This is a genomic window from Tardiphaga sp., assembly GCF_028290495.1.
Lineage (GTDB): Bacteria > Pseudomonadota > Alphaproteobacteria > Rhizobiales > Xanthobacteraceae > Tardiphaga.
On the sequence record NZ_JAQGJT010000047.1, the window covers coordinates 57,209 to 114,879 of the forward strand.

General features: G+C 64.4%; 46 protein-coding genes (1 of these 46 cut by a window edge). 21 read left to right on the forward strand and 25 right to left on the reverse strand.

The window, feature by feature from the left end:
* Positions 1–42: 42 nt before the first annotated feature.
* Complete coding sequence (locus tag JWQ24_RS09070) at positions 43–672, reverse strand: helix-turn-helix transcriptional regulator (RefSeq protein WP_299806822.1); 630 nt, start codon at positions 670–672, stop codon at positions 43–45.
* Between the two features lie 215 nt (positions 673–887).
* Between JWQ24_RS09070 and JWQ24_RS09075 the strand changes: the two genes are divergently transcribed.
* The gene (locus JWQ24_RS09075; protein ID WP_299806823.1) at positions 888–1,232 is read left to right on the forward strand and encodes a DUF952 domain-containing protein; all 345 of its coding nucleotides are present in this window, start codon (positions 888–890) and stop codon (positions 1,230–1,232) included.
* Complete coding sequence (locus JWQ24_RS09080; RefSeq protein ID WP_299806825.1) at positions 1,229–2,323, forward strand: quinone-dependent dihydroorotate dehydrogenase; 1,095 nt, start codon at positions 1,229–1,231, stop codon at positions 2,321–2,323. The genes JWQ24_RS09075 and JWQ24_RS09080 overlap by 4 nt, the downstream gene beginning before the upstream one ends.
* 100 nt (positions 2,324–2,423) lie before the next feature.
* On the opposite strand, the gene JWQ24_RS09085 is transcribed toward JWQ24_RS09080, so the two are convergent.
* From JWQ24_RS09085 to JWQ24_RS09105, 5 genes are all read right to left on the reverse strand, one after another.
* Positions 2,424–2,876 carry a cupin domain-containing protein gene (locus tag JWQ24_RS09085; protein WP_299806827.1) on the reverse strand — a complete coding sequence of 151 codons (453 nt, stop codon included), beginning with the start codon at positions 2,874–2,876 and terminating at the stop codon, positions 2,424–2,426.
* Between the two features lie 61 nt (positions 2,877–2,937).
* Positions 2,938–4,257, reverse strand: a complete 1,320-nt coding sequence (locus tag JWQ24_RS09090; protein WP_299806829.1) for an MATE family efflux transporter — start codon at positions 4,255–4,257, stop codon at positions 2,938–2,940.
* 9 nt (positions 4,258–4,266) lie between these two features.
* Entirely contained in the window at positions 4,267–4,572 is a 306-nt protein-coding gene (locus tag JWQ24_RS09095; protein WP_299806831.1) for a DUF6460 domain-containing protein, read from the reverse strand.
* A 72-nt stretch (positions 4,573–4,644) separates the two neighbouring features.
* Entirely contained in the window at positions 4,645–6,318 is a 1,674-nt protein-coding gene (locus JWQ24_RS09100; protein ID WP_299806833.1) for a cisplatin damage response ATP-dependent DNA ligase, read from the reverse strand.
* Positions 6,315–7,355: a ligase-associated DNA damage response exonuclease gene (locus JWQ24_RS09105; RefSeq protein ID WP_299806914.1), complete on the reverse strand. Its 1,041-nt coding sequence runs from the start codon at positions 7,353–7,355 to the stop codon at positions 6,315–6,317. The genes JWQ24_RS09100 and JWQ24_RS09105 overlap by 4 nt, the downstream gene beginning before the upstream one ends.
* An 84-nt stretch (positions 7,356–7,439) precedes the next feature.
* On the opposite strand from JWQ24_RS09105, the gene JWQ24_RS09110 reads away from it, so the two are divergent.
* Positions 7,440–8,366, forward strand: coding sequence for a methyltransferase domain-containing protein (locus tag JWQ24_RS09110; RefSeq protein WP_299806835.1), 927 nt, complete (start codon positions 7,440–7,442; stop codon positions 8,364–8,366).
* A gap of 237 nt (positions 8,367–8,603) precedes the next feature.
* On the opposite strand, the gene JWQ24_RS09115 is transcribed toward JWQ24_RS09110, so the two are convergent.
* Together JWQ24_RS09115 and JWQ24_RS09120 are read right to left on the reverse strand one after the other, a co-directional pair.
* A complete protein-coding gene (locus JWQ24_RS09115; protein WP_299806837.1) occupies positions 8,604–9,971 on the reverse strand; it encodes an outer membrane protein in 1,368 nt (455 codons plus the stop codon).
* A 196-nt stretch (positions 9,972–10,167) separates the two neighbouring features.
* The gene (locus JWQ24_RS09120; RefSeq protein WP_299806839.1) at positions 10,168–11,520 is read right to left on the reverse strand and encodes an outer membrane beta-barrel protein; all 1,353 of its coding nucleotides are present in this window, start codon (positions 11,518–11,520) and stop codon (positions 10,168–10,170) included.
* Between the two features lie 384 nt (positions 11,521–11,904).
* On the opposite strand from JWQ24_RS09120, the gene JWQ24_RS09125 reads away from it, so the two are divergent.
* From JWQ24_RS09125 to JWQ24_RS09140, 4 genes are all read left to right on the forward strand, one after another.
* A complete protein-coding gene (locus JWQ24_RS09125; protein WP_299806916.1) occupies positions 11,905–13,068 on the forward strand; it encodes an ABC transporter substrate-binding protein in 1,164 nt (387 codons plus the stop codon).
* 138 nt (positions 13,069–13,206) lie between these two features.
* Positions 13,207–15,726, forward strand: a complete 2,520-nt coding sequence (locus JWQ24_RS09130) for a ligase-associated DNA damage response DEXH box helicase (RefSeq protein ID WP_299806841.1) — start codon at positions 13,207–13,209, stop codon at positions 15,724–15,726.
* A gap of 6 nt (positions 15,727–15,732) precedes the next feature.
* Positions 15,733–16,425 carry a ligase-associated DNA damage response endonuclease PdeM gene (pdeM, locus tag JWQ24_RS09135; protein ID WP_299806843.1) on the forward strand — a complete coding sequence of 231 codons (693 nt, stop codon included), beginning with the start codon at positions 15,733–15,735 and terminating at the stop codon, positions 16,423–16,425.
* A gap of 81 nt (positions 16,426–16,506) precedes the next feature.
* Positions 16,507–17,820: a divalent metal cation transporter gene (locus JWQ24_RS09140; protein ID WP_299806844.1), complete on the forward strand. Its 1,314-nt coding sequence runs from the start codon at positions 16,507–16,509 to the stop codon at positions 17,818–17,820.
* A 27-nt stretch (positions 17,821–17,847) separates the two neighbouring features.
* On the opposite strand, the gene JWQ24_RS09145 is transcribed toward JWQ24_RS09140, so the two are convergent.
* From JWQ24_RS09145 to JWQ24_RS09160, 4 genes are all read right to left on the reverse strand, one after another.
* Complete coding sequence (locus JWQ24_RS09145) at positions 17,848–18,627, reverse strand: TIGR02186 family protein (protein ID WP_299806846.1); 780 nt, start codon at positions 18,625–18,627, stop codon at positions 17,848–17,850.
* Positions 18,624–19,550 carry a sulfite exporter TauE/SafE family protein gene (locus tag JWQ24_RS09150; RefSeq protein ID WP_299806848.1) on the reverse strand — a complete coding sequence of 309 codons (927 nt, stop codon included), beginning with the start codon at positions 19,548–19,550 and terminating at the stop codon, positions 18,624–18,626. Before JWQ24_RS09150 ends, JWQ24_RS09145 begins: the two co-directional genes overlap by 4 nt.
* Positions 19,551–19,912: 362 nt before the next feature.
* On the reverse strand, positions 19,913–23,317 hold the full coding sequence (locus JWQ24_RS09155) for a hypothetical protein (protein WP_299806850.1): 3,405 nt from the start codon (positions 23,315–23,317) through the stop codon (positions 19,913–19,915).
* Positions 23,318–23,499: 182 nt separating this feature from the next.
* Positions 23,500–24,093, reverse strand: a complete 594-nt coding sequence (locus JWQ24_RS09160; protein WP_299806852.1) for a TetR/AcrR family transcriptional regulator — start codon at positions 24,091–24,093, stop codon at positions 23,500–23,502.
* A gap of 33 nt (positions 24,094–24,126) precedes the next feature.
* On the opposite strand from JWQ24_RS09160, the gene JWQ24_RS09165 reads away from it, so the two are divergent.
* The 4 genes from JWQ24_RS09165 (at position 24,127) to JWQ24_RS09180 (ending at position 29,943) form a co-directional block, all read left to right on the forward strand.
* On the forward strand, positions 24,127–24,522 hold the full coding sequence (locus JWQ24_RS09165) for a nuclear transport factor 2 family protein (protein WP_299806854.1): 396 nt from the start codon (positions 24,127–24,129) through the stop codon (positions 24,520–24,522).
* 9 nt (positions 24,523–24,531) lie between these two features.
* Entirely contained in the window at positions 24,532–26,322 is a 1,791-nt protein-coding gene (locus JWQ24_RS09170) for an acyl-CoA dehydrogenase C-terminal domain-containing protein (protein ID WP_299806856.1), read from the forward strand.
* Positions 26,323–26,506: 184 nt separating this feature from the next.
* Positions 26,507–27,715 carry an acetyl-CoA C-acetyltransferase gene (locus JWQ24_RS09175; RefSeq protein WP_299806858.1) on the forward strand — a complete coding sequence of 403 codons (1,209 nt, stop codon included), beginning with the start codon at positions 26,507–26,509 and terminating at the stop codon, positions 27,713–27,715.
* A gap of 11 nt (positions 27,716–27,726) precedes the next feature.
* On the forward strand, positions 27,727–29,943 hold the full coding sequence (locus JWQ24_RS09180; RefSeq protein ID WP_299806860.1) for a 3-hydroxyacyl-CoA dehydrogenase NAD-binding domain-containing protein: 2,217 nt from the start codon (positions 27,727–27,729) through the stop codon (positions 29,941–29,943).
* A 170-nt stretch (positions 29,944–30,113) separates the two neighbouring features.
* On the opposite strand, the gene gstA is transcribed toward JWQ24_RS09180, so the two are convergent.
* Positions 30,114–30,728, reverse strand: a complete 615-nt coding sequence (gstA, locus tag JWQ24_RS09185) for a glutathione transferase GstA (RefSeq protein ID WP_299806862.1) — start codon at positions 30,726–30,728, stop codon at positions 30,114–30,116.
* Positions 30,729–30,853: 125 nt separating this feature from the next.
* On the opposite strand from gstA, the gene JWQ24_RS09190 reads away from it, so the two are divergent.
* The 3 genes from JWQ24_RS09190 (at position 30,854) to JWQ24_RS09200 (ending at position 33,516) form a co-directional block, all read left to right on the forward strand.
* On the forward strand, positions 30,854–31,348 hold the full coding sequence (locus JWQ24_RS09190; protein ID WP_299806864.1) for a MarR family transcriptional regulator: 495 nt from the start codon (positions 30,854–30,856) through the stop codon (positions 31,346–31,348).
* A gap of 99 nt (positions 31,349–31,447) precedes the next feature.
* Entirely contained in the window at positions 31,448–32,818 is a 1,371-nt protein-coding gene (locus JWQ24_RS09195) for a glutamate--cysteine ligase (protein ID WP_299806866.1), read from the forward strand.
* A 137-nt stretch (positions 32,819–32,955) separates the two neighbouring features.
* Positions 32,956–33,516 carry a PAN domain-containing protein gene (locus JWQ24_RS09200; protein WP_299806868.1) on the forward strand — a complete coding sequence of 187 codons (561 nt, stop codon included), beginning with the start codon at positions 32,956–32,958 and terminating at the stop codon, positions 33,514–33,516.
* A 28-nt stretch (positions 33,517–33,544) separates the two neighbouring features.
* On the opposite strand, the gene JWQ24_RS09205 is transcribed toward JWQ24_RS09200, so the two are convergent.
* From JWQ24_RS09205 to JWQ24_RS09225, 5 genes are all read right to left on the reverse strand, one after another.
* Positions 33,545–34,408, reverse strand: a complete 864-nt coding sequence (locus JWQ24_RS09205) for an HlyD family efflux transporter periplasmic adaptor subunit (RefSeq protein ID WP_299806870.1) — start codon at positions 34,406–34,408, stop codon at positions 33,545–33,547.
* Positions 34,409–34,410: 2 nt separating this feature from the next.
* Positions 34,411–37,518, reverse strand: coding sequence for an efflux RND transporter permease subunit (locus JWQ24_RS09210; RefSeq protein ID WP_299806872.1), 3,108 nt, complete (start codon positions 37,516–37,518; stop codon positions 34,411–34,413).
* Positions 37,518–38,438: an efflux RND transporter periplasmic adaptor subunit gene (locus JWQ24_RS09215; protein WP_299806874.1), complete on the reverse strand. Its 921-nt coding sequence runs from the start codon at positions 38,436–38,438 to the stop codon at positions 37,518–37,520. The genes JWQ24_RS09210 and JWQ24_RS09215 overlap by 1 nt, the downstream gene beginning before the upstream one ends.
* Positions 38,439–38,608: 170 nt before the next feature.
* Positions 38,609–39,256, reverse strand: a complete 648-nt coding sequence (locus JWQ24_RS09220) for an OmpA family protein (protein WP_299806918.1) — start codon at positions 39,254–39,256, stop codon at positions 38,609–38,611.
* A 195-nt stretch (positions 39,257–39,451) separates the two neighbouring features.
* A complete protein-coding gene (locus tag JWQ24_RS09225) occupies positions 39,452–40,903 on the reverse strand; it encodes a caspase family protein (RefSeq protein ID WP_299806876.1) in 1,452 nt (483 codons plus the stop codon).
* A 230-nt stretch (positions 40,904–41,133) separates the two neighbouring features.
* On the opposite strand from JWQ24_RS09225, the gene JWQ24_RS09230 reads away from it, so the two are divergent.
* The 5 genes from JWQ24_RS09230 (at position 41,134) to hmgA (ending at position 45,979) form a co-directional block, all read left to right on the forward strand.
* Positions 41,134–41,349, forward strand: a complete 216-nt coding sequence (locus tag JWQ24_RS09230; RefSeq protein ID WP_299806878.1) for a hypothetical protein — start codon at positions 41,134–41,136, stop codon at positions 41,347–41,349.
* A 184-nt stretch (positions 41,350–41,533) separates the two neighbouring features.
* Positions 41,534–43,141, forward strand: a complete 1,608-nt coding sequence (locus JWQ24_RS09235) for an FAD-dependent oxidoreductase (RefSeq protein ID WP_299806880.1) — start codon at positions 41,534–41,536, stop codon at positions 43,139–43,141.
* Positions 43,141–43,350 carry a DUF2783 domain-containing protein gene (locus JWQ24_RS09240; RefSeq protein WP_299806882.1) on the forward strand — a complete coding sequence of 70 codons (210 nt, stop codon included), beginning with the start codon at positions 43,141–43,143 and terminating at the stop codon, positions 43,348–43,350. The genes JWQ24_RS09235 and JWQ24_RS09240 overlap by 1 nt, the downstream gene beginning before the upstream one ends.
* Positions 43,351–43,513: 163 nt before the next feature.
* Positions 43,514–44,464 (forward strand): MBL fold metallo-hydrolase, encoded by a 951-nt coding sequence (locus JWQ24_RS09245; protein ID WP_299806883.1) that lies wholly within the window; start codon positions 43,514–43,516, stop codon positions 44,462–44,464.
* 168 nt (positions 44,465–44,632) lie between these two features.
* Positions 44,633–45,979: a homogentisate 1,2-dioxygenase gene (hmgA, locus tag JWQ24_RS09250; protein ID WP_299806884.1), complete on the forward strand. Its 1,347-nt coding sequence runs from the start codon at positions 44,633–44,635 to the stop codon at positions 45,977–45,979.
* 91 nt (positions 45,980–46,070) lie between these two features.
* Here the strand turns inward: hmgA and JWQ24_RS09255 are convergent, their stop codons facing one another.
* Positions 46,071–46,544 carry an Lrp/AsnC family transcriptional regulator gene (locus tag JWQ24_RS09255; RefSeq protein WP_299806885.1) on the reverse strand — a complete coding sequence of 158 codons (474 nt, stop codon included), beginning with the start codon at positions 46,542–46,544 and terminating at the stop codon, positions 46,071–46,073.
* A gap of 126 nt (positions 46,545–46,670) precedes the next feature.
* Here JWQ24_RS09255 and hppD point away from each other — a divergent pair, with 126 nt between their 5' ends.
* Positions 46,671–47,789 carry a 4-hydroxyphenylpyruvate dioxygenase gene (hppD, locus tag JWQ24_RS09260; protein WP_299806887.1) on the forward strand — a complete coding sequence of 373 codons (1,119 nt, stop codon included), beginning with the start codon at positions 46,671–46,673 and terminating at the stop codon, positions 47,787–47,789.
* Positions 47,790–47,960: 171 nt separating this feature from the next.
* Here the strand turns inward: hppD and JWQ24_RS09265 are convergent, their stop codons facing one another.
* From JWQ24_RS09265 to JWQ24_RS09280, 4 genes are all read right to left on the reverse strand, one after another.
* The gene (locus JWQ24_RS09265; protein ID WP_299806889.1) at positions 47,961–49,079 is read right to left on the reverse strand and encodes a CaiB/BaiF CoA-transferase family protein; all 1,119 of its coding nucleotides are present in this window, start codon (positions 49,077–49,079) and stop codon (positions 47,961–47,963) included.
* 168 nt (positions 49,080–49,247) lie between these two features.
* Positions 49,248–50,048, reverse strand: a complete 801-nt coding sequence (locus JWQ24_RS09270; RefSeq protein WP_299806891.1) for a xanthine dehydrogenase family protein subunit M — start codon at positions 50,046–50,048, stop codon at positions 49,248–49,250.
* An 11-nt stretch (positions 50,049–50,059) separates the two neighbouring features.
* A complete protein-coding gene (locus JWQ24_RS09275) occupies positions 50,060–52,414 on the reverse strand; it encodes a xanthine dehydrogenase family protein molybdopterin-binding subunit (protein ID WP_299806893.1) in 2,355 nt (784 codons plus the stop codon).
* 87 nt (positions 52,415–52,501) lie between these two features.
* Positions 52,502–52,987, reverse strand: coding sequence for a (2Fe-2S)-binding protein (locus tag JWQ24_RS09280; RefSeq protein ID WP_299806895.1), 486 nt, complete (start codon positions 52,985–52,987; stop codon positions 52,502–52,504).
* Positions 52,988–53,408: 421 nt separating this feature from the next.
* On the opposite strand from JWQ24_RS09280, the gene JWQ24_RS09285 reads away from it, so the two are divergent.
* Positions 53,409–55,439: a HAMP domain-containing methyl-accepting chemotaxis protein gene (locus tag JWQ24_RS09285; RefSeq protein ID WP_299806897.1), complete on the forward strand. Its 2,031-nt coding sequence runs from the start codon at positions 53,409–53,411 to the stop codon at positions 55,437–55,439.
* Between the two features lie 16 nt (positions 55,440–55,455).
* Here the strand turns inward: JWQ24_RS09285 and JWQ24_RS09290 are convergent, their stop codons facing one another.
* Positions 55,456–56,262 carry an SDR family oxidoreductase gene (locus JWQ24_RS09290; RefSeq protein ID WP_299806898.1) on the reverse strand — a complete coding sequence of 269 codons (807 nt, stop codon included), beginning with the start codon at positions 56,260–56,262 and terminating at the stop codon, positions 55,456–55,458.
* 234 nt (positions 56,263–56,496) lie between these two features.
* Positions 56,497–57,671: the 3' portion of a DNA topoisomerase (ATP-hydrolyzing) subunit B gene (gene gyrB / locus JWQ24_RS09295; protein ID WP_299806900.1), read on the reverse strand. 1,267 nt of this gene lie beyond the right edge of the window; 1,175 of the gene's 2,442 nt are visible here — the last part of the coding sequence; its start codon lies beyond the right edge, outside the window; the stop codon is at positions 56,497–56,499.

Sequence of the window (57,671 nt, forward strand, 5' to 3'; positions counted from 1 at the left end):
TTGCCCTCCCCCTCAAAAGGGGAGGGTGAAAAAGAGGGAGGCTTATTGGCTCGCCCAGACGATTCTGGCGATCCATTCAATGTCACTGGCCGGAAAGCTGCGGTCGACGTGGTTCGGGTTGAGCGACTGCAATTCCAGCAATTTGGCGGTGCGGCGCTTCAGTTCCTTGACGATCACCTCGCCCTCCTTGGTGCGGACCACCACCCGGTCGCCCTTGCGGATCTGGGCGCCGGGCGAGACGACGATGATGTCGCCGTCGCGATAAGCGGGCTTCATCGAATCGCCGGAGATCTTCAGCGCGTAAGCGTGCTCGTCATTGACCGAGGGCAGGCCGACCTCTTCCCAGCCGCTGCTGCCGACCGGGAAACCGGCGTCATCGAAATAGCCGCCGCGCCCGGCTTGCGCGAATCCGAGCAACGGTACCGATTGCGTGATGCGGTTGGTGCCCTCGATCAACGCCACGAAGCGGTCGATCGGAACGTTGACCGCGCTCAGCGCCTTCGACACCGATTCGGTTGAAGGCCAGCGCTGGCGGCCGTCATTGGTGATGCGCTTGGACTTGTTGAAGGTGGTGGAATCGAGGCCGGCTTTCTTGGCGAGCCCGGACGCTGACATGCCGTTGCGTTCGGCAAGTTTGTCGAGGGCACCCCAAATCTGGGCGTGTGACAGCATGGCGATGAGTCCCTTGGCGAGGCCCCTTGCCCGGCGGCTCGGGCGCGAAACGTGGCGAAATCTAGGAATTATTGCCGTAATGTTCCGGTTTGCGCAACAGGATTTTTAGAGAGGGATAGCGGCCTTGAAGTGCGGGGGTGTGGCCGATACGGTCGGCCGCAGATTCCGGCCCGCCGATGCGGCCCGCAATCGACAACAGCAGAAAGTCCGGTCGGGTGCGTGCTATCTACAAAATCTGTGCTGCCTCGCAGTGGCGCGAGGCCGAGCGGCAGGGCAGCTATCGCGGCAGCGCCGATGACGCGCGCGATGGCTTCATCCATTTTTCCACCGCCGGGCAACTCGCCGAAACTCTGCAGAAACATTATTTCCGGCAGAGCGGGCTGTTCCTGATTGCGGTGGATGCCGAACTGCTCGGCGACGCCTTGCACTGGGAGCCGTCTCGCGGTGGCGACCTGTTTCCACACCTCTATGGCGAGCTCGACATGGGCGCCGTCACCTCCGTCATGGAGCTGCGGTCGCGTTCCGACGGTGGCCATGACCTTCCGGAGTTACCTTTGTGATCCGTGCTTTCGATGCGATTTCCCTGCCGATGATGCGCTGGCTCGATCCGGAGGACGCCCATCGGCTGGCGATCCGCGGTTTGCGCATGCTGCCGCCGTCGCGGCCGCGGCCGGACGATCCGAAGCTCGCGGTGCGCGCCTTCGGGCTGAATTTTCCGAATCCGATCGGCATGGCGGCAGGCTTCGACAAGAACGCCGAAGTGCCCGACGCGCTGCTGCGGCTCGGCTTCGGTTTTGCCGAGGTCGGCACTGTCACGCCGAAGCCGCAGGCCGGCAATCCGCGCCCGCGGATCTTCCGGCTGGAGCGCGACGAGGCGATCATCAACCGGCTCGGTTTCAACAATGACGGTTCGGATGCGGTGCTGCGGCGACTGGCGGCGCGCGCCGGCAATGGCGGTATCGTCGGCGTCAATGTCGGCGCCAACAAGGATTCCGCCGATCGCAGCCAGGACTATGTCCGGCTGATCGAGACCTTCGCGCCGGTCGCTAGCTATTTCACCGTCAACGTCTCGTCTCCGAACACGCCCGGCCTGCGTAACCTGCAGCAGGCCGCCGCGCTCGACGATTTGCTGGCGCGCGTGATCGACGCCCGCGAGCGGGTCCGCAAGAACGCCGGTGATTCGCCGGTGCTGCTGAAGATCGCGCCTGACCTCAGTCTGGCCGATCTCGACGATGCCGTGCAGATCGCGCGTTCCCGCGGCGTCGATGGCATGATCGTCACCAACACCACGCTGGCGCGATTTCCGACCTTGCGCGAACAGGCGCGCGGCCAGGAGCAAGGCGGCCTGTCGGGTCGGCCGCTGTTCCGGCTGTCGACACGGATGGTGGCGGAGACTTATGTGCGCGTCGAAGGCGCGTTCCCGCTGATCGGCGCCGGCGGCATCGATTCCGGCGGTGCTGCGCTGACCAAGATCCGCGCCGGCGCCAGCCTGATTCAGCTCTATTCGTCGCTGATCTACAAAGGCCTCGGCCTGGTCGAGAGCATCAAGGCCGATCTGGTTTCGACCCTGCTGCGTACCGGCCGCGATTCGCTGTCGGAAATCGTCGGCGCCGACGCGGCGATGATCACCGCGGAAGACTGGCCGGTGTAGTCCGTCCTCCGTCCTCATGGTGAGGAGCGCGCCCTTGCGCGCGTCTCGAACCATGCGTGTGTAGCCCATCCTTCGAGACGCGGTCGAAGGCGACCGCTCCTCAGGATGAGGAATTCATCTTCTCCACGTGGCCCCAGATGCTCTGCCAGTCCTTGCCTGACAGGTCAGTGACGCGGCCGTCGGTCTCGTAGAACTTGTTCGGGATCTGGAACATCGCCAGCGTGATGCCGCCGTCCGGCATCCAGGCAGAGTGACGGCTGCCGGCCTCGCGCCAGATGAACTCGCCTGCGCCGCACGCGGTGCCCTGCACCGGGCCTTCCTTGTCGATCAGCCGGCCCTCGAGCACCCAGGTCTGCTCGATGCCGACGTGCTCGTGATCGGGCAATGTCGCGCCCGGCTCGAACTTCATGAGCGCAGTGACCAGCCCGGTCTTCGCGTCGAACAGCAGCGTCTTGACCGAGCAGCCCGGAAACCGGGTCGGCTGCCATTCCATTTCGGCGGGACGCACCAGATGCGAGTGGTCGTCGGTGTGCGGCGGCGTGACGGCATCCATGTGGCGGCTCCTTGCGGGCGGTGTTGATGATAGCAAGATCATCCGTCTCCGCTAGCAAGGCTCATGCCACCGGAAACGATGCCCTTACCAGCGCCGGATAGCGCGCTGCCTGAAACAGGCCGCGCGCCAGCAGGAAGATCAGGAACGCGCTCCACAATCCGGCATTGCCGAACGGCGTCAGCAGATAGAACGCCGCAAAATAGGTCGCCAGCGCCAGCAGCATCAGGTTGCGCATGTCGCGCGCCCAAGATGCGCCGATATAGATGCCGTCATAGACATAGGCCAGCACGCCGCAAGCCGGCGCCAGCGCCGCCAGCCACATGAATTCGCGCGCCGCGATGCGCACTTCCGGGCTGGTAGTGACGAAATCGATCAGCGCGCCGCCGGCGATGAGAAACAGCAGCGTCACAGCGATGCCGAATGCCGCGCTCCAGCCGAGCACCAGTTTCACGGCGCGGTTGAATTCGCGGCGGTTGCGGGCGCCGAAACTCTGGCCGCAGAGCTGCTCGGCGGCATTCGCCAGACCGTCGAGAAAGAACGAGCCGATCATCAGGAAGTTGTTGAGCACGGCGTTGGCGGCCAGCGTCAGGTCGCCGGCGCGCGCGCCCTGCGCGGTGAAGAACAGGAATGCCGCGATCAGCGCCGCGGTGCGGATCATGATGTCGCGATTGACCGCGAACAGCCGCAGCAGCCGCGTGCGGTCGAACAGGATATGGTTCGGGACGCTGAAGTTACCCGACAGCAGCACCCACACCGCGATCAGGCCGCCGACGAAGCCAAGGCCTTCCGCCGCCACCGTGGCGACCGCAGCGCCTGCTACGCCCTGTCCGGCGGACAGCACCAGATACGCCGTCAGCGCCATGTTGGTGAGGTTGATGCCGACCTGTAGCGCCAGTGCGATGCCGGTGCGGGCCTGGCCGACCAGCCAGCCGAGGATGACATAGTTGCCGAGCATCAGCGGCGCCGACCACAGCCGGATGAAGAAATACTCTCGCGCAGCCGAGGTGACAGCCTCGCTGCCGCCCATGATGCCGAATACCGCTGCCGCCAGCGGCGTGCGCAATGCGATCAGCGTCAGGCCGATGGCCGCCCCCAGCATCAGCGCGCGCAACAGGATCGCGCGCAGTTCGATGCGGTCGCCGGCGCCGAGCGCTTGCGCGGTAAAGGCCACGGTGGCCATCCGCAGGAATCCGAACAGCCAGAAGATGCAGTCGAACGCCACCGAGGCCAGCGCCACGCCGCCGAGCAGATGTGGATCGCCGAGCCGGCCGATCGCCGCGGTGGCGACGATGCCGAGCAGCGGCGTGGTGAGATTGGCCAGCATCGCCGGGCCGGCGATAGCGAAAACCCGGCCGTGGCCGCCGCGAAGTTCTGCGGTCATCCCGGAGGTCTAGCGGCCGCGCGGCGCGCTGAACATCCGCGAGATCAGCCAGATCGGCACCACGATCACGGCGCCGAGCAGGAAATAGCGCCACAGCCCGTTGATGGCGTCGAAGCCGAGGTTATAGACCCACTCGAATAGGCGGCGGATGCTGGTGACGATGTTCCAGGGATCGAAGCCGATCGCGGCCAGCACCACGCCGACCAGGATCGACAGCAGCACCAGCCGTCCCAGCACCGCCAGCGGTGAGCCACCGAGAAAGCGCGACAGGCCGTCCGGCTGGGTCGCCGGGATATCCCGGACATCGTTCTGCATCATCGTCTCCTGCGCGCGAAATCTTCCGCGATCATAGCATGCTGCCTCAGATGGGAAACCCGTCGGCCGCCGTCAATCACTGGCAGTGGCGGCGGACGCAAGTGTGGCGTCGGCCTTCAGCATCCGCTCCAGCGTCTCCAGCCGGTCGGCCTCCGCCGGCGGCTTGTCCCAGCGCAGCCGGCTAATGCGCGGAAACCGCATCGCCACGCCGGACTTGTGCCGCGGCGAACGCGCCAGCCCCTCGAAGGCGACTTCCAGCACCAGCCCCTGATCGGGCTCGTGCACGACATGGCGGACCGGGCCGAATTTCTCGGTGGTGTGGCGGCGGACGAAGCGGTCGATCTGGATGAGCTCCTCGTCGGTGAATCCGAAATAGGCCTTGCCGACCGGTACCAGCTGGTCGCCGCCGTCGGTCGCGGTCCACACCCCGAATGTATAGTCGGAATAATACGACGAGCGCTTGCCGTGACCGCGCTGCGCATACATCAGCACGGCGTCGATGATGTGCGGATCACGTTTCCATTTCCACCACTGGCCCTTCGGCCGCCCCGGCAGATAGGCCGAGTCGCGCCGCTTCAGCATCACGCCTTCCACCGCATCAGCGTCCTCGCCGGCACCGGCGCTGGTGGGGTCGGCGCGGGCCGCGGCGAGCGCGGCCCAGTCCGCGAAGGCGATCTGTTCGGACAGGTCGATGCGCGGATCGTCGAGCTGTGTGACGAAGCCTTCCAGCCTCGTGCGGCGCTGCTCGAACGGCAATTCGCGCAAATCCGTCTCGCCGTCGTGAAGCAGGTCATAGGCGCGCAGATGGATCGGGTACTCCTTGAGCATTTTTGGCGTGACGCTTTTGCGGTTCAGCCGCTGCTGCAGCACGTTGAACGATTGCACTCGGCCCTCGCGCAGCACCAGCAACTCGCCGTCGATCGCACCGGGCAATCGCAAGCTGGGTGCGAGATCGGGAAACGCGCTCGTGATGTCCTCGCCGGTGCGCGAATAGAGCCGCGTGATGATGCTGCCGTGGTCATCGAGCCCGCTCACCGCCTGGATGCGGATGCCGTCCCATTTCCATTCGGCGACGAAATCCCTGGCATCGAGGTTGGCGAAATCAGAGTCCTCGATCGCGTGCGCCAGCATCACCGGGCGGAACGGCGCGGGATCGAGATTGACCGGCTTCTCCGCGCGGCCTTCCAACCATGCGAACAGTTCAGGATAGGGCGGCGATAGCCCGGGCCACATTAGTTCGACGTCATGCGCATCCTTGTCGCCGAGCGCGGCCGCAGCGGTTTTCGCCAGACGGGCGGAGACGCCGATCCGCATGCTGCCGGTGACCAGTTTCAGCAGCGCCCAGCGCCCGGTCTCGTCGAGCTCATCCAGCCAGCGGATGAGCTGCATCGGCAATTCCATTTTGCCGAGCGTACGGAGTGTCGTGACGACTTCGGTAAGTGTCGGCGGCGGGTTGTTGTGGGCAATTTCCGCGGATTTCGGCCACATCAGTGCGACCGTTTCGGAGAGATCGCCGACGTAATCATACGACAGTGCGAACAGCACAGGATCGGTGCGCGACGCAATCAGATCACGGATCAGCCCGGCCTTGGCGTGTTTGAACGACAGCGCGCCGGTCAGTGCCGCCAGCGCGTAACCGCGGTCGGGGTCAGCGGTCTCGCGAAAATAGTTCGTGATCAGCCGCAGCTTGTTGTTGCGGCCGGGCTCATAGGCCAAGCGATCGAGCAATTCGGCGAAGCGGTTCATGCACCCCCGCCTTCGCCCGGCGGCAGCGCTTCTTCTTCCTCTTCGTCGCCATAGCCGACCAGTGCCAGCGGTCGCGCGGTCAGTCCCTTGGTCTGGCACCAGTGCACCAGCGCGTCTTCCTGGCCGTGTGTGACCCAGATCTCGCCCGCGCCCGTGGCGCCGATGGTGGCGATCAGTCCATCCCAATCGGCGTGGTCGGAGATGATCAGCGGCAGCTCGATGCCGCGCTGCCTTGCGCGGGCTCTGACCCGCATCCAGCCCGACGCGAACGCCGTCACCGGATCGGGAAACCGCCGTGTCCATACGTCTGATGTGGCAGATGGCGGCGCCAGCGTGATGGTGCCGGCGAGGTCGGCCTTCTTGACGCCTTTGACCAGACGGAGGTCGCCGAGATTGATGCCGCGGCTTTCGTAATAGCGGGTGATCTTCTCCATCGCGCCGTGCAGATAGATCGGCGCGTCATAGCCGGCCTGCCGGATCAGCTTGATGACGCGCTGTGCCTTTCCCAGCGAATAGGCGCCTACCAGATGCGCGCGCTCGGGAAACAGCGCGACGGAATTCAGCAGCTTCTTCACCTCGTCGGCGGCGTCGCCATGCCGGAACACCGGCAGGCCGAAGGTGGCTTCGGTGATGAACACATCGCACGGCACGGCCTCGAACGGCGTGCAGGTCGGATCGGGCGCGTCCTTGTAGTCGCCCGACGCCACGATGCAGATGTCCGCGCAGGTCACCGCGATCTGCGCCGAGCCCAGTACATGGCCGGCCGGATGGCATTTGATGGTGACGTCGCCGATCTTCAGCGTCTCGCCATAGGCGATCATCTGCGTGCTGCCTGCGAAGTTGTCGCCGTAGCGCAGCCGCATCATGTCGAGCGTTTCCTGCGTCGCCAGCACGTGGCCGTGGCCGGGGCGGGCGTGGTCGGAATGGCCGTGGGTGATGACGGCGCGTTCCACCGGCCGGACGGGGTCGATGTGGAAGCCGCCGGGCTTGCAACACAGGCCAGCGGGCACCGGGATTAAAATATCTTGCGGACGCATCTGGGCTATATAGGTCCCCTCAGGGTTCATTCGAGTCTTGGCAAGCTAGCCTTGCGAATGCCCCTCGGGGCGATCGGTTCCCCCATGCCAGCGCGCTTGTTCATGTCATCCGGCGATATGAATGCCGACCGACGCTTCGATTACGCCCGCGACCTGCAGGTGCAGGGCAATCTGGTCGCCGCCGAGGACCTGTTCGTGCAGGCCACCGAGCTCGCCCCGGGCTTCGCCACCGCGTGGTTCACGCTAGGCGAGGTCCGTGAGGCGCTCGGCGACCTGCCCGGCGCGATCATCGCCTTCGGCCATGCACGGGATACCGATGCCGGCGACCGCAACGGCGCAGGCCTGCGGCTGATGCGGTTGGGCGCCGTGAAGCTCGCGATGATGCCGCCGACCTATGTCACCGCCCTGTTCGACCAGTACGCACCGAAATTCGAGACCGCACTGGTCGAGACGCTGGGCTATCGCGGCCCTGCCGTGCTGTTCAAGGCGGTACTCGCCGTCTGCGCCGCGAGCGAACGGGCGATGCAATTCCGCTGCGCGATCGACCTCGGCTGCGGCACCGGCCTCGCCGGAGCCGCCTTTGCCGCCAGCACTGCGGAGATGATTGGCATCGACCTGTCGCCGCGCATGATCGAGCGCGCCCGCACAAGCGGCCACTATGCCGAGCTGGAAGTCGCCGAGATCGTCGATGGCCTGCGCCGCCGGTCCGATGCCAGCGCTGACCTGATTCTGGCCGCCGACGTGCTGATCTATCTGCACGACCTCGCGCCGGTTTTGGCCGAAGCGGCGCGCGTGCTGGCGCCGGGCGGGCTGCTCGCTTTCACCGCCGAAAGCCATGACGGCGACGGCGTCATCCTGGGCGCAGGCCTGCGCTACGCCTATAGCGATAGCTACGTGCGGACGTCGGTCGCGGCGTCCGGGCTGACGCTCAACCGGTTCGACCACATCTCGACGCGGAATGAAGGCCACGTTCCGGTGCCAGGCATGGTGGTGGTGGCGATCAAAGACTGACTGGAATGCGATGGCTCGTCGATGGCGTCATGCAAACTGTGGTCACCCGGCTTGACCGGGTGACCAAGTAAACACCGGCCTGAGTGTACAGGGGCGCCCGGTCAAGTCGGGCGATGACAGCCATGTGGGCGGCGGGCTTTCGGCTCCTCGCAATGACGGCTGTAGGGCCTGAGCTTCACCCAAACAAAAACCCCGGCCGCGAGGCCGGGGTTTTGAAGTTGAGGGAGAACGCGGCGATTAGTACTTCGCCACGACCGGGCTGCTGAAGTGATAGTTCAGGCCGGTGCGGAAGATATGCTCGGTCACGTTGGTGGTGAGAACCGTGGTGTTGATGAGGTTCGAGGTCGAGCCAAGATCGACATAGAGATATTCGGTCTTGGAGGTCCAGTTCGGGCCGAACATGCCGAGCAAGGTGAAGGGCGTCTCGAGGCCAGCGCCCGCAGTCCAGCCACTTCTGGTGGTCGAAGCATCGAGCGCACTGGCGACGCCGTCTTCGCGGGCCTTGGTCTTCACGCCGCCGTAAGCATAGCCGCCGGTGACATAGAACAGGGATGAACCGGCCGCGTAACCGAGGCGACCACGAACGGTGCCGAACCAGGGCAGCCTGGCATCATAAGCGATGGTGCCGAAGCCAACCACAGTCTTGTTGTCGCGCTGGCTGGAGGCCTGGATGTCGGCTTCCAGACCGTACACCCAGTTTGCGGCCTGCCAGTTGTAGCCGGCCTGAACGCCGCCGTTGATTCCGTCGGGAGCGAGGTTGAAGATTTCGCTCGCGCCGAGGTCGCCGGGCGGGTTGGCCGGTTTGATGACGCTGCTGCGATCGCGGCCGGTGCCGGTGCCGAAATTGCCGCCGAGATACCAACCGGTCCAGTCCGCTGCGACGACCGGCGTGTAAGCGCTGCTGCTGCCGACGCGATAATTCAGCCCGACGCGAAAGATGTTCTCGCGAACTTCGGTGTTGAGCGTCTGGGTGAAAGGTTCGAACGCGTAGCTGTTGTTGCCCATGTTCAGATAGAGATATTCGATCTTGCCGGTCCAGTTGCCGCCCAGCGCCGCTTCGACGCCGCTGCCGACAACCCAGCCGTTCTGCATCTTGTTGCTCGAGAACACCGTGCCGATGCCAGCTTCGGTGATGCTGGTCTTGACGTTGCCGTAAGCGTAACCGCCGGTGACGTAACTGAGCACGGGGCCGGTGGCGAGGCCGACCCGGCCGCGAACGGTGCCGAACCAGTCGATCTTCTGGCTGTAGGCGGTCGCCAGCAACGGACCGCCCACATTGGTGCGGTCGTCGCTCAGTTCCGCGCCCTGGATGTCGGCCTCAAAGCCATAGACCAGCGACCCGGCCTGCCAGTTATAGCCGACCTGGCCGCCGCCAAAGGCGCCTTGCGGCGCCAGATAGAGCGAATCGGTGCCCAGCGGGGTGTCGTGGATGGCGCGATTTCGGCCGAGCCCGATGCCGGCGTTCACACCGAGATAGAAACCGGTCCAGTCATACACAGCGACCGATGGAGCCTTGTAGTAAGGAGCCTTGGCGGCCATGTCTGCGGCCTGCGCGCCGGCGGTCATGCCGAGCAGCGCCGTGGCGCTGAGGAAGAGTTTTTTCATGATGGCCCCATTTCGGCTTCCTGCTCCAACGAGGAAGGGAGGAGGTGGTTGTGTCTGCAGCGAAGGAGCCACATTGGTGGTAAGCAGATAATCCTCTCTCGTGGTAAATTTTTCCTAAAGGAAACGGTGCGCAACTGCTCAAACAAAAACCCCGGCCGCAAGGCCGGGGTTCTGAAGTTGAGGGAGAATGCGACGATCAGTACTTCGCAACGACCGGGGTGCTGAAGTGATAGTTCAGGCCGGTGCGGAAGACGTGCTCGGTGACATTGGTGGTCAGCGTTGCAACGGTGCCCGGCACGATGGCGGTGTTGGAGCCGAGATCGACGTAGAGATATTCGGTCTTCGAGGTCCAATTTGGTCCGAACAGGCCGAGCAACTTGAAGGGCGTCTCGATGCCGCCGCCGACGGCATAGCCGCCCTGCGTCTTGTCGACGGTGCCGCCGAAAGCGCCTTGGGTAACCTTGGTCTTCACGCCGCCGTAGGCGTAACCGCCGGTGGCGTAGAACAGGCTCTGACCGACCGAGTAGCCGACGCGGCCACGAACGGTGCCGAACCATGGCAGCGTGGCATCGTAAGCGATGGTGCCGAGACTGCCGGTGGTCTTGTTGTCCTTCTGCGAGGATCCCTGAATGTCGGCTTCGATGCCGTACACCCAGTTGCCGGCCTGCCAGTTGTAACCGGCCTGTACGCCGCCATTGATGCCGTCGGGGGCCAGGTTGAACCGTTCGGTCGTGCCGTTGGCGGTAAGCGAGCTGCGATCACGGCCGGTGCCGGAGCCGACGTTGCCGCCGAGATACCAGCCGGTCCAGTTCGCCGCCACAACGGGGCTGTAGAGGCTGTTGCCGCCGATGCGGTAGTTCAGGCCGACGCGGAAGATGTTTTCGCGGATTTCGCTGTTCAGCGACTGGCCAAGGAAGGTGTCGGTACGGTTGCCGAGGTTCAGGTAGAGATACTCGACCTTGCCGGTCCAGTTGCCGCCGAGCGAGGCTTCGACGCCGCTGCCGACGGTCCAGCCACCTGCCGTGCGATTGTCCGAGAACGCGGCGACGCCGCCTTCGGTGACAGTGGTTTTGACGTTGCCGTAAGCGTAGCCGCCGGTGAAGTAGCTGAGCACGGGGCCGGTGGCGAGACCGACGCGGCCGCGCACGGTGCCGAACCAGTCAACCTTGGAGCCGTAGGCCGTCGGGGTGAGGCCGCCGATGCCGCCACCAACATTGGTGTGGCCGTCGCTGAGGCCGGCGCCCTGGATGTCGGCTTCGAGGCCGTACACGATCGGGCCCAACAGTGAGTCGCCCTGCCAGTTGTAGCCGATCTGGCCGCCGCCGAACGCGCCCTGCGGGGCGAGGTACAGCGAATCATTGGTGAAGTCGTGCTGAACGCGGTCGCGGCTGATGCCGACGCCGGCGTTCACGCCCATGTAGAAGCCGGTCCAGTTGTAAACGGCCAGCACCGGAGCCTTCAGGTAAGGCGCCTTGACGGCCAGATCGGCCGCCTGTGCACTCATCGCTGTCCCTACGAGCATCGCTCCGGCGGCAAGAATACGTTTCATCATCGACCCCAGTTCAAATTGAACCCCGAATCTAGGGGAAACGGCGGTGATTGGCTGTATCTGGTGGGCCACACTGCCGCATATTGAGTGGCCGGAATTGTCGGAAGACATCGAGTTTCCGGGCCTGGATACCGTTCTCGCAGGTTGTGGTGAATTGCACGTCAACGCTGTGGTTGATGGCTGGCCGGGGCGGGATGCCGTCGGCGCCCGCAAACCATTGCCAACGCAGCCCTGCCCGCACAGGATGTCGGCAGGCCAGACCGCGACCAAACGCGGCGGCTCAAGAAAAGCGGCCTGCTCCCGCGGGTCAGCAATCAGGGAGAAACCTCGATGCCTTCGCGCCATAGTTCCGTCTTCACAGCCGCGGTCATTGCCGCAACCGCCATGTTCGGCTCGGGCGCGTTTGCCGCTGGCAAGAAATACGATCCGGGTGCCTCCGACACCGAGATCAAGCTGGGGCAGACCATCCCCTACAGCGGCGCCGGCTCGCTTTACGGCGTGATCGGACGGACCCAGGCGGCCTATTTCCAGATGTTGAACGAGAAGGGCGGCATCAACGGCCGCAAGATCAACTTCCTGTCGCAGGACGACGCCTACAGCGCGCCGAAGGCGGTCGAAGCGACCCGCCGGCTGGTGGAGCAGGACGAGGTGCTCGCGCTGTTCGGGTCGTTGGGCACCGCACCGCAGTCGGCGGTGCAAAAATTCCTCAACAGCAAGAATATTCCTCAATTGCTGCTGAACACCGGCGCGTCGCGCTGGAACGATCCGAAGAACTTTAAATGGACCACCCCCGGCCTGCCGATCTACTCGACCGAGGGCCGCATCATCGCGCGCTACCTGCTGCAGAAGAACCCGAACGCCAAGGTCGCGGTACTGTTCCAGAACGATGAGTTCGGCCGCGATTTCATGAATTCGTTCAAGGAGGTGCTGGTGGAGGCGGGCGGTACGGCCAAGGTCGTCGCGGAAGCGTCCTACGACCTCACCGATCCCACCATCGATTCGCAGCTGATCAATCTGGCGAAGTCGGGCGCGGACACGTTTTACAATGTCTCGACCGGCAAGGCGACGTCGCAAACCATCCGCAAGGTTGCCGAACTGGGCTGGAAGCCGCTGCACCTGCTGGTCTCGACCTCGAGCGGCCGTTCGATCATCAACGCCGCCGGAGCCGACAATGCCAAGGGCATCGTCGCGATGAGCTACACCAAGGAAGTCGGCAGCGAGAAGTGGAAGGACGATCCGGACGTGCAGGCCTTCCAGGAACTGCGCAAGAAGTATCTGCCGAACGTCGATCCCGACAACACCATCGCGTTCCAGGGCTATTCGCAGGCGGTGACGATGGCCGAGATCCTGCGCCGCTGCGGCGATGAACTCACCCACGAAAACGTGCTCAAGCACGCCACCAGCCTGGATGGCTACCGCGCCCCGGTGTTCCTGCCCGGCATCACCTACGGCTTCACACCTACCGACTACACCACCATCAAGGCGCTCTATGTCGGCACCTTCAACGGCGCCGACTGGGACTTGTCCGACAAACCGGTCAGCCAGTAGCGCCGCGCAGGCGGCAGCCCTGTGGCCTGCGAGGAGCCAAGGCTCCTCGCAGAATGGCTCCTCGCAATAACGCGGTGTGATGACTAGCTGTTGTCCGTGGCGACGCGAAAGAAAATCCCTTCACCCGAACTGCCCGAAATGTTCACGCGCTGGTTCGCCGCGCGGGGCTGGTCGCCGCGCGAACATCAGCTGGCGCTGCTGCAAAAGGCCCGCGAGGGCCGCTCTGCCCTGCTGATTGCCCCCACCGGCGCCGGCAAGACGCTGGCGGGATTTCTGCCGACATTGGTGGAGCTGAGCGGGGCGGGGGAGGGGGAGACAAGTACTCTCGTCGCCACCGGCCGTGGCGTCACCAGCAGCAGGGGCCTCCACACGCTCTATATCTCTCCGCTGAAGGCGCTCGCCGTCGATATAGCGCGCAATCTGGAAGCGCCGATCGCCCAGATGAACCTGCCGATCAAGGTAGAAACCCGCACCGGCGACACGCCGGTGTCGCGGCGGGCGCGGCAGCGGCGCTATCCGCCGGATATCTTGCTGACCACGCCGGAACAGCTCGCGCTGCTGCTTTCAAGCGACGACGCGCCGTTCCTGTTTGCATCGTTGAAGCGCGTCGTGCTCGACGAACTGCACGCGCTGGTGACCTCGAAGCGCGGCGACCTGTTGTCACTCGGTCTGGCGCGGCTGTGGCGGCTTGCGCCGGAGATGCGCATGATAGGCCTGTCGGCGACGGTGGCCGAACCGGAATCGCTTTCTCGATTTTTGGTGCCGCAACGCGACGGCGAAGTCACCTCCGCCGATATCGTCATCGCCGGCGGCGCGACCGCGCCGGTGGTCGAGATGCTCGACACAAGCGAGCGGCTGCCCTGGGCCGGCCATTCGGCGCGCCATGCGCTCGGCGAGATCTACGATCTCATCAAGGCCAACCGGACCACGCTGGTATTCGTCAACACCCGCAGCCAAGCCGAGATGCTGTTCCAGGATCTGTGGAGGATGAACGACGACAATCTCGCGATCGCCCTGCATCACGGATCCCTCGATGTCGCGCAGCGGCGCAAGGTCGAGGACGCGATGGCCGCCGGCCGATTGCAGGGCGTGGTTTGCACCTCGTCGCTCGATCTCGGCGTCGACTGGGGTGATGTCGATCTGGTCATCAATGTCGGCGCGCCGAAGGGCGCGTCACGGCTGATGCAGCGGATCGGCCGCGCCAACCATCGCATCGACGAAGCGTCGCGCGCGGTGCTGGTGCCGGCCAATCGATTTGAAGTGCTTGAATGCCGCGTCGCCATTGATGCGGTGGCGGAGAACGCGCAGGACACCCCGCCACTGCGCACCGGCGCACTCGACGTGCTGGCGCAGCATATTCTTGGCTGCGCCTGCGGCGAGCCGTTTCTCGCCGATGATCTCTATGCCGAGGTTTTGTCGGCGGCGCCCTATGCCGAACTGACCCGCAGGGATTTCGACGACACGGTCGATTTCGTGGCGTCCGGCGGTTACGCGCTGAAGACCTATGAACGCTTCGCCCGGATCAAGCAGGATGCGAAGGGTCGCTGGCGTGTCACCAATCCCAAGGTGCGGCAGATGTACCGCATGAATGTCGGCACCATCGTCGAGGACACCATGCTGCGGGTCCGGCTGGTGCGCGGCGGTGTCCAGGGAAAAGGCAAGCGCGCTACCGGCGCATTGGCGCGCGGTGGCCGGATGCTCGGCCAGATCGAGGAATACTTCGTCGAGAATCTGGTGGTCGGCGACACCTTCGTATTCGCAGGCGAAGTGGTGCGCTACGAATCGCTGGTCGAGGATCAGGTCTATGTCTCGCGCGCCAACGACAAGGACGCCAAGGTGCCGTCTTACATGGGCGGCAAGTTTCCGCTCTCGACCTATCTGGCCGAACGCGTGCGAAAATTGCTCGACAACAAGCGCGCATGGAGAAGCCTGCCGGACCAGGTCGCCGAATGGCTGTCGTTGCAGGCGCATGTGTCGCGCGTGCCGGGCGTGCGGGAACTCCTGGTGGAGACCTTTCCGCGCGCCGACAAGCATTATCTCGTCTGCTATCCGTTCGAGGGCCGGCTGGCGCACCAGACGCTCGGCATGTTGCTGACGCGACGGCTGGAGCGGGGCCGCGCGCGGCCGCTCGGCTTTGTCGCCAACGAATATGCGTTGGCCGTATGGAGCCTCGGCGACATGTCGCAGATGATCCGCAACGGCCGGCTCGATCTCGATGCTTTGTTCGATCCCGACATGCTCGGTGACGATCTGGAGGCGTGGCTGGCCGAATCCGCGCTGATGAAGCGCACTTTCCGCACCTGCGCCGTCATTTCCGGTCTGATCCATACGCGCTTCACCGATGCGGAAAAGACCAGGCGGCAGGTGCTGTTCTCCACCGACCTGATTTACGATGTACTGCGCAAGCATCAGCCGGATCATGTGCTGCTGCGCGCCGCGCGCGCCGATGCTGCGACCGGGTTGCTCGATATTCGCCGCCTCAGTGACATGCTCCAGCGAATCCAGGGCCGCATCATCCACAAGGAACTCGACCGGGTGTCGCCCCTGGCGGTGCCGGTGATGCTGGAAATCGGCCGCGAACAGGTGTACGGCGAAGCCTCCGACGAGTTGCTGGCGGAAGCCGCCGAGGAACTCGTGAAGGAAGCCACGGGGCCGTAGATCGCGATGGACGCCGAACCGATCATTGCCGAAATCAGTGCCGTCCAGATTGCCGGCATTACCCTGCATGCCGATCTGTCCGGCGCGCTGTACTGGGAAGAGCAGCGTCTGCTCGTCGTTTCCGACCTGCATTTGGAAAAAGGTTCCAGCTACGCCACGCGCGGCGTGCTGTTACCGCCTTATGACACTATCGCGACGTTGGGCCGGCTTGGTGCGGTGATCGCGCGTCACGATCCGCGCACGGTGATCGCCCTCGGCGACAGCTTCCATGACCGCGATGCGCATGACCGGCTGTCACAGCCGAACCGCGATGTGCTCGCCGCATTGCAATTGCGCCGCGACTGGATCTGGATTTCCGGCAACCACGATCCTGCTTTGCCGTCCGATCTCGGCGGCGTCGTCGCCGGGGAAGTCGCTATCGGTCCGATCACGTTCCGCCACGAGCCGACCGGCGCGCATGGCGAGATCGCCGGCCATCTGCATCCGAAGGCGCGCGTTTCGACGCGTGGCCGTTCGGTGGAGCGGCGATGTTTCGCGTCCGACGGCATGCGCGCGATCATGCCGGCGTTCGGCGCCTATACCGGCGGTCTCAACATCCGCGACGCGGCGTTCGCGAAAATCTTCCAGACGCTCGGCTTCGTCGCGCATGTGCTGGGCGACCGCCGGCTGCACGCCATCGCCGCATCGCGTTGCCGCTGACACAAGATACTTGCCAGTTCATGCCCCGGAACCTTAGCTAGGGGCGGCACGTTGCCGCAGTGGTTGGGAGCAGGGGCCGGAATGTCAGACCAGTCAGACGGTATCAAATCCGACCTCGATGAACCGCGTCTGGAAACATTCCGCTTCAAGGGCTTCTTCAAGTCGCTCGGCCCCGGCCTGATCACCGGCGCCTCCGATGACGATCCGTCCGGCATCGGCACCTACAGCCAGGCCGGCGCGCAGCTCGGTTACGGCATCGGCTGGACCATGCTGCTGACCTTCCCCCTGATGGTCGCGATCCAGGAAATCTCCGGCCGCGTCGGCCGCGTCACCGGCCGCGGCATCGCCGGCAATGTCTGCCGGCATTATTCGTCGCTGCTGCTGAACTTTGTCGTCGCCCTGCTGTTCATTGCCAATGTCATCAACATCGCCGCAGATCTCGGCGCGATGGCCGACGCCACCAAGCTCCTGATCGGCGGCCCCGGCATGGTCTATGTCGTGCTGTTCGGCGTGCTCTCGATCGCAGCTCAAATCTTCTTCGACTACAGGCGCTACGTCTCGGTGCTGAAATGGCTGACGCTGTGTCTGTTCGCCTATGTCGGCGCGCTGGCGGTCGCCAAGGTGAACTGGGGCGAGGCGCTGACCGGCATCCTCGTGCCGCGGATCACCTGGAGCGTCGATTATCTCACCACGGTGGTGGCGATCTTCGGCACCACGATCTCGCCCTATCTGTTTTTCTGGCAGGCCTCGCAGGAGGCTGAAGATGAACGTATCGATCCCGACAAGCATCCGCTGATCGACGCGCCGCTCGAGGCGGCGATGGAGTTCTCCCGCATCCGAGCCGACACCATCGTCGGCATGGCATTCTCCAATCTGATCGCGCTGTCGATCATCGTCACCGCCGCGGCGACATTGCACGCCACCGGCAAGACCGACATCCAGACCTCGGCCGAAGCCGCCGAAGCGCTGCGCCCGGTCGCCGGCGCGTTCGCCGAGATCATTTTCGCGCTCGGCATCGTCGGCACCGGCCTGCTGGCGATTCCGGTGCTGGCCGGCTCGACGGCCTACGCCGTAGGCGAGGGCCGTCGCTGGGCTGTCGGCCTCGACCGCAAGCCGCGCGAGGCTGCGGCCTTCTACACGGTGCTGGCGCTGGCGGCCGCGATCGGAATCGCGCTGAATTTTACCTCGATCAACCCGATCTCGGCGTTGTACTGGAGCGCGGTGATCAACGGCGTGCTTGCGGTGCCGGTGATGATCCTGCTGATGGTGATGTCGCGCCGCCGCGACGTGATGGACGAATTCGTCATCAGGGGACCGCTGTACTGGCTGGGCTGGCTGTCGACCGGCGCGATGGCGCTAAGCGTCGTGGCCATGGGCGTGGGGTTTTTTCTGTAACGGCGGCGGTTACGCGACCAACCCTGATTAATCCCTCCGAAACACCACCGAGGCCATCCAGCCGGTCATCAGCGCCATCAGCGCCGTCACGATGCCATAGGCAAAGCCGTGGTTGCGGGCGGCGTTGGCGACGAACTGCTCGAAGCCGACCTTGACGATGTCGAAGGCGGTGTCGGCCTTGGCGACCAGCGCGCCGTTGGCCAAGAGCTTGATCTCGATGTCGTAGGTGCCGATCGGCACTTCCGCCGGCAGCGGGATGCCGGTGCGGAACAGGGTAGGCGTCAGGAACGTCACGGCGGCAGTCGCCTCGCGGTACAGGCCGTGTTCGCTGCGCAACCGCACGAAGGCGCTGCGGAAGGCGTCGGTCGCTACCACGTCGGCAAAATCGGTGCCGATCCGCTGCGTCAGCAGTACGTTGGACAGGCCAAGCTGCTGCCGGCGCTGCACGTCGGGCGGCGCGATGGCATCGAGCGGGCGGTTAGCAAACACGGCCAGATAAGACGGGACCTGCACGAACTGGCGGGAGTCGGTGTTGATCCAGATGCCGAACCGGCGCTCCTTGCGCCGCGTGACGAGGTCGGCGCGCGGACCCGACACGGTGACGACAAGGTCGTAATTGCCGCGGTCGGCGGGGGTCTTGTCGTCCTTTTCGACCGAGCCGAACAGCACAAGTTCCTCGCCGGCATAATTCGGGGTCACGGTGACGCGGTGGTTCGAGACCGAGACGATCAGCCGCTCCGCCCGCGCGGGTGCACTGCAGCCAGCGAAGGCCAGCGCGACGATGATGGATGCGGCGCGAAACTTCATCCCGCACCTCCGGTCTCGCGGATGGTGAAGAGATCGCCGGGCTGGATCACCAATTCAATCGCGAAGCGAATCCCGACCGCGAGGATCAGGAGGCCAAGCAGCAACCGCAGATGCTCGCCGCGAATCTTTTGCCCTGCACGGGCGCCGAACTGCGCGCCGGTGACGCCGCCGACCATCAGGATCAGCGCCAGTACGGCATCGACGAGATGATTGGTGACGGCGTGCAGCAGAGTGGCGAACACCATGGTCACCAGCGTCAGCACCATCGAGGTGCCGATTACCGTAGAGGTCGGAATCCGCAGCCAGTAGATCATGATTGGAATCAGGATGAAGCTGCCGCCGATGCCCATCACCGCGCCGATGAAGCCGATGACCAGGCCGGTGACGATGATCGGGATGACCGAGAGGTAGATCTTGGAGCGCTTGAACCGCATTTTCAGCGGCAGGCCGTGGATCCAGCCGTGGCTGCCCGAGCGCCGCAGCACCAATTTCTCGCCGCGCCGGACTCGCATGATCGCGCGTAGCCCTTCCCAGAACATCAGCCCGCCGACCGCGCTGAGCAGCACGACGTAAGACAGTGCAATCAGCAGATCGAGCTGGCCGAGATTGCGCAACAGCGTGAACACGAACACGCCGAGCGCGGTGCCGACGATGCCGCCGGACAGCAGCACGGCCGCCAGCGCCGGATCGATAGCGCGTTTGCGCCAGTAGGAGAGCGCGCCGGAGAATGAGGATGCCGCGATGTGGCTGGCGACAGAAGCGACCGCGACTGCGGGCGCGATGCCGACGAAGATCAACAGTGGCGTCATCAGGAAGCCGCCGCCGATCCCGAACATGCCGGACACGAATCCGACCGCCGCGCCCATCGCCAGGATGAGGAACACATTGACCGGAAGGTCGGCGATCGGGAGATACAGCTGCACGCGCGTTTGCTTCGGAAAGTTGGCCCTGAGTGGGCCGAAACCGCTCACGGCGTGGTTCTGGAGACGACGCGGATCGTGCGCCGCGCCCCTGCATAGCCGATTAGCCCGCTCAAGGAATTAAAGAATCCGCGAGCAATCGTATTTTCTGGCGGGCGCCGTCACGCACTTCGCAAAGTGGTGAACGATTCGCATCAATGGCAACTCGGCTGTCGTCAGCCGAGAAAGCGGGTGACCCAGTACACGGCGGCCGTGCCGCTCCATCACGGACGCCTGTGTCTCCTGGGTCGTCCGGTCAAGCCGGGCGACGACAGGGAGAGTGTGGAAGCAGGAGAAGTCGCCGGGCCGACAGCCCTGCGGCATCCTTACTTCGCCGCGCGTTTGGCTGTAGCGGCGGCCGGCTTGGCGGCCTGCGGGCCGTCCCAGCCGCCGGCGGGAGCGGCGACGTTGATGGCGTCGTCGGGCTGGCCTTCCGGCGTGAACGACTGGATCGCCAGCTTGGCCGCGGCCAGCGATGACGGATCGAGGCGCTTGGCGACGTCATCGCGCTTGCGGCCGGCATCGGCGTCGCCCTGGGCGCCGGCGAGGCTGAACCATTTGAAGGATTCGGCAAGGTTCTGTTCGACGCCGATGCCGCGGGCATACAGGATGCCGAGGTTGAACTGGCTGTCCGCGACGCCGCGTTCCGCGGCCTTGCGGAACCAGTAGGAGGCGCTCTTGTAGTTGGCGCCCTTGCCGCCGCCATCGGCGTCGAGCACCGCGAGATTGTGCATCGCCTTGGCATTGCCGCGCTCGGCCGCCTGCACGTAATAGCGCCGTGCGGCGTCGAGATCCTTCTTCACGCTCATGCCCTTTTCAAAGAGCGTACCGAGCCGAAACATCGCCGGCACGACGCCGGCCTGCGCGGCGCGGTCGTACCATTTGGCGGCTTCGTCGAAATTGGCGGTGACGCCCTTGCCCTCGGCATAACGCATGCCGATCTCGAACGCCGCGGTGGCGTCGCCCTTCAGCGCGGCGTTGCGCAAGGCGACGCTGCCAATCGTCTCGGGGAGCCGCTCGGCAGCCGGGATCGAAACCGTCGAAAGCTTGTAGTTGCTCGGCGGCAGCACCGGGGTCGCGGCCGGAACCGGCAGCTGCGGCGCGGTGATGCTGCCGGTGACGTCCGGCGAGATGTAGGGCACGGCGGGCGCCTGCGGCACAGCTTGCGGCTGCGGCTGTGCCGCCGGCTGCGTGGCAGGGGCGGGCGCGGTGTTGAGCGTCTGCCGGCCGATCGGGGTCGGCGAGGTCAATGACGGCATGGCGGGCGCCGGCGAAGGTGCGACCGGCGCGGTCTGCGTCTCCGCCGGTTCGACTTCGTCAAGCGGCTCGGCGTCCTGCGCGTGTTGCATGAACGGCGCCGTCGAGGGGCTGTCGATCAGCGTCATGGCCATCTTGAAAGAGCCGAGCACGATCACGACCACGCTGGCGCCGACCAGCAATGAGCGGATCTTCGAGCTGATGGTCGAACCGCTGGCGTCGGCGCCCGGCGCGGGTCTCGCGCTGGTGCGTGACCTGTCGGGGCCGGTGGTGGCCGCAGCCTTGGCGGCACGGCGGGCGGCGGCGATGAAGCTGGAAGCGTTGGCCGGTTCGCGGTTGCCATCGGCGATCTCGCTGATCGCCTCCTCGGAGGCGGCGATGCGCTCTGAAGGCGTGCCGACGCGAACCTGCGGCCGGGTGCCCGGCTCCAGCGGCGTATCGGGCGGCAATTCCGGATCGACCATCGGACGAGAGGCGGTCACGCGCTCCGTGGACGCAGGCGTGCTCCGCGCGCTCGGCTGCGGATCGAGGATGTCGCTGATCGCCTTCGGGATCTCGGTCTTCGGGATTTCGATCTTGGGGATCTCGTTCTTCGGCATCGCGAAAGCGGGCGCCGGCTCGTTCGAGATCGCGGTCGCCGCGAATTCACGCGGCGCAGCATCGAATTGCGCCTTCGGATTTGGACGGCCTTGGGGCGGCACCGGGGTCGACTCGAACACGGGCAGCGGGGGCGCTTTTGCCTGCACCGGATTGGGCAATTGCGGACGCGGCGGCGGCGTCGGCGCCACCGTAGCCGGGCTCGTCGCCGCGCGCTGCACCGGAGCGTGCGGGATCGGCGGCGCTGGCGGCGCGGTCTTCACGCTGCGCAGATCGCCTTCGATGATCGCCAGACGGTCAACAACATGGCCGAGCGTGCTGTGCACGACTTCGAGCGAATCCTGGGTGTGGCGATCGGTCTCCGACTGGCTGAAGCGCATGTCGGAGAGTTCGCGCTTGATGGTGTCGACCAGCGACGGATCCATCGTCGGCAGGCTGCGGGCCTCCGAGATCGCGGCGAAGCTGGATTGCTGGCGTTCGAGATGGCGCAGGATGTCCTGCAAGCCGTCCTCGACGCGGCCAAGATTGTTGGCGCGCGGATCACTGGTGGTTTCGATGCGCTCCAGCAGATAGGAGACGCGCTGTTCGAGATGGGTGAACGCTGCGGAGCTGTCATTGCCGACCGGAAGATGGTCGAGGCGATCGGACAGCGCCCGCAGGGCGCCTTCCAGCTGGTCGGAGTTCGGCGCCGGCTGCGGCCGGTCGCGATTTTCCAGCGCGGTGGTCAGCGTCATGATGCGCGCTTCGAGCGCGGCAAAGGAATCGCTGTGGCTGTCGGTGCGCGCGAGCTGGTCGACCTTCATCGACAGCGACTGCACATCGCCGGCGAGCCGCCCCAGTGCTTCGTTGGAGGCGACGTTGGAGACGATGCTGCGCAAGGCTGCGATAGCGCCTTCGAGCTGCTGCATGGTGCCCGGATCGTCGCTGGAGCGCACGATCAGGTCGATCTTGCCGCCGAGGTTCCGGATCGTTTCGTCGAAACCGGCGAGCTGTTCGGCCGGCGTCAGCGTCTGCAACGTCGCGCGGATTTCGCCGAGCGCGCGTTCGACGCCGGCCAGTGCGGTATTATCGATGCCGCTTTGTTTGCTGTCGTCGATGCGCTGGGCGAGCGAGCGAATTTCGTTCTCGAGCGATTCGATTGCACGGCGCGGCAGCGCTTCGGTGACGACGCCACGGATTTCGGCCAGTTCAGCGCGGAACGCGGCGATCGACTGCTCGATGCCGGTGTCGGGCCGCTGCAGCGCGTCGATCTGGCTGGTGATGTGCGACAGTTGCCGCTCGATGGCGGAGACATCCGGCGTGCGCGCAACGGGAGGCGCTGCGGCGCGTGGCGGCGCGATCGGCGGCGCCATCATGCGCGGCACGCCGTCCAGCTCGTTCTGGCGCGCGGCAATTTCGGAGATCGCGAAATCCAGCGAGAACGGGTCGATTGGCGGCGGGGCGCGGTAGACCTGCGCGGCGGCGCGTTCGACCGTTTCATGGCTGTACGCGGCGGGGTCGGCCGCGCGCACGGGTTCGTTGATCTGCGACAGCCGGGCATCGAGCCGAGAGATCGCGTCGTTGAGCTGGCGCGCGACGCCGGGTTCGGAGCCTGCGGGGCGCGAGAACTGTTCGATCTGCCGGGTAATGGCGTCGAGGCGGTGGTGGATTTCGGCGACATCGGCGGCATCGCGCTGCGGCATTGCCGGGCGCGGCATCATCGGTGGCTGGTCGGCGCGCGGCCGGTGGTTCGTCGATGAGAAATTAGGTGCGCTGTCGCCAATGGTCGAATTCAGCCAGTCGCCCAGTGACATACCGGCGCGACGTGCAGCAGCCTCGGCCCGCTCGCGGACCGATGGCTCGATCCCTTCGACATTCCAAGATACGCGCGAATTCATGACTACCGGTTCCGGGCCCTGTGCACCTGTTCCCGCGCTCCCCGCGCGCCCCATGAACGGGGCCATCGCGATCGGCGCAGGCGGTTTGCCTCTGTCCGGGACTTTTTCGTGTTACGGTAAATAACCCGTTAAAGAACCGGCCCGCGGGGTGCGAAAGTTGCCGGTTCGGGGGCGATCTGGCCTTAACGCGTGAACAGCGCGCCGAGATCGTCGATGTCGGCTTCGGTGATCGCGGTGTGTGCCTGGTGCATGACGCCGGGCTGGCCGATATAGGCCCAGTAGATGAACTCGGCGCGGGGCATCGCCTTGCGGCCATCGACCCCGGCGTCGGTCAGCAGTTTGGCAATATAGGCCACGCGCTGCACGTCGACCGAGGCCACGACAGCCGCCGCCGACGGGTCTGCGCTCGCCCACGAGCGAATGGCGCGGTCGAGGCTGCGATCTTCTTCAAAGGCGAGCCGCATCAGCGCCGTCAGGCGCGCCGGCCCGGTGATGGTCGCATCGATATCGCGGATCACCTGATCGCCCGCACGCTGCTGCCACTCCCGCAGTAAGGCTTGGCGGTAGTCGTCTATGTCTTTGAAATGCCAATAAAAGCTGCCGCGTGAGACGTTCAGGCCGGCGGCCAGAGCACCGACTTTCAAGGCATTCTCGCCTTGGCCGGCCAAAGTCCGCAGCCCGTGCTTGATCCATTCCGTGGTGGTCAGCCGATCTTTCACGATACCACCATACACATATGTATTGACTAGTGCCACCCGTCCCAGATAGTTTTCCATGCAGTGATGTATGGATGCGGCGAGGGGTGGGTGATGACCGGTCTCGAAAGATGGTATTCCTACATGCGCGGGCATGATCCCGCCGTCCTGTGGGATCTGCTGCATCCTGACGCGGTGTTCGAAAGCGCCGTCGTGCATACGCCGCAGCAAGGCCGTGATATCGTCTTCAAATATCTTGTCAGCGCTGAGAAAGTCCTCGGCGGTCCCGGCTTTTCCTACCGCGGCGAGTGGCGCAACGAGACCAGTGTCGTCCTCGAATTCGATACCAGGCTTGAAGGCGTCACCATCAACGGCGTCGATATGATCACCTTCGACAGCGACGATCGCATCACCCATTTCAAAGTCATGGTGCGCCCCCTCAAGGCCATCAACCTTCTGCACCGTTTGATGGGCGAACAGCTCGCCCGCCTGCCGACGATTGTCACTTAAGGAGCTCTCATGCCCAGCTACAAAGCCCCGCTCGAAGACGTCGGTTTCCTGCTCGACGACGTGTTCCAGTTCGACCGCTACAACAACCTGCCCGGCTTCGCCGACGCTTCCCCCGATGTCCGTGAGGCCATCCTGGGAGAAGCCGCGAAGCTCGCCGAACAGGTGCTGCAGCCGCTGAACCGCTCCGGCGACATGGAAGGCTGCGTCCGCCACGAAGACGGCAGCGTGACCACGCCGAAGGGCTTCAAGGAGGCCTTCAAGCAGGTCACCGAGGGGGGCTGGCTCGGCCTGTCGACGCCCACCGAATATGGCGGCCAGGGCCTGCCGGTGACGCTGTCGCAGACCGTCAACGAATTCCAGTGCTCCGCCAACATGGCGTTTTCGATGTATGGCGGCCTGACGATGGGCGCGACTGCAGCGCTGCTGGTGCACGGCAAGCCGGAGCAGAAGAGCGTCTTCCTGCCGAAGATGGTGAGCGGCGAATGGACCGGCACCATGAACCTGACCGAGCCGCATTGCGGCACCGATCTCGGCCTGCTGCGCACCAAGGCGGCGAAGCAGGGCGACGGCAGCTACAAGATTTCCGGCACCAAGATCTTCATCTCCGCCGGCGAGCATGATCTGGCTGACAACATCATCCACCTCGTGCTGGCCCGCATCGAGGGCGCACCGGCGGGCATCAAGGGTGTCTCGCTGTTCGTGGTGCCGAAGGTGCTGGTCAACAAGGACGGCTCGCTCGGCGAACGCAACGGCGTGTCTTGCGGCTCGATCGAACACAAGATGGGCATCCACGCCAATTCGACCTGCGTGATGAACTACGACAACGCCACCGGCTGGCTGATAGGCGAAGAGAACAAGGGCATGCAGGGCATGTTCGTGATGATGAACGAGGCCCGGCTCGGCGTCGCAGTTCAAGGGCTCGCGCAGTCCGAGGTCGCCTACCAGAACGCCGTGGCCTACGCGAAGGACCGCCTGCAGGGCCGCTCGCTGACCGGACCGAAGGCGCCGGACAAGCCGGCCGATCCGATCATCGTGCATCCTGACGTGCGCCGCACGCTGCTCACCATCCGCGCCTTTAACGAAGCGGCGCGTGCGATGGTGGTGTGGACCGCGCTGAAGAGCGACGTCGCGCATCGCTCGGAAGATGCCAAGGAGCGTCAGGCCGCCGACGACCATATGGGTCTGATGACCCCGGTGCTGAAGGGCGTGCTGACCGATGGCGGTTTCGCCAATGCGGTGTCGGCGCAGCAGATGTTCGGGGGGCACGGTTATATCGCCGAATGGGGCATGGAGCAGTTCGTTCGAGATGCCCGCATTGCGATGATCTATGAGGGCGCCAACGGCATCCAGGCGCTGGATCTGGTCGGCCGCAAACTGCCGCGCGATGGCGGCCGCGCCGCGATGACGTTCTTCGCCGAGGTCGACGCCTTCGCCAAGGAGCACGGCGCGGACGAGGCGATGAAGCCTTTCATCGCTCCGCTCAGCAACGCGCTCGGTCATTTGCAGCAGGGCACCATGTGGCTGATGAACAACGCCATGATGAAGCCCGACAATGCCGGCGCCGGCGCCACCGACTACATGCAGCTGTTCGGCCTCACCGCCTTTGCCTATATGTGGGCGAAGATGGCCAAGGTCGCGCAGGACAAGATTGCCGCGTCGGGTGCGACACCCTATCTGACCACCAAGCTGGTGACCGGCCGCTTCTTCATGGAGCGGATGTTGCCCGAAACCACGGTCCATCTCGCGCGCATCCAGACCGGTGCCGCGACGATGATGGAATTGCCGGCGGAAGCCTTCTGACGACCAACATACTCAACTGCCGTCCTCGCGAAAGCGGGGCCTCAGTAAACACAGGCGCCTGAGATTCAAGCTCATGCGCCGCGAAATACTGGGTCGTCCGGTCCTAGCGCGCAATTGCGCGCCTGGCCGGGCGATGACATCGAGTTATAACTTCGCTTAACAGCAAAAATGCAAGGGAGACCCCATGCCCGAGGCCTATATCTACGATCACGTGCGTACCCCGCGCGGCCGCGGCAAAGCCGATGGCGCGCTGCATGAAGTGACCGCACTGGCGCTTGCCACCGCGCCGCTGAAAGCGCTGAAGGAACGCAACAACCTGCAGCCCGGCACCATCGACGACGTCATCCTCGGCTGCGTCGATCCGGTCGGCGAAGCCGGCGGCGACATCGCCCGCATGGCGGCGCTGTCTGCGGGTTACGGCATTGACGTGCCGGGCATCCAGATCAACCGCTTCTGCGCCTCGGGCCTCGACGCGGTGAATTTCGCCGCGGCGCAGATCATGTCCGGCCAGCACGCCATGACGATCGGCGGCGGCGCGGAATCGATGAGCCGGATCGGTATCGGCGCCTCCGGCGGCGCATGGCCGATGGATCCGTCCATCGCCGTGCCGGCGTATTTCATGCCGCAGGGCGTCTCGGCCGACCTGATCGCGACCAAATACGGTTTCTCGCGCGACGACGTCGATGCCTACGCCGTGCAGAGCCAGCAGCGCTCCGCCAGGTCGTGGGAGGAGGGCCGCTTCAAGAATTCGGTGGTGCCGGTCAAGGACATCAACGGCCTGACCATCCTCGCCAAAGACGAGCACATGCGCCCGACGACGACAATGCAGTCGCTCGGCCAGTTGCAGCCCTCCTTCGTGACGATGGGCCAGATGGGTGGCTTCGATGCGGTGGCGATCCAGTCGCATCCGGAAGTCGAGCGGCTCAACTACGTCCATCACGCCGGCAATTCGTCGGGCATCGTTGACGGCGCCGCCGCCGTGCTGCTCGGCTCCGAGGAGGCCGGCAAGAAAGCGGGCCTCAAGCCGCGCGCCCGAATTCGCGCGTTCGCCAATATTGGCTCCGAGCCGGCGATGATGCTGACCGGCCCGGTCGATGTCACCAAGAAGGTGCTGGAGCGTTCCGGCATGAAACTGTCGGACATCGATTTATTCGAGCTGAACGAGGCTTTCGCCTCGGTGGTGCTGCGCTTCATGCAGGCGTTCGATATCGACAACAACAAGATCAACGTTTGCGGCGGCGCCATCGCGATGGGCCATCCGCTCGGCGCTACCGGCGCGATGATCCTGGGCACCGTGCTCGACGAGCTGGAACGTACCGGCAAGTCGACCGCGCTGGTCACGCTTTGCATTGGCGGCGGCATGGGCACCGCCACCATCATCGAACGCGTTTGAGGAGCGGCAACATGACCTTCAAGAATTTCAAGATCGAGACCGACGCCGACGGCATCGCACTGGTGACGTGGGACATTCCCGGCCGTTCGATGAACGTGCTGGACATCACGACGATCGAGGAACTCGGCGCCATCGTTGACCAGACCTCGGCGGATGCCGCGGTCAAGGGCGTCGTCATCACCTCGGGCAAGGAAGCGTTCTCCGCCGGCGCGGATCTGTCGATGCTGGAAGGCATGGGCAAGGTGTTCGCCGAGACCAAGGCGACGAAGGGCGAGGAAGCCGCGCAGCAGATGCTGTTCGACGAGAGCCGCAAGCTGTCGCTGACGCTGCGCAAGATCGAGACCTCCGGCAAGCCGTGGGTCGCGGCGATCAATGGTCTGGCGCTCGGCGGCGCGTTCGAAGTGACGCTGGCCTGCCATTACCGCGTTGCCGCGGACAATCCGAAGACCCGGCTCGGCCTGCCCGAGATCAAGGTCGGCCTGTTTCCCGGCGGTGGCGGCACCCAGCGCCTGCCGCGCATGTTGCAGCCGCAGGACGCGATGCAGATGCTGCTGAAGGGCGAGGCGATCAACCTGACCAAGGCTAAGGCGATGGGCATCGTCGGCGCCGTCGTGCCGGCAGCCGATCTGGTCTCCGCCGCGAAAGAGTGGATCAAGGCCGGCGGCAAGGCCGTCGCCCCGTGGGACGAGAAGGGCTTCAAGCTGCCCGGCGGCCCGGTGTATTCCAAGCAGGGCATGATGATCTTCCCGGCCGGCAACGCGATCTATCGTCGCGAGACCTACGACAACTATCCGGCCGCCCGCGCCATCATGCAGTGCGCCTATGAAGGCCTGCAATTGCCGATGGACGCGGCGCTTCGCGTTGAGTCGCGCCACTTCGCCAACATTCTGCAGAGCAAGGAGGCGGCGGCGATGATCCGCAGCCTGTTCATCTCGATGCAGGAACTCAACAAGGGCGCGCGCCGTCCGCAGGACGTGCCGCCGACCAAGGTCAAGAAGCTCGCCATCATTGGCGCCGGCTTCATGGGCGCGTCGGTTGGTTTCGTCTCCGCGCGCGGCGGCATCGACGTGGTGCTGATCGATCGCGACCAGGCCAGCGCCGACAAGGGCCGTGGTCATTGCGAAGCCGCGATCGACGCGCTGATTTCCAAGGGCCGCGCCAAGGAAGCCGACAAGGCCGCTCTGATGGCCAAGATCACCGCGACGTCCGACTTCGAAGTGCTGCGCGAATGCGACCTCGTCATCGAGGCGGTGTTCGAGGACCGCGCGGTGAAGGCCGATATCTACAAGAAGGCGCAGCCGCTGCTGAAGGAAGGCGCGATCTTCGCGTCAAACACCTCGACGCTGCCGATCAATTCGCTGGCCGAGGAATTCGCGGACCAGTCGAAGTTCATCGGCATCCATTTCTTCTCGCCGGTCGAGAAGATGATGCTGGTCGAGATCATCGTCGGCAAGAACACCGGCGATGTGGCGCTCGCCACCGCGCTGGATTACGTCCGCGTCATCGGCAAGACGCCGATCGTGGTCAATGACTCGCGCGGCTTCTTCGCCAATCGCTGCGTGCTGCGCTTCACCGCCGAAGGCCTGGAAATGCTGATGGAAGGCGTGCCGCCGGCGATGATCGAGAACACCGCCAAGATGGCCGGCATGCCGGTCGGGCCGCTGTCTCTTTCCGACGAGATCGCGCTCGATCTGGTGCTGAAGATCATGAAGGCCACCGAGGCTGATCTGGGCTCGCAGGCGGTCGATCAGGCGCAGAAAAAGCTGATCGTCGAGATGGTCGAAAAGCAGGAACGCCTGGGCCGCAAGAACGGCAAGGGGTTCTACGAATATCCCGCCAAGGGCAAGGGTCAGAAGAGCCTGTGGCAGGGCCTCGGCGAACTGGTGCCGGCGCCCGTCGATCCCGACACGCTCGATATCGAGGAGCTGAAGCAGCGCTTCCTCGTCGTGCAGGCGGTGGAAGCCGCGCGCACGGTGGAAGACCATGTCATCACCGACCCGCGCGAGGCCGACGTCGGCTCGATCCTCGGCTTCGGCTTCGCGCCGTTCACCGGCGGCACGCTGAGCTATATCGACTTCATGGGCACGAAGAACTTCGTCGCGCTGTGCCACAAGCTCGAGGCGAAATACGGCTCGCGCTTTACGCCGCCGAAACTGCTGGTCGACATGGCCGCCAAGGGCGAGACGTTCTACGGCCGCTTCCCGCCGAAGAAGCTCGCCGCGGCTTAACACGCTCCGTCATGCCCGGCCTTGTGCCGGGCATCCACGTCTCGACGACAGAGAAGACGTGGATGGCCGGGGCAAGCCCGGCCATGACGATGGAGCGGTGTGTGGTGCAATTAAAAAAGGGCCGGATCATCGATCCGGCCCTTTCGTATTTTTCACTTGATGCAAGCAGCTTACGCCGCCTTCATCAGGCCTTCCTTGGTCATCGCTTCCTGCACCTTGGGGCGGGCGGCGACGCGGTCCTTGTAGGCGGCGAGGTTCTTGAACGCCGAGAGGTCGAGGCTCATCCGGTCGGCCCATTTCAGCATCACGAACAGGTAGCCGTCGGCGACAGTGAAATCCTTGCCGGTGAGGTAATCTTTGCCCTCGAGCGCGCCGTCGATATATTTGAACTTGCCGGTCAGGCGGGTGCGGAAGAAGCCCTTCACCTCGTCGTCGAATACCGGCTGGAACAGCGGGCTGAAGTTCTTGTGCAACTCGCCGTTGATGAAGCCGAGCCATTCCTGCAGATGCCGGCGTGCATCGCTGCCGATGCTCGGCGCGAGGTTCTTGCCGGCGGCCTGGTCGGCGATGTACTGCACGATCACCGGACCTTCGGTGACAAGCTCGCCGCTGTCGAGGCCGAGCGCGGGAACCTGGCCCTTGGGGTTGATCGCCAGATAATCATCGCCGTTTTCGAGCTTCTTGGCCTTGAGATCGACCTTGACCAGATCGTAGGGCAGGCCGGCTTCCAGAAGCGCGATGTGGGGCGACAGCGAGCAGGCGCCGGGCGAATAATACAGCTTCATTGGAAATCCCTCCCAGGGGTTATGGTTTGCCGCAACCGCGTGACTAAATGCATCCGCATGTAATAGTCAATATTGATGCAGCTGCATTCAGTGCGCTAGGGTGCCGCCACCATATGGATGTCGTGATGAAACGCAAACCTTCGACCGAGGCCACCGCCGCCTGGATCCGCCTGATGCGAATCCAGAGCCGGGTCCTGGACGCCGTCGAGCAGGATCTCAAGCGCGCCGGCTTTCCGCCGCTGGCGTGGTTCGATGCGCTGATGGAATTGGCCCGTTCGCCGACCGGCGAGATGCGCCCCGTCGAGCTCGAAAAGCAGATGCTGATACCGCAATATTCCACCTCGCGGCTGATCGACCGGCTGGTCGATGAAGGTCTGGCGGCGCGGCGCGAGTGCAAGATGGACAAGCGCGGCCTGTTCGTCGAGATCACCGAGGCCGGCCGCGAACTGCACAAGAAGATGGGCTGCGCCTATTCGGCCGCAATCGAGAAGCATGTCGGCTCGAAACTGTCCGACGCAGATGCAGCAAAGCTATGCGGCTTGCTCGACCGGCTCGGCTGCGCGTGCCAAGACAAGCAAGCGAATCCCGCGCCGGCCGCCAGAGACGCTGCGTCAGCGTGATGAACATTATTTTACCCCCTGCGTCGGCGACCTCCCTGGTCCGCCGCCGTCCCCGACACTGCGCGCGATGGTTCGCTGCGCCTTTCATCCGGAATTTTCATGGCGCGTGACCAGATCGATATGACGCCGCTGCAATCGCGCGACGAACTCGTGGCGTGGCTGGAGGACGGCATCAAGCCGCCGTCCGCCTTTCGCATCGGCACCGAACACGAGAAGACGCCATTCACGCTCGATGGCCTCAAGCCGGTGCCCTATGCGGGTGCGCGCGGTATCGAGGCGCTGCTGCTCGGCATGAAGTCACTGCTCGGCTGGGAGCCGATCATGGAAGGCGACCACATCATCGGCCTCTATGACGTGACCGGTGGCGGCGCAATTTCGCTGGAGCCCGGTGGCCAGTTCGAGCTGTCCGGCGCGCCGGTGGAAACCATCCATCAGACGCAATCCGAACTGATGGCGCATCTGGCGCAGGTCCGCGAAGTGGCCGGCCCGCTCGGCATCGGATTTCTGGGCCTCGGCATGACGCCATCGTGGTCGCGCGAGCAGATCCCGGTGATGCCCAAGGGGCGTTACAAGATCATGACCAGCTACATGCCGAAGGTCGGCCAGTACGGTCTCGACATGATGTACCGGACCTGCACGGTGCAGACCAATCTCGACTTCTCCTCCGAAGCCGACATGGTCAGGAAGCTGCGCGTTTCCGTGGCGCTGCAGCCGGTCGCGACCGCTTTGTTCGCCAATTCACCGTTCACCGAAGGCAAACCGAACGGCTACCAGTCGTTCCGTTCGGAGATTTGGCGCGACACCGACAATGCCCGTTCCGGCATGATCCCGTGGGCGTTCGAGGACGGTATGGGCTTCGAGCGCTGGGTCGATTACGCGCTCGACGTTCCCATGTATTTCGTCAAGCGCGGCGACAGCTACATCGACGTCTCCGGCTCCTCGTTCCGCGATTTCTTCGCCGGCAACAACAAGATGATCCCCGGCGAGAAGCCGACTTTGTCGGACTGGGCCAATCATCTCTCGACGATTTTCCCCGAGGTCCGGCTGAAGCGTTACCTCGAAATGCGCGGCGCCGACGGCGTGCCATGGAACCGGCTGCCCGCGCTGTCGGCGTTCTGGGTTGGGCTTCTGTATGACGACGCCGCGCTCGATGCCGCCTGGGAGATCGTCAGGCACTGGACCGCCGCGGAGCGTCAGGCGCTGCGCGACGATGTGCCGAAGCTCGGCTTCAAGTCGCGCATCAAGGACCGTTATCTGTTCCAGATCGCCAAGGAGTGCGTCGCGCTGGCGCATGGCGGTTTGAAACGCCGTGCCCGGCTCGACCAAAGCGGCCGCGACGAAACCCGCCATCTCGAGCCGCTCGACCAGATCATCGCGTTGGGCAAGAACCCGGCCGAGGAGATGCTCGACAAGTACAACGGCGCCTGGCAGCGTTCGGTGGATCCGGCCTACAAGGAATACTGTTTTTAGATCAGTGGCTTGTTCGGTGGTCGCGGTTTCCTGAAAGATCGTTCATCGGACGTACAGGTGACGCACGGTCAAATGCCTTGCGCTGCATGGGGGCAGCCTGCCGCAACTCTGCGGCAAGCCGTTGAAAGTCATTTTGGATGTCGAATAGCCTGTTCAGAGCGTGTCTGGCGGCATTCGCCCTGTGGGCGGTGATCGCCGGAGCCGGACCGGCCGCCGCGCAAGCCAATTTCGATCGCCCCGGCGCGGACTATTCGCGTTCGCTGTCATTGTCCGGCGATCCCGCCGAATGCGCGCTGGTGTGTGAGCGCGACAAGCGCTGCCGCGCCTGGAGCTTCAACTATCCGGGCGACGCCTCCGAGAATGCCGTGTGCTGGCTGAAGGACAAGGTGACGCCGCGGGTCGAAAGCTATTGCTGCGTCTCCGGCGTGCGCGGCGCCGGCGTCATCGAGCCGCGCAGCGGCCCGGTCGAGAACTCGATCGATCGCTTCGGCGGCGACTACCGCAATTTCGAGGTCAAGAACGACGACAAGGCCGAACGCGGCGACACCTGCCGCGACGCCTGCGAGGGCGACAACAAATGCCGCGCCTGGACCTTCGCGCGCCCCGGCTACGCCGGCAAGGGCGCGCGCTGCTTCCTGAAGAGCGACATCAAGCCACCGCGAAGGAAGCCGGGTTTCATTTCGGGCGTGGTGCGGTAGGGCGGCGTCTTTTGTCTGCGAGCCTCTGCTACTTCGTCTCGGTGGCCTGTACCGGGCGCACCGGGTCGCCTTCGCGTAGCAGGGCGCCGGCGCGCGCGACGACAATGTCGCCTTCTGCCAACCCTTCACGTATTTCGACGCGGCCGGCCGACATCAGCCCGACCTCGACGCGGCGCGCCTCGACGCGCTGGCGGCGGACGATCTGCACCACGGTGCCGCCGGTGCCGTACAGGATCGCGGTCAGCGGCACCGCGATGCCGCAACTCTCGTCGGTCTTGATCATCGCGCGCGCATAGGCGTTGCTCATCAGCCGGCGCGGCGCGGTGATCGAGACCGTGACCTGGCCGAGCTGGCTGTTCGGCTCCACCGTGGATGCGATGCGGCGCACCTTGCCGTCCATCTCGCCGGCGCCGATCACCCTGATCCGGACGGCCTGATCGACTTTCAGCTTCGGCAGGTCGCGGGTCGGAACCTGACCGATGAAATCGAACTCGCTGCGCGCGATAATGCTGAACAGCGCCTCGCCCTTGCCGGAGGCCACGGCCCCGATCACCGCGGTCGAGGCGCTGACCAGCCCGGCCGTGGTCGACTGGATCTGCACCGCGCCGCCGTCCGGCGTCGTCAGCCGCGCCAGGATCTGGCCCGCGGTGACGTTCTCGCCGGCATCGACGAGCACGTCGGCGACCTTCAGGCCCGGCCGGTCCGGGCGGATCGCGATCTCCTCTTTCGGCACCAGCAGACCTGACACCTCGACGATATCCGAGAAGCAGGATTTTGTGGCCGTCAGCACGGTGACGGCGGCACCCCTCGGCGCGCCCGTCTCATCTGCGGCGAATGCCGGCGAGGCCAGCAGCAACCCGAGCGACAGAGCGGCGTACAAAATTTTTGCCATCATCATTTCACCCTGGGTTCGGTTGCCGGGGGTAATGTGGGGCGATCTTCGTCGCCGGTCGAGGTGAGCAGTTTCTTGCCGTAGCGCCACGAAATCTCGCCGACATCGTCCATCATCATGAACATCGCCGGCACGAAGATCAGCGACAGCAGCGTCGAGAAGATCAGCCCGCCGATGACAGCCAGCGCCATAGGCGAGCGGAATTCGCCACCGGCGCCCCACGCCAGCGCGCTCGGCATCATACCCGCGGCCATCGCAATCGTCGTCATCACGATCGGCCGTGCCCGCTTCATGCCGGCGTCGATGATCGCCACGTCGCGCGGCTTGCCCTCGCGGATCGCTTCCACCGCGAATTCCACCAGCATGATGGCGTTCTTGGTGACGATGCCCATCAGCATCAATATGCCGATCCACACCGGCGTGGTGAGCTGCTTGCCGGTGACGAGCAGCGCCATGATAGCGCCGCCGATCGACAGCGGCAGCGAGAACAGGATGGTGATCGGTTGCAGGAAAGTGCCGAACAACAGCACCAGCACCGCATAGACCATCATCAGGCCGGCCGAGATCGCGGTGGCGAAGCCGGCGGAGAGTTCGTTGAGGCTCTCGGCGTCGCCGGACTGTTTGACGCTGACATTCTTGGGCAGGCTCTTCATCACCGGCAGGTCGTAGATCGCCTTCATCGCATCGCCGAGCGCGGCGGTGCCGACCAGGTCGGCGGCGACAGTGGCTTGCCGTTCGCGATCATATCGGTTGATGCTGGTCGGGCCCTGGTCGAGCTTGATGTCGGCCACGACAGACAGCGGCACGCCGCCCCGGCCGCCGCCGAGCGGCACGCGCAACTGCTCCAGCACCGAGAGATCGCCGCGGGCCGAGTCTTCCAGCTGCACGCGGATCGGCACCAGACGATCGCCGGCGTCGAACTTGGCCAACGCCGGGCCGACGTCGCCGATCGTGGCGACGCGGATGGTCTCCGACAGGCTCTCGGTGGAAACCCCGAGCCGGGCTGCGAGATCGGCGCGCGGCTGCACGCGTAGCTCGGGTCTGTCGAGCGATGTTTCCGAGATCACATTGGCGATCATTGGAATTCGTTTCATCTGCGTCGCAAGCTCGTTGGCGACGTTGCTGACGATGTTGACGTCAGTGCCTGTCACCACCAGCGAGATCGCCCGCAGCCCGTTCTCGTCGAGGAACCAGTAGCGGATATCGGGCACGCTCTCGAGCTCGCGGCCGATATCCAGTTCAAGCGCGCGCTGGGTGATCTTGCGGTCGCCCTTTGGCGTGTAGTTGATGATCAGCGATGCGCGCCGCACTTCCTGCAAGCCCGGTGGTACGCGGCCGCCATCGACGAACACGCTACGGATTTCCGGTCGCTTGCGTAGCCGCTGTACGATCTCCTCGGTGGTCTTCTCGGTGAAAGCGAGTTGCGAACCCGGCGGCAGTTCCATTGCCAGGAGCGAGCGCGCCGAATCCTGCGCCGGCAGAAATCCCTGCGGCAGCAACTGGATGCTCCAGATCGACAGCGCGAAGATGCCGATGCCGATTAGCACCGTGACGTAATAGTGTCGTACCGACAGCGTTACCAACCTGGTATAGGTGCGCAGGATGCGGCCCGGCGGCGGATCGTCGTGCGGATGGTCCTTGAGGAAGTAGGCGGCCAGTACGGGCGTGACGAAACGTGCAGCAAGTAGCGAGAAGAACACCTGCACCGAGACGGTGATGCCGAATTGCTTGAAGAACTGTCCGGCAATTCCCGACATGAAGCTGGCGGGTGCGAAGATTGCGATGATGGTCAGGCTGATCGCGATCACCGCGAGGCCAATTTCGTCGGCGGCTTCCAAGGCGGCGCGGTAGGGCGACTTGCCCATCCGCATGTGCCGCACGATGTTCTCGATCTCGACGATGGCGTCATCGACCAGGATGCCGGTGGACAGCGTGATCGCCAGAAAACTCACGAGGTTGAGCGAGAATCCGAGCAGGTCCATCACCCAGAATGCCGGGAAGATCGACAGCGGCAGCGAGATCGCCGCGATCACGGTGGCACGGAAATCACGCAGGAACAGGAATACGACGATGACCGCCAGAATGGCGCCCTCGAACAGCGTGCTCATCGCGGCGTCGTAATTCCCCTTGGTGAAATCCACCGAGGTGTCGATCAGTTTGAGATCGACGTCGGGATAGGCATCCTTCAGCGCGTCGATGCGCTTTTGCACGGCGGCGGCGACGACGACGTCGGAGGCGCCCTTGGAGCGCTTGATGCCGAGCGCCACCACGGGCTCACCGTTGAAGCGCGCAAAGGTGCGTCGGTCGGCGATGGTGTCGGTGACGGTGCCGAGATCTTCGAGCCGTACTTCGCCGCCCGACGGCAGGCTGATCATCGTGCCGGCGAGTTCGTTGAGCGTCTTGGCACCGGCCAGCGTGCGGATCGCCTGATCGTTCTTGCCGATCTCGGCGCGGCCGCCGGCGAGATCGACATTGGTGCCGCGCAGCCGGCGCGAGACATCGACGGCGGTGAGGCCGGCGGCCTGCAACCGGTCGGGATCGAGCGACACCAGGATCTCGCGCTCGACGCCGCCGATACGCTCCACCTGGGCGACGTTGCGTACGCCCTGCAGCGATCGCTTCACGACATCGTCGACGAAGTAGGAGAGTTGCTCCGGTGTTTTGCCGGGCGAGATCGCGGCATAGGTCACGATCGGCAGCCCGATGACGTCGACGCGCTGGATCAGCGGCTCGTTGACGTTTTGCGGCAGGTTGCTGCGTACCCGCGTGATGGCGTCCTTGACGTCGTTGAGCGCGCGGTCGGTGTTGGTTTCCAGCGCGAACTGCACGGTGGTCACCGACAGTCCGTCGGTGATCGAGGAGGCGATGTGGCGCACGCCTTCGACGCCGGAGACGCCGTCCTCGATGGTCTTGGTGACCTGCGCTTCCAGCTCGGCGGGCGCCGCGCCGAATTGCGACACCGCGACCGAGATCACCGGGATATCGGCTGAGGGCAACCGCGTGATCGCCAGTTTGGTGAAGCTGATCCAGCCCAGCGCCAGCAGGATCACGGAGAACACGATGGACGGCAGCGGATGGCGGATCGACCAGGCGGAGATGTTCAGGGACATTAGCGCACCCGCGGTCGGTCGAGTTCATCGACAAGCATGGTCTTCACCTGGTCGCCGTCATGCAGCGAGGAGCCGGCATCGGCGACGACGATGTCGCCGACATCGATGCCTTCGATAATTTCGGTCGCGGTGTCGGAGGTCAGGCCCACCTTGACCCTGCGGGTCTCGATAGTGCCGCCTTTGACCACTTGCACCGTGAGATGGTCGATCGCGGAGCGCGGAATCGAGACGCCGCAACTGCGCCTGGCGTCGATGGCCGCGCGGGCAAAGGTCCCGACCCGCAGTCCAGGATTGGACGAGAATGACAGCCGGACGTGGCCGAGCTGGGTGACGCGGTCGATCTGCGGCGACACCACGCGGACCTTGCCGACCACGTCGGACTGGTCGTCGCGGCTGATCCGCGCGATGGCGCCGGCATTGAGCTTCATGACGTGAATGCTGGGCACCTCGGCATCGAGCTCGATGTCACCGCCGACCGCGATCTTGAACATCGGCCCGGCCTGCGGCGATGCCGGCGCGCCGGCAATGATGTTGACTGACGTGACGAGGCCGGCGGCCGGCGCACGTACACTTGCCGGATTGGAGCGTGGGGCGCCGGCGACCATCGGCACCAGCCGCGCCAGTTCCTGGTTTTCGGTGACGCTGTCGCCTTCGCGGACCAGGACTTCCGACACTTTCGCGCCTTCGCTATCGACGCCGGTGACGGCCTCCCGGCGCGGCACGATGAAACCGGTCACCCGCACCATGTCGGAGAAGCAGGCGTTTATCGCCTTGGCGACCAGTACCATCGCGCCGCCCGGCGACACCGATCCGCTCGGCGATGAACTGTCGGCGGCGTCAGCGGTACCGCTTCCCGTAACGAGATGGGCCGCTAGGGCTAAAGTGGCGAGAGGTGTTGCGAAGCAGGCGAGGGGCTTCATTGCGGGATCGATCCACCGGTAATGTTGCGCCGCGCAGGACAGCGGGCGCGCGAGGTAGTCTTTGTCGTTTTATACGGGAATGCCGTCATTCGCCAAAACAAACAGCGTCCCGCGATTGCGCGGAACGCTGCGATGCGACGATCGGCAGCAGCCGATGCAGGTTCATGCTGTTACTTGGACGCGGTGGTCTTGTTCGCGATGTTGACCACCTGAACGCGGCGGTTGGCGGGATCCATCGGGTTGGCGGTGTCCTTCGGCTTGTTCTTGCCGTAGCCGACGGTGACCAGATCGGCGCCGGTCAGGCCGTATTTCTCGGTGAGGTAACGCTTGATGGCGTCGGCGCGGCGCTCCGACAGGTCCTGGTTATAGGCCTCACCGCCGACGCCGTCAGTGTGGCCGGCAACGACGAACGTCGATCCCTTGAGGTCGTCGTTCGACAGCGCCTTGCCGAGCGCCTCGACCGCCGGCAAGGCCCTCTTGCTGATGCTGGCCGAATTGTAGTCGAAGGTGATTTCGAGATCGATCTTCGGCTTGGTCTGGGCGATCTCCGCGATCTGCTCCCGCTCGACGGCGGATAGCGAACGGCTGTTGCGGTTGCGAAGGCTGTCGACGAACTTGCCTTCGGCGGCGTTGACCGCGGGTTCCGTCGGCGGGGCCATCGACAGGCCGCGGGTGACCGGCTTCTTCGGCGCCAGCGCCCGCAGGATCTGATCCGAGGTGACATCATCGGCGGCCGCGGCCATTCCGGCTGAAACCGTGAGTGCTGCGCTGATCATGGCAATGGCGCGAAAGGTCTTGAGATTGCAGCGTCCGGTCATCATTGACATGGCTGCATCCCCTGAATGAACTGGTTTCAAAAACTCGTTTTTGATCTCAGCCGGCCGAGCCCAATTCTGCGGCCTGTCTTCAATAGTGTCCTGTCGCGCGCCGCGGGTTCAAACGGGCTGCGATTAATTGCAGCCCGCGGCATAGTCTTCTGTAGAACGATAGCGCGCGTTCTATCGAACGCCGTGCTACCGCACGCCGTAACCAGCGAACTCCTTGACGATATCCGGGTCCATTGCCTTGGCGTTGTTGATGTCGAGATCGCCTTCGGCGGCCGCCCCGGAGCGCTGCTTGGCGAGGCCGCGGCCATAGAGCGACGATGTCAGCCGCGGATTGATCTTCAGTGCGTCGTCGAAATCGACGATCGCATTTTTGCTCTGGCCGTTCTTGAGGTTGACCAGCCCGCGGCTGTCGAGCGCGTCGACGAAATTCGGCCGCAGTCGCAGAGCCTCGTTGCAATCTTTCAACGCAGCGGCGAGATCGTTGATCACGGCGCGGACCCAGCAGCGGTTGTTGAGGGCTTCGACGTCCTTGGGGTTAAGCCGGATCGTCGCGTCAAAATCCTTGGCGGCCAGCGCATAGGCGCCCTTGCTGGCATAGACCTGGCCGCGGCGATACAGCGCGCCGCCGTCCTCGGGATTGTCGACCAGCTTGGCGTTGAGCGACTTCACGGTTGGATCCTGCGCCAGCGCCAGCGCGATCTTGCTCTCGTCGCGCGGTGGTTCGGCGGCCGGGACGACGGCGTCGACCTTCGGCGCAGGCGGTGCGGCGGCAGGGGGCGTCACAGGCGCAACGGGTTTGGCGACTTCGGCCGGGGGCAGAAGCAGCGCTGGCTTCGGTGCCGGCGTCGGGCGCGCGCCTGGCGGGAAGGCAAAATCCTCCGCGAGGGATGAAGAGATCCACGGCACCTGCTCGCTGCGCGAGGCTCTGGTGACGCTGACGCGGGTGCGATTCAACGCGTCCTCCGCGGTGAGGTCGGGCGACTTGATCTCTTTCAGCAATTCGCCGACGAACAGGCTGTGTTCAGTGCCGGCGTCGCTGACCACCGAACTCAGCGCCGCCGAGTACATGACCAGCGTGCCGCCCGGCGCGATCACCGGCGCCAGACCTGCGGAAAAGCTGCGGAACCGGCGCTCATAGGGATTGCGCCGGGAAGCGTCGAGCAGCGCGATCTTGATCCCGGCGCCGCGGCCGTTGATGTCGTTGAGGATGGTCTCGAGGCTGAAGCCGTCGCGCCGCACGTCCGGTTCGGTCCAGATCTGGGCATCGACCGGGAGCAGGTAGCTCTGCCGCGCCGACTGCACACCGAAGCCGCTGAAGAACACCAGCGCGACCGAGCCCGGCTTGAGCTTGCCGTGGAACCTGTCGAGCGCGCGGCGCATCGCCTCGCCCGAAAGGTTTTCGCCGACATCGACTTCGAAGCCATTGCGCTTCAACTCGGCGGCGACATCGCGGGCATCGTTGATCGGTTCCTTGAGCGGCGCTTCGGCATCGGGATATTTGGCGTTGCCGATCACCAGCGCAAAGCGTCCGGCATTGCTGTCGGCGGCCAGAGCCGACGCGGCGGCCGAGAATAGCAGGCCGACTAGAAAGGCGAACAGAACGGTAAGCAGGCCGACGATTGGGGAACCCGTTTTCATATCAGTCCGTCCATCCCAAGCGCGCGATAAGGCACGTCCGGCGTGGGCCTGGGGGCGCGCTGACGACATTATCAAACCGCCGGGGTGGCGGCTGTCAACCGCGGTGGTTGGTAGTGCGTCGAAACGCTACGCATTGACCTGCGTGTGGTGCGTCGCTTCGATGGGAAGTGTTAGTACGCCGTGCCCAGCATCAGGACGAACTGCCGACCCCACCAGAAGTCGGTGCAATTATGGGAGGCGTGCTGCGGAGTGGCGCGGCGGCGGTCGCGAAGAACTGGACCGTGCGAACCGAGGCGAACTATTTCAACATGGGAACAGAGCGCTACGACGTTGCCGCCGTCCCGGCCCTGAGCGGCTTCGCCGTGGACGTCAAGCAGGCCGGCTTCATCTCCACCGTCGGTGTGGACTACCACTCCGCGCTGACCCTGGTGACGGCAAAGTACTGATCGGCGCAACCGGCTGTCCTGGCGATAATATCGGGCGGTCGCATCGGCGGCCGCCCGATGTGCGTTGCGGCCCGCACGGTCTGCTCTCTGCCGGAACATCGAGTTGACGCCCGCAGCGGCGAGGCGTTTAGTCGCTCCCAATCAAGGCGCGGAATCGCGCCAGGCGTCAGGGAGAGACCGCCGCATGGGGCAAATCCCCACCCAGTTCGGCTATCGCCGCCATCCCGATCAGGACCGGCGTGACGCAGCGCATCATCCGGTGGTCGTGGTGGGGGCCGGTCCCGTCGGCCTGTCGCTGGCGATCGATCTGGCGCAGCGCGGCCAACCCGTGGTGCTGCTCGACGACGCCGACCGGATCGGCGACGGTTCGCGCGCGATCTGTTTCTCGAAACGCTCGCTGGAACTGTGGGACCGACTCGGCGTCGCGGACCGCATGATCGAGAAGGGCGTGGTCTGGAAAGTAGGCAAGATCTTTCTCGGCCCCGATCTGCTGTACCAGTTCGATCTCTTGCCTGACGCCGGCCACAAGATGCCGGCGTTCATCAACCTGCAGCAATATTACGCCGAAGCCTTTCTGGTCGATCGCGTGCAGCAATTGCCCGAGATCGATCTGCGCTGGCGCAACAAGGTCACCGCGCTGCGCCAGCACAACGATCATGCCGAGTTGACCATCGCGACGCCGGATGGCGACTATACGCTGCGCGCGGATTATGTGGTGGCGTGCGACGGCGCGCGTTCCGGGCTTCGCGGCATGGTCGGCGCGGAGTTCAACGGCGAGCAGTTCGAGGACCAGTTCCTGATCGCCGACATCAAGATGACCGCGGGCGATTTCCCGACAGAGCGCTGGTTCTGGTTCGACCCGCCGTTCCATGCCGGGCAATCCGCGCTGCTGCACCGCCAGCCCGACAATGTCTGGCGGATCGATTTGCAGCTTGGCCCCGACGCCGATCCGGCGGTCGAGCGGCTGCCGGAGAATGTCCGGCCGCGGGTTGCGCGGATGCTGGGCCATGACGATTTCGCCTTCGAGTGGATCTCGATCTACAAGTTCCAGTGCCGCCGCATGCAGCGTTTCCTGCACGAGCGCGTCATCTTTGCCGGCGACGCCGCGCATCAGGTCTCGCCGTTTGGCGCACGCGGCGCCAATTCCGGGCTGGAGGATGCCGAGAATCTGGCCTGGAAACTGGCGATGATTCTGCGCAAGGAAGCGCCGGTCTCGCTGCTGGCAAGCTACGACGCCGAGCGCGGGCTTGCCGCCGACGAGAATATCCGGGCGTCGACGCGGTCCACCGATTTCATCGCGCCGCATTCGCCACAGGAACGCCGGCTGCGTCAGGCGGTGTTATCGCTGGCGAAGGAGGCGGAATTCGCCCGCCGTATGATCAATGGCGGAAGGCTATCGACGCCATCGATCTACGAATCGCCACTGTCCACGGCCGATACGGAAGAATGGAACAGCGGACCAAAGCCCGGCGCGCATCTGCTCGACGCGCCGCTTGCGACCGGTGACGGCGCACATGTGTTTCTCTCGGAATGCTTCGCCCAGGCCGGCCGCGGCTTCACCGTTCTGCAGTCGGACGGTGCGGCGATCGAACTTCCCGAGGGCGTGGCGCGTCTGGTCGTAGGCAACGATGCGGCGCTGCGCGATGAGACAGGGCTGTTTCAGGCGCGTTACGGGGCTGATCCCGGGGCGGCCTATCTGCTGCGCCCGGATGGCTACGTCGCCGCGCGCTTCCATCATCCGACGCCGGGTGCAATTCGCAGCGCCGTGGCGCGCGCGAGCGGATGCGTATGATGCCGCTGTCGACGCAATCGAATTTCGCCGATCCGGATTCGGCCTACCGCCAGATCGTCGAGGCGCACCGCGGGCTCAACGACGCGCAGAGTGTCGCGCTCGACGCCGCTTTGGTGCTGGTTCTCGCCAACCACATCGGCGACGCGGACGTGCTGCGCGAGGCCATCGCACTGGCGAAGCGACGGTTGCCGGAGAGCCCGGCGCGATGAATATCCCCGGTCATTCCGGGGCGCGAGCAGCGGAGTTGCGAGCGAATCCGGAAACCAGAAGTGGTGATGAGCACCTCGGGATTCCGGGTCTGCACTCCAGCCGGCTTTGCCGGCTGAAACGCATCCCGGAAGGACAACGTTGAAATACAAAGGAACTGAACGCATGACCAAAGGCTTCGCATCGACCGCCGACATGGCGGAGAAGAAAATCACCTTCTCCGAGATCGGCACCGACCTCTTCGCCTTCACCGCCGAGGGGGATCCGAACTCCGCGGTGATTGTCGGCGACGACGGCTGCATCGTGTTCGACGCACAGGCCACGCCGGCGATGGCCAACAAGGTGATCGAGCGGGTCCGCACCGTCACCGACAAGCCGATTAAATATGTCGTGCTGTCGCATTATCACGCGGTGCGCGTGCTCGGCGCGTCGGCCTATCAGGCGGAGGGGGTGGTCGCTTCCGCGGAAACCCATCGTCTTGTGCAGGAAAGGGGACAGCAGGACTGGGATTCCGAATTCGGCCGCTTCCCGCGGCTGTTCCAGGATGCCGAAAGCATCCCCGGACTGACCTGGCCGACGCTGACCTTCGAAGGCGAGATGTCGATCTATCTCGGCCGCCGCGAGGTGAGGCTGATGCAGCTTGGCGCCGGGCACACCTCCGGCGATATCGTCGCCTGGGTGCCGGACGCTCAGGTGATGTTTTCCGGTGACCTGATTGAATATCATTCGGCCTGCTATTGCGGCGATGCACTGTTGCGCGAATGGCCCTCGACGCTGAACGAGATTCGCGAATTCAATCCGAAGGCCATCGCGCCCGGCCGCGGCGACGCCCTGAAGGGCCTCTCCACCGGTCGCGACGCCATCGCGATGACACGCGATTTCGTCACCACGCTGTATGGTGCCGCCGAGAGCGCGGTGGCGAAAGGGCGTAGCCTGAAGGAGACGATGGCGGCATGCCGCGAGGTAATGGACCCGAAATTCGCCAGCTTCGCGATCTACGAGCACTGCCTGCCGTTCAACGTGTCGCGCGCCTATGATGAAGCCTCGGGCATCGACGACCCAGTGATCTGGACTGCCGAGCGCGACCGCGAAATGTGGGCGGCGTTGCAGGGGTGAGGCAGCATTCGAAAGGCAATTCCGTCATTGCGTGGAGCCAACGGGTCCGGCTTCGTCGGCCCGATGATAAACTCCGCGACGCGGCAATCCAGAGGCCGCAAACGCCGAAAGAACTGGATTGCTTCGTCGCAAGGGCTCCTCGCAATGACTGTTGAAAAGGAGGATGAGATGAACATCAGCACATCGCCGGATCTGATCAGCCGCAACACGGTCAACGTCACGCCGGGCTACATGTCCGGCTTCGGCAATTCGTTCGAGACTGAGGCACTGCCCGGCGCGCTGCCGATCGGGCGCAATTCGCCACAGCGCGCGGCCTACGGGCTCTATGCCGAACAGCTCTCCGGTTCGCCGTTCACCGCGCCGCGCGGTAGCAATGAGCGTTCCTGGCTGTATCGCATCCGCCCGTCGGTGAAACACTCCGGTCGCTTTGCGAAAGTGGCCGCCGGCCTGTGGCGCACCGCGCCGTGCCACGAACAGGACATCAGCATCGAGCAGCTGCGCTGGGATCCCGCGCCGATCCCTGTGGAGGACGTGACGTTCCCGCAGGGCGTGCAGACCATGACCACGGCGGGCGACGCCGGCACGCAGGCCGGAATGGCGGCGCATGTCTATCTGATCACGCAATCGATGGTCGATCAGCATTTCTACAATGCCGACGGCGAGATGATGTTCGTGCCGCAGCAGGGGGGCCTGCGCTTTGTTACCGAGTTTGGCGTGATAGATGCCGAGCCCGCCGAGATCGTGGTGATCCCGCGCGGCGTCAAGTTCCGCGTCGAGCTGACGTCAGGCCCGGCACGCGGTTATCTCTGCGAGAACTACGGCGGCGCGTTCACGCTGCCGGAGCGCGGCCCGATCGGGGCGAATTGCCTCGCCAATGCCCGTGATTTCCTCACGCCGGTCGCGGCCTATGAGGAAAAGGACACGCCGACCGAACTTTATGTGAAGTGGGGCGGCGCGCTGTTCATGACGACGCTGCCGCATTCGCCGATCGACGTAGTGGCGTGGCACGGCAATTACGCGCCGTACAAATATGACCTGCGCACCTTCTCGCCGGTCGGCGCGATCGGCTTCGATCACCCCGATCCCTCGATCTTCACGGTGCTGACCTCGCCGTCGGAAACCGCCGGCACCGCCAATATCGACTTTGTGATCTTCCCGGAGCGCTGGGCGGTGGCGGAAAACACCTTCCGGCCGCCGTGGTATCACATGAACATCATGTCGGAATTTATGGGCCTCATTTACGGCGTCTACGACGCCAAGCCGCAGGGCTTCACGCCGGGCGGCATCAGCCTGCACAATATGATGCTGCCGCACGGCCCCGACCGCGAGGCTTTTGATCATGCCAGCAATTCCGAGCTCAAGCCGGTGAAGCTGACCGGCACGATGGCCTTCATGTTCGAGACCAGGTATCCGCAGCGCGTAACGGAATTCGCTGCAAACACAGCGACATTGCAGAGTGATTACGCGGATTGCTGGAAGGGGCTCGAGAAGCGGTTCGATCCGGCGAAGAGGTGACGCCGCTCTCCACGAACTCTACCGTCATCCTGAGGCGCGAGCCCCTTGGCGAGCCTTCGAAGGATGACGGTGGAGTATGTGGCGAAAGCGCTTAGCCCATCTTCTTCAGCGGCAACCGCGACGTCTCTTTCAGCCGGTCCAGCACGATCGACGATCGCACGTGGGCGATGCTCGGATGCGGCATCAGCACATCATTGACCAGTTCGGAGAGGCCCCTGAGGTCGCGCAATACCGCCTTCAGCACGTAGTCGGCATCCCCGGTCAGCGAATAGGCCTCCTGGATCTCGTCTATCCGCTGCATAAGCCCGCGAAATTTCCTGGCGTTATCCGGCGAATGCGTGGCCAGCGTCACCTGGATGAACGCGATGACGCCGAAGCCGAGCGCTTCCGCGGACAGGTCGGCGTGATAGCCGGCGACGACCTTCTCCTGTTCGAGTCGGATCCGCCGCCGGGAGCACTGTGACGCCGACAGACCGACGACATCGGCGAGCTGCTGGTTGGTCAGGCGGCCATCGTCCTGCAGGGCGCCGAGTATTTTGAGGTCGAAGGCGTCCACGGGGATCATGCGTCAAAACCCTTCTTCGTGCGCGAAGCGTGCACGATTGTCGCATAATCGGGCGCGCTTTGCATACACTTTGCGTCCGGTATGACCGATACTCCCCTGCAGCCAATCAGCTCAAGGGAGTTCGCGATGGGTCCGTTTCCGCACGACGCGCCGCCGGCAACGATCACCGCCGACAACCCGATGGGCACCGACGGCTTCGACTTCGTCGAATATGCCCATCCGAATCCGGCCGAACTGCACGCGCTGTTCAGGCTGATGGGATATGTTCCTGTCGCCCGCCACAAGCACAAGAACATCACGGTCTATCGCCAGGGTGATATCAATTACCTCGTCAACGAGGAGCCCGGCACCCACGGCTACGATTTCGTTGCGGCGCATGGCCCCTGCGCGCCGTCGATGGCGTTTCGCGTCGTCGATGCGCAGCAGGCGTATGCGCGCGCACTGTCGCTCGGTGCCGAGCCGGCGGACGCCACTTCTGCGCAGAAGGCGCTCGACGTGCCCGCCATCAAGGGCATCGGCGGCAGCCTGCTGTATTTCATCGATCGCTACGGCGCAAAAGGGTCTAGCTTCGATCACGAGTTCGACTGGCTCGGCGAGAATAACCCGCAGCCCGAAGGCGCCGGGCTGTTTTATCTCGATCACCTCACTCACAACGTTCATCGCGGCCGTATGGATGTCTGGACCGGATTTTACGAGCGGCTGTTCAATTTTCGCCAGATACGTTTCTTCGATATCGAGGGCAGGGCGTCGGGCTTGTTCTCGCGCGCGCTGACCAGCCCGGATGGCAAGATCCGGATTCCCATCAACGAGGACGCCGGCGAGGCCGGGCAGATCGAAGAATATCTCACGATCTATCGCGGCGAAGGCATCCAGCACATCGCCTGCGGCGTGAAGGACATCTACCAGACGATTGAAAAACTGCGCGCCGACGGGCTGCCGTTCATGCCGCCACCTCCGCCGACCTATTTCGAGAAGATCGATGCCCGGCTGCCCAAGCATCGCGAGGACGTGGCCAGGCTGCAGAAGAACGGCATTCTGATCGACGGCGAAGGCGTGGTCGAAGGCGGCGAGACCAAGGTGCTGCTGCAATTGTTCTCGGCCAATGCGATCGGGCCGATCTTCTTCGAATTCATCCAGCGCAAGGGCGACGACGGCTTCGGCGAGGGCAATTTCAAGGCGCTGTTCGAATCGATCGAGGAAGATCAGCTCCGCCGTGGCGTGCTGCAATTGAAGGGGGCGGCGTAAAAGTCTGCTTGGGCGGGCCGTCGATAAATTTGCCGCACACTCCGGCATATCTTTCGACGCTTTACTCTCCACGTCATGCCCGGCTCTGTGCCGGGCATCCACGTACTGGCATCAAGCGATGCACATCGTGGATGGCCGGGACAGGCTTGGCCATGAGCGGATAGGCCGCCGCTACTTCTGCGCCTGCCACCCCTTCACCACGTCCGCCAGTTTCGCCGTCACCGCCGGCCGCACGTTCGATGGCGTGCGGGAGAAGCGCGGTGCGGGGCCGGGCTGGGTGTGGCCCTCGTGCTGGATGAAGACTTCGCGCGCGACCATATGCGGGTGCTGCGTTGCCTCGGACATCGTCAGCACGGGCGCAAAGCAAACGTCCGTGCCTTCCATGATGTCAGACCACTCGTCGCGGCTCTTGGTCTTGAACACCGTTGCCAGCTTTTGCTTCAGTGCGGCCCAGTTCGCCGGGTTCATGTGGTTGTCGTAGCAATCCTCGTCGAGCCCGACCAGTTCGCGCAGTTGCGCGTAGAACTGCGGCTCGATCGATCCGATCGAGATGAAGTGGCCGCAACTGCATTCATAGACGCCGTAGAAATGTGCGCCGCCGTCGAGCATGTTGCTCTCGCGGTCTTCCTTCCAGCGTCCGGCTGCGGTCATGTCGAAGAACATGGTGATCAGCGAGGCCGCGCCGTCGCACATCGCGGCGTCCACCACCTGGCCCTGGCCGGATCTGGCGGCTTCCAGCAGTGCGGCGAGCATGCCCATCACGAGATACATCGACCCGCCGCCGAAATCGCCGACGAGATTCAGTGGCGGCACGGGCTTGTCGGCACCGCCGATCGCGGCCAGCGCTCCGGTGATCGAGATGTAGTTGATGTCGTGGCCGGCAGCCTGCGCCAGTGGGCCGGTTTGGCCCCAGCCGGTCATGCGGCCATAGACGAGTTTTTTGTTGCGCGCATGGACGGTGTCCGGTCCGAGGCCAAGCCGCTCCATCACGCCGGGCCGGTAGCCTTCGATCAGCGCGTCGGCGCCGTCGAGCAGCGCCAGCACCTGCGCGATCGTTGTCGTGTCCTTGAGGTCGACCTCGATCACCGTGCGGCCGCGCGACGCTGCGCCCTTCGGCTGCTGCTTCGGTCGCACGAGGGTAATGACCTCGGCGCCCATATCGGCCAGCAGCATGGCGGCGAACGGGCCGGGGCCGATGCCGGCGAATTCCACGATCCGCATCCCGGCGAGCGGGCCGGTGGGTTTGGCGGCGGTGTGCGGCCGGGGGGCCGCGATAGAGCTGTCCTGCACGTGGGTTTCCCATGACGTTGCACGCCGCTTGATGCGGCGATCATTGTTGCGGGAAACTGTCTATGCGGATGGCGGCGAGGGCAAGGCCGCAATCGCGCATGCGGCCATGCGCGTTGCTTTCCTCCGTCGTCTCCGGGAGAGCGGCGACGACGGGAGTATGTTGCTCCGCTACCCCGCCTCGGCGACCGCCCTTTGTGCCATCACCTTGATCAGGTTGGCGCGGTATTCCGAGGAGCCGTGGATGTCGGCCATCAACCCGTCGGCGGAGATATTGACATTGTCCAGCGCCGCGGCCGACCAGTTCGCCTTCAGCGCCGCTTCGATCGCCGGCACGCGCATCACGCCGCTCTGCGACGCACCGGTGGCGGCGACGCGGATTTCGCCGGCCCGGGTTTGCGCCACGAACACGCCGGTCAGGGCGAAGCGCGACGCCGGGTGTCGCATTTTGGAATAGGCGGCCTTGGCGGGAATCGGGAACGACACCGCGGTGATGATTTCGTCGTCCGCCAGCGCCGTGGTGAACAGGCCCTGGAAAAACTCTTCCGCCGGAATGAGCCGCTTGTTGGTGATCAGCGTCGCGCCGAGCGCCAGTACGGCCGCCGGATAGTCCGCCGCCGGATCGTTGTTGGCGAGTGAACCGCCGATCGTACCGCGGTAGCGCACGGCGGGATCGCCGAGTACCGAGGTGAGATGCACGATTGCCGGGATCGCCCTCTTCGCGTCCGCACTCTGGGTGATGTCGTAATAGGTCGTCGCGGCCTTGATGATCAGCGCATCGGCCGTGGCCTCGATGCCGATCAGTTCCTTGATGCGGCCGAGGTCGATGACGTCGGACGGCGCTGCCAGCCGCACCTTCATCACCGGGATCAGCGTATGGCCGCCGGCGAGATATTTGGGGTCGCCTCCCTTGGCGAACAAAGCCGCGGCTTCATCGATGCTGGACGGGCGGTGATAAGTGGTCTCGTACATGATCGCTCTCCCTACTCCGCCGCTTGATGCAGCTGCATCGCGTGCCACACCCGGTCCGGCGTTGCCGGCATCTCGATCCGGTTGTGGCCGATCGCATCCGTGATCGCATTGATCACAGCGGGTGAGGAGCCGATCGCGCCGGCCTCACCGCAGCCTTTCACGCCAAGCGGATTGCCGGGACACAGCGTCGTCGTGTGCGAGAGCCGGAACGACGGCACGTCGTCGGCGCGCGGCATGGCGTAGTCCATGAACGATGCCGTCACGAGCTGACCGTTGTCGTCATAGATCGCGCTCTCAAGCAGCGCCTGGCCGATGCCCTGCGTCAGGCCGCCATGGACCTGGCCCTCGACGATCATCGGATTGATCAGGCGGCCGAAATCGTCCACGGCGACGAAATCGACGATCACCACCTTGCCGGTGCCGCGGTCGATCTCGACCTCGCAGATATAGGTGCCGGCCGGGAAGGTGAAGTTGGTGGGATCGTAGAACGCGCCTTCCTTCAGGCCCGGCTCCATGCCATCCGGCAGGTTGTGGGCGGTGTAGGCGGCCAGCGCCACCATCGCCAGCGCGATCGACTTGTCGGTACCGGTCACCTTGAACTCGCCATTCTCGATGACGATGTCCTCTTCCGAGGCCTCGAGCTGATGCGCGGCGATCTTCTTGGCCTTGGCCTCGATCTTCTCCATCGCCTTGAAGATCGCGGACATGCCGACCGCGGCCGAACGCGATCCGTAGGTGCCCATGCCGAACTGTACCTTGTCGGTGTCGCCGTGCACGATCTGGACCTGATCGACGGAGATACCGAGGCGCCCTGCAACCAATTGCGCGAAGGTGGTCTCGTGGCCCTGGCCGTGGCTGTGCGATCCCGTCAGCACCTCGATGGTGCCGACCGGATTGACCCGCACCTCGGCGGATTCCCACAGGCCGACGCCGGCGCCGAGGCTGCCGACGGCCTTTGACGGCGCGATGCCGCAGGCCTCGATGTAGCAGGAGAAGCCGATGCCGCGCAGCTTGCCTTCGGCTTTCGCCTTGGCCTTGCGGGCCGGGAAGCCGGCATAGTCGATCGCCTTCAGCGCCGCATCCAGCGACGCACCGAAATCGCCGATATCATAGGCCATGATGACCGGTGTCTGATGCGGGAACTGGGTGATGAAGTTCTTGCGGCGCAGTTCGGCCGGATCGACCTTGAGCTGTCGCGCGGCGGTCTCCATCAGCCTTTCGAGCAGATACGACGCCTCCGGCCGTCCCGCGCCGCGATAGGCGTCGACCGGCGTGGTGTTGGTGTAGACGCCGATCACCTCGGCATGGATCGCCGGGATGTTGTACTGGCCGGACAGCAAAGTCGCGTAGAGATAGGTCGGCACGGATGACGAGAATAGCGACATGTAGGCGCCGAAATTGGCGTAGGTCTTGACCCGCAACGCCAGGATCTTGTTGTTGGCATCGAACGCCATCGCGGCATGCGAGATGTGGTCGCGGCCATGCGCGTCGGTGAGGAAGGCCTCGGAACGGTCGCCGGTCCATTTAACCGGGCGGCGCACCTTCTTCGACGCCCACAGTGCCACCATCTCTTCGGGATAGATGAAGATCTTCGAGCCAAAGCCGCCGCCGACATCGGGCGCGATCACGCGCAGTTTGTGTTCCTGCGCGATATTGTAGAACGCTGAAAGCACGAGGCGCGCGACATGCGGGTTCTGCGACGTCGTATGGAGCGTGAAATGCTCTTCGGCCTCGTTGTACTCCGCGACTGCCGCGCGCGGCTCCATCGCATTCGGCACCAGCCGGTTGTTGGTGAGGTCGAGCGACACCACATTGGCGGCCCCGGCGAAGGCGTCGCTGACCGCCTTGTCGTCGCCGATCGCCCAGTCGTAGACCATGTTGCCCGGCGCTTCCGGATGCAGCTGCGGCGCGCCCGGCGCGATGGCGGCCTTGATACCTGCTGCGACCGGCAGTTCCTCATAGGTGACGACGACGGCTTCGGCGGCGTCGCGGGCCTGGTTCTTGGTTTCGGCGATCACCACCGCGACGGCCTGACCGGCGAAGCGCACGGTTTCCGGCGCCATTGCCGGCCACGCGCCCATCTTCATCGGCGTGCCGTCCTTGGAGGACACCGCCCAGCCGCAGATCAGGTTGCCGATCTTGTCGTCGACCAGTTGCTGTGCGGTGAGAATATCGACCACCCCCGGCATGTCCTTCGCCGCAGCCATGTCGATGTGCTTCACCTTGGCGTGGGCATGCGGGCTGCGGACGAAATGTGCGTGAGTCAGGCCCAGCACCTTGATGTCATCGACGTAACGGCCGCGGCCGGTGATGAAACGCTTGTCTTCCTTGCGCACGACGCTCGCGCCGATGCCTTCCAAGCCCATGACAATCTCCCTGCCGGAGTTTTATGATTCACCGATCCCAACGAATACGGCGACTTTTTTGCATCCAGAATGCGTAATCGCGCCGGATCACTCCGCCGCTTGCGCCACCTTCATCCGCGTGGCCGCGTCGAGCACCGATTTGAGGATGTTGTGATAGCCGGTGCAGCGGCAGATATTGCCTTCCAACTCTTGCCGCACTGTGCCCTCGTCGAGGTCGCTGCCGTGACGGGTGACGATATCGATCGCCGACATGATCATGCCAGGCGTACAGTAGCCGCATTGCAGGCCGTGATTGTCTCGGAAAGCGGCCTGCATCGGATGCAGTTCGTCGCCGCGCGAAATGCCTTCAATGGTGGTGACATGGGCGCCATTAGCCTGGCCGACCAGCGTGGTGCAGGACTTCACCGCGCGGCCGTCGATATGCACGATGCATGCGCCACACTGACTGGTATCACAGCCGACATGCGTGCCGGTCAGATTCAGGTTTTCGCGCAGCAGGTGGACAAGAAGGGTTCTGTCTTCGACATCGGCAGATACAGACTTGCCGTTGACCGTCAATTTGATGATGGACACGCAGACCTCCCGAACTTTTTAATTAGTCCAATTAGAAGCGCGGTCTGAAAACTTTGCAATGGGCATTTTGGAGCAGCATGCGAAGCCGCGGACCTTCACCGGGGCTGTCTCGTTGTTGGCGAATGTGGGAATGCGCCGGAAGATATTCCGCGTCGCGGATGGTTCCGGCTTGTGCTCGCGAGTTCGCTTGAGGAGCGCTTGGACCTTTAGTCGGACTATCATTGCTGCGGTGCAACTAAGCTAGCGAAGCTCGCATAGCTCGCAAGTATGTTCGCGTGCTAGCGGAAATTCCGCCTGCATTCGGTTTTGGCGCCACTACATGTTTACGCCGTCTTAGCCAATCCATCCTACCTTGAGGTATCGGGGGGCAGGCGCTGAAGCGGCTGGACATCCGGTATGTGAGAGCAAACGGAGGCCTGTCGTGGGATTTAAGACGCTTGTTCGGCTGCGGCCAATTTCGCTGCGGTTCCGCGCCAAGGTCACGCTCGGCTTCGCGGCCGTGCTCGCGATCTCCTCGTTCAGTATGGCGATGGCCTATATCGGCTTCGAGCGAATTTCGTCAGGCGTAGTGTCGTATCGAACCAGCGTTGCCGAATCCGGGCTCTCCCGCAATATAGATCGCGAGTTGACCGCGTATCAGGCCCTCACACGGTATTATGTGATCAGCGGCAAGGAACGCGACGCCAAGGCGGCGAACGAGGCCGAAGCCAGCCTGAAGGCCGCAATCGATGAATCGATGAAGGCGACGACGGATTCCGGTCGCCTCGACAAGATCACCAAGGTGGCCCGCGAGTTCGCTACCTTCACAAGGGTGTTCGCCGATATACTCGCGGTGAAGAGCGAGAATGAAGCAATCGGCTCCACTCAGCTGTCTCGGGTAGGCGTGATGCTGCGCAGCAAAATTGACGACCTCGGGGATACCGCGATGATGGCCGCCCTCCCGGCGACGGAGGAGCAGGTCAAAGAAGTTATGACCCAGTTCATTACCGGGACGTCCCTGGTCAATACCTATATGGCGATGGCCGAAGACAAGACCGCGTATGCAGCCGTTGCTCGTGTCAAATCTCTGGAGAGCGCAATCGCCACGATCTACGTGGATAATGACAGCATAAAAAAGAAGGTGAAGAGCATCGCCGCCGACGTGCAAATCTATAAAGCCGGTTTTGCGAAGTACGTCGAGAACTGCAGGAAGGTCGATGTCCTGGCGCAGGAAATGACCGTTATCGCGGCAACGATCGTCCAGCTTTCCACCGCGCTGAAGGCCGACATGCTGTCGGATCAGCACCGGCTCGAGAGCGAATCCGACGCGACGATTAGCGATACCAAGCGCCTTGTTGCTATGCTCGGGATAGGTGGCCTTGTTATCGGCGCCGTTCTTTCGATGCTGCTTGGGCGCGGCATTGCCAGGCCGATGACGACGATGTGCGCCGCGATGCGTCAGCTCGCAGCCGGCGATTTCGATGTTGTGCTGCCGGGGCTGGGACGTCGCGATGAACTCGGCGAAATGGCTGCTGCGGTCGAGGAGTTCAAGGTGCAGGCGATTGCCAAGGCCGGCCGCGACGCCGAGGCCCATGACGAGCAAAGCCGGATGGCCGATGCTGCACGTCGCACCGAGTTGATCCGTTTCGCAGACGATTTCGAGGGCGCCGTCGGCGCCATCGTTTCCAATGTTGCGGCCTCCGCCGAGCAACTCGAATCCGCCGCAGGTACGCTGACGCGGACCGCCGAGAATACCGAAAATCTGTCCGGCCGCGTCGCGGGCGTATCCGAGCAGGCCTCCTCCAACATGCAGTCGGTCGCCACCGCGACCGAGGAATTGTCGCTGTCGGTCGGCGAGATCGGCCGTCAGGTCGAGGCTTCTAGCCGCATCGCCGACAGTGCGGTGTTGCAGGCCGAGCAGACCGATGTCCGCATCACCGAATTGTCGCGCGCCGCACAGCGGATCGGCGACGTCGTCAACCTGATTACGGCGATCGCCGAACAGACCAACCTGCTGGCGCTCAATGCCACCATCGAGGCGGCGCGCGCCGGTGACGCCGGTCGCGGCTTTGCCGTGGTGGCGGCCGAGGTGAAATCGCTCGCCAGCCAGACCGCGAAGGCGACCGACGAGATTTCCTCGCAGATCGCCGGCATGCAGAGCGCGACGCAGGAATCGGTGACCGCGATCAAGCAGATCGGCACGACCATCGGTCAGATCTCCGGCATCGCCTCGGAGATCGCCAGCGCCGTGTCGCAGCAGGGGGCAGCGACCCGGGAGATCGCGCAGAACGTCCAGCGCGTCGCCCACGGCACGCAGGAGGTCGCCGAAAACATCACCGAGGTAAACCGCGGCGCTACCGAGACCGGCGTTGCGTCCGAGCAGGTGCTGAATTCGGCGCAGACGCTGTCCAGCGAAAGCGCGCGGCTGCGCGCCGAACTGGATCGTTTCATGCAGAATATCCGCGCGGCCTGAGCCGCGCGCCGTTCGCTCAGTCCCAGCCGTCGCCCTTGATGCCGGGATTGGCATAGACGATGCCGCCATCGACGGCGATTGTCGTGCCGACCACGTAGTCGCCGGCGCGCGAGGCGAGATAGATCGCCGCACCCGCCATGTCCTCGTCGGTGCCGATGCGCCCCGCCGGCACGCGCGTCGAGACCTCGCCTTCATTGTCGCGCGCGGCCTTGTTCATGTCGGATTTGAACGGCCCCGGCGCGATTGCCGATACCACGATGTGGTCCTTGATCAGCCGCACCGCCATCCGCCGTGTCAGGTGAATCAGGCCGGATTTGCTGGCGGCGTAGGAATAGGTCTCCAGCGGATTGACGAAGATTCCGTCGATCGAAGCGATGTTGATGACCTTGGCGGGCTTCTCCGGCGTCGCAGCCGCGCGCAGGGACGGTGCCAGCGCCTTGGTGAGGAAGAACGGCGTCTTGAGGTTGAGCGTCATCACCTTGTCCCAGCCACTCTCCGGGAATTCGTCGAAATCCGCGCCCCACGCCGCGCCGGCATTGTTGACGAGGATGTCGAGCTTCGGTTCGCGCTTCTTGATTTCGGCGGCGAGCATCTCGATCCCCGCCATCGTCGATATGTCGATCGGCAGCGCGATGCACTGGCCGGCATATTCGGCCGTCAGTTCCTGCGCGGTGGCCTCGCAGGCCGCGGCCTTGCGCGCGGTGATGTAGACCTTCGCCGCGCCCTGGCTGAGAAACCCGGCCGCGATCATACGGCCGATGCCGCGCGAGCCGCCGGTCACCAGCGCGACGCGCCCGGCCAGCGAAAACAGATCCTTGAACATGCCGTCTCCCTTTGTTTTGTTGATTTTGTGCGGCGGGAGGCGAGGCGAGTCAAGCGAGGGGAGGCGCTGCGGAAGTCAGCCAGCCGCCGTCATTGCGAGGAGCGACTTGTCCGCTGTAGCTCGCAGAGCGAAGGCGGAAGCGCCGCGGCCATCCAAAAGCCGCACGCTCTGCAATAGCTGGATTGCTTCGTCGTAAGGGCTCCTCGCAATGACAGGAGGAGGCACTGGACCTAATCACACATCCACATTCGCACTCAGCGAATTTTCCTGGATGAAATCGCGGCGCGGCTCGACGACGTCGCCCATCAGCTTGGTGAAGATGTCGTCGGCCTCGTCGACTTCCTTGATCTTCACCTGCAGCAGGGAGCGTTCGTTGGTGTCGAGCGTGGTCTCCCAGAGCTGGCCGGGGTTCATCTCGCCGAGGCCTTTGTAGCGCTGCAGAGCGACGCCCTTGCGGCCGGCGTCGGTGACGGCCTCGAACAGGCTGACCGGGCCGTGGATCGGGAATTCGACGTCCTTGCGGCGCAGGATGCCGGACTTCGGATAGGCGTCCTGCAGGCCGGCGGCGTATTCGTCGAGCTTGCGGGCATCGGCCGAGCCGAGCAGCGCGTCATCGATGACAGCGGCATCCTTCACGCCGCGGATCGTGCGCTCGAAGAAATAACCCTGGCCCTCGCGGAATTCACCGATCCAGCCGCGCTCGACTTCGTCGGCCAGTGCGTCCATGCGGCGTGCGATATAGGCCGCGGCCTCGTTGGCGGCGGGAAGGTCGTTGGTGACCTTGGAATTCAGCACGCCGGCGATCGCGGCTTGCTCGACGATCTTGCGATTGTAGCGGCTGTGCAGATTGTACAGCGTGCCACGAATCTGGCGGGCGCTTTCCACCAGCGCCAGCAGATCGCGGCCGCTACGGTCCTCGCCGGAAGCCAGCTTGTACACACAATCGTCGAGGCCGGTCTCGATCAGGTAGTCTTCCAGCGCTCGCTCGTCCTTCAGGTACTGCTCTGACTTGCCGCGGGTTACCTTGTAGAGCGGCGGCTGCGCAATATAGAGGTAGCCGCCCTCGATTAGCGACGGCATCTGCCGGAAGAAGAACGTCAGCAGCAGCGTGCGGATATGCGCGCCGTCGACGTCGGCGTCGGTCATCAGGATGATCTTGTGATAGCGCAGCTTGGCGATATCGAAATCGTCGCGGCCGATGCCGGTGCCGAGCGCGGTGATTAGCGTGCCGATCTGCTCGGAGCCCAGCATCTTGTCGAAGCGCGCGCGCTCGACGTTGAGGATCTTGCCGCGCAGCGGCAGCACGGCCTGGAATGCGCGATTGCGCCCCTGCTTGGCGGAGCCGCCCGCGGAGTCGCCCTCGACGATAAATAGTTCGGACTTGGCGGGATCGCGCTCCTGGCAGTCAG

Excerpts from the sequence above, each read along its gene's own strand:
- pdeM (WP_299806843.1), top strand. The coding sequence starts at position 15,733 with ATGGACGCCGAACCGATCATTGCCGAAATCAGTGCCGTCCAGATTGCC.
- JWQ24_RS09240 (WP_299806882.1), top strand. The coding sequence starts at position 43,141 with ATGCCGCTGTCGACGCAATCGAATTTCGCCGATCCGGATTCGGCCTAC.
- JWQ24_RS09145 (WP_299806846.1), bottom strand. The coding sequence starts at position 18,627 with ATGAAGTTTCGCGCCGCATCCATCATCGTCGCGCTGGCCTTCGCTGGC.
- JWQ24_RS09165 (WP_299806854.1), top strand. The coding sequence starts at position 24,127 with ATGACCGGTCTCGAAAGATGGTATTCCTACATGCGCGGGCATGATCCC.
- JWQ24_RS09245 (WP_299806883.1), top strand. The coding sequence starts at position 43,514 with ATGACCAAAGGCTTCGCATCGACCGCCGACATGGCGGAGAAGAAAATC.
- JWQ24_RS09160 (WP_299806852.1), bottom strand. The coding sequence starts at position 24,093 with ATGGAAAACTATCTGGGACGGGTGGCACTAGTCAATACATATGTGTAT.
- JWQ24_RS09125 (WP_299806916.1), top strand. The coding sequence starts at position 11,905 with ATGTTCGGCTCGGGCGCGTTTGCCGCTGGCAAGAAATACGATCCGGGT.
- JWQ24_RS09220 (WP_299806918.1), bottom strand. The coding sequence starts at position 39,256 with ATGACCGGACGCTGCAATCTCAAGACCTTTCGCGCCATTGCCATGATC.
- hmgA (WP_299806884.1), top strand. The coding sequence starts at position 44,633 with ATGAACATCAGCACATCGCCGGATCTGATCAGCCGCAACACGGTCAAC.
- JWQ24_RS09205 (WP_299806870.1), bottom strand. The coding sequence starts at position 34,408 with ATGGCAAAAATTTTGTACGCCGCTCTGTCGCTCGGGTTGCTGCTGGCC.
- JWQ24_RS09130 (WP_299806841.1), top strand. The coding sequence starts at position 13,207 with ATGTTCACGCGCTGGTTCGCCGCGCGGGGCTGGTCGCCGCGCGAACAT.
- JWQ24_RS09200 (WP_299806868.1), top strand. The coding sequence starts at position 32,956 with ATGTCGAATAGCCTGTTCAGAGCGTGTCTGGCGGCATTCGCCCTGTGG.
- JWQ24_RS09225 (WP_299806876.1), bottom strand. The coding sequence starts at position 40,903 with ATGAAAACGGGTTCCCCAATCGTCGGCCTGCTTACCGTTCTGTTCGCC.
- JWQ24_RS09085 (WP_299806827.1), bottom strand. The coding sequence starts at position 2,876 with ATGGATGCCGTCACGCCGCCGCACACCGACGACCACTCGCATCTGGTG.
- JWQ24_RS09155 (WP_299806850.1), bottom strand. The coding sequence starts at position 23,317 with ATGAATTCGCGCGTATCTTGGAATGTCGAAGGGATCGAGCCATCGGTC.
- JWQ24_RS09255 (WP_299806885.1), bottom strand. The coding sequence starts at position 46,544 with ATGATCCCCGTGGACGCCTTCGACCTCAAAATACTCGGCGCCCTGCAG.
- JWQ24_RS09195 (WP_299806866.1), top strand. The coding sequence starts at position 31,448 with ATGGCGCGTGACCAGATCGATATGACGCCGCTGCAATCGCGCGACGAA.
- JWQ24_RS09100 (WP_299806833.1), bottom strand. The coding sequence starts at position 6,318 with ATGAACCGCTTCGCCGAATTGCTCGATCGCTTGGCCTATGAGCCCGGC.
- JWQ24_RS09210 (WP_299806872.1), bottom strand. The coding sequence starts at position 37,518 with ATGTCCCTGAACATCTCCGCCTGGTCGATCCGCCATCCGCTGCCGTCC.
- hppD (WP_299806887.1), top strand. The coding sequence starts at position 46,671 with ATGGGTCCGTTTCCGCACGACGCGCCGCCGGCAACGATCACCGCCGAC.
- JWQ24_RS09140 (WP_299806844.1), top strand. The coding sequence starts at position 16,507 with ATGTCAGACCAGTCAGACGGTATCAAATCCGACCTCGATGAACCGCGT.
- JWQ24_RS09290 (WP_299806898.1), bottom strand. The coding sequence starts at position 56,262 with ATGTTCAAGGATCTGTTTTCGCTGGCCGGGCGCGTCGCGCTGGTGACC.
- JWQ24_RS09215 (WP_299806874.1), bottom strand. The coding sequence starts at position 38,438 with ATGAAGCCCCTCGCCTGCTTCGCAACACCTCTCGCCACTTTAGCCCTA.
- JWQ24_RS09170 (WP_299806856.1), top strand. The coding sequence starts at position 24,532 with ATGCCCAGCTACAAAGCCCCGCTCGAAGACGTCGGTTTCCTGCTCGAC.
- JWQ24_RS09120 (WP_299806839.1), bottom strand. The coding sequence starts at position 11,520 with ATGAAACGTATTCTTGCCGCCGGAGCGATGCTCGTAGGGACAGCGATG.
- JWQ24_RS09110 (WP_299806835.1), top strand. The coding sequence starts at position 7,440 with ATGCCAGCGCGCTTGTTCATGTCATCCGGCGATATGAATGCCGACCGA.
- JWQ24_RS09275 (WP_299806893.1), bottom strand. The coding sequence starts at position 52,414 with ATGGGCTTGGAAGGCATCGGCGCGAGCGTCGTGCGCAAGGAAGACAAG.
- JWQ24_RS09115 (WP_299806837.1), bottom strand. The coding sequence starts at position 9,971 with ATGAAAAAACTCTTCCTCAGCGCCACGGCGCTGCTCGGCATGACCGCC.
- JWQ24_RS09095 (WP_299806831.1), bottom strand. The coding sequence starts at position 4,572 with ATGCAGAACGATGTCCGGGATATCCCGGCGACCCAGCCGGACGGCCTG.
- JWQ24_RS09175 (WP_299806858.1), top strand. The coding sequence starts at position 26,507 with ATGCCCGAGGCCTATATCTACGATCACGTGCGTACCCCGCGCGGCCGC.
- JWQ24_RS09270 (WP_299806891.1), bottom strand. The coding sequence starts at position 50,048 with ATGTACGAGACCACTTATCACCGCCCGTCCAGCATCGATGAAGCCGCG.
- gstA (WP_299806862.1), bottom strand. The coding sequence starts at position 30,728 with ATGAAGCTGTATTATTCGCCCGGCGCCTGCTCGCTGTCGCCCCACATC.
- JWQ24_RS09090 (WP_299806829.1), bottom strand. The coding sequence starts at position 4,257 with ATGACCGCAGAACTTCGCGGCGGCCACGGCCGGGTTTTCGCTATCGCC.
- JWQ24_RS09230 (WP_299806878.1), top strand. The coding sequence starts at position 41,134 with ATGGGAGGCGTGCTGCGGAGTGGCGCGGCGGCGGTCGCGAAGAACTGG.
- JWQ24_RS09105 (WP_299806914.1), bottom strand. The coding sequence starts at position 7,355 with ATGCGTCCGCAAGATATTTTAATCCCGGTGCCCGCTGGCCTGTGTTGC.
- JWQ24_RS09070 (WP_299806822.1), bottom strand. The coding sequence starts at position 672 with ATGCTGTCACACGCCCAGATTTGGGGTGCCCTCGACAAACTTGCCGAA.
- JWQ24_RS09180 (WP_299806860.1), top strand. The coding sequence starts at position 27,727 with ATGACCTTCAAGAATTTCAAGATCGAGACCGACGCCGACGGCATCGCA.
- JWQ24_RS09190 (WP_299806864.1), top strand. The coding sequence starts at position 30,854 with ATGAAACGCAAACCTTCGACCGAGGCCACCGCCGCCTGGATCCGCCTG.
- JWQ24_RS09235 (WP_299806880.1), top strand. The coding sequence starts at position 41,534 with ATGGGGCAAATCCCCACCCAGTTCGGCTATCGCCGCCATCCCGATCAG.